Raw genomic sequence first — 56,548 nt, 5'->3', positions numbered from 1 at the left:
CGGCGAACACCTCCTCGCGTCATCGGTGTTCGGGAAGAAGAGCTGGGAGACACCGCTGGCCGACGGTCTGCGGATCCTGGAGCTGGGCGCACGCTCCCACGTGATCACGGCTGCGCTGCTGCTGCCGCTGCTGATCCGCTCGGACGCGCCACTGCACGTGGAGGTCACCGACGGCACCGCGCACTCCAACCGCCGGTACCGCGAGAACATGTACTACGACCTGGCGAAGAACGCTCCGATCCGCCTCGCGTTCGGGCTGGGGCAGGAGCTGGCGGAATACGGGGGCGCGGCGGTCGCGGTTTCGCCCGGCTTCTTGCGCTCGGAGCAGATGCTCGCCTTCTTCGGCGTCGCCGAGGAGAACTGGCGCGCCGCGATCGCCCGGGAGCCGGCCTTCGCGATTGCCGAGTCCCCGCAGTACCTGGCCCGGACGGTGGTGGCACTGGCCGCCGACCCGGACCGCGCCGAGCGGTGGAACGGCAAGTCCACCTCCAGCGGGGAACTCGCCAAGGCGTACGGGGTGACGGACGTGGACGGCAGCCGGCCGGACGCCTGGGCGTACTTCGAGGACGTCGTCTACGGAGGGAAGGAGGGCTCCCCCGAGGACTACCGCTGATCCCGGGTTTCCTCCCGCCCCGCCTCCTGCGGGTCATCCTGGTAGAGGACGGCCAGGGCCGCCGCGCGCTCGCGGAAGCGGGCGCGCAGGGAGAGCGGGGCCATTACCTCGGCATCTGCGCCGAGCCGGGCCAGCTGGTCGAACGCCACGTCCTCGGACTCGGCGGGCAGCCCGAGCGTGACCCGCCCGGCGGCGTCCGGGACGCTCGCGCAGGCCAGCGCCTCCTCGACGGCGGCTGCATCCACGACGGCGGGCAGACGGCGCAGCCCCTGTCCGGTCAGCCGGACCGTGACCGTGGTGCGCAGCAGCGCACGGGCGAAGGAGGCCGAGCGGGACTCCCAGTGCGCGGCCAAGTCGAAGGCCGCATCGCGCACGAACGGTTCCTGCGCGCCGGGAGCGGGGGCGAGGGCGGTGATGCGGTCGACGCGGTAGGTACGCCAGCCGCCGTCCCGGTCCCGGCGTGCACCGGGGATACGGGCGACGACGTACCAGGTACCGGCCTTCAGTACGAGCCCGTACGGCTCCACCACCCGGGTCGCCGTGGAAGGCGGTGAGCCGTCCCGGCCGGGCCGCTCGTACGCCAGCTCGACGGCCCGGTCGGCCCAGACGGCGCGGGCCAGGTCCGGGAGCAGAGCGGGCGTGGACGGCTCCCGGAACCAGGCCGGGGCGTCGAGGTGGAAACGGCGCGCCGCCGATTCGGCTGCCTCGCGCACCGACGGGAGCAGGGTCGCGGTCAGCTTGAGCCGGGCAGTGTGCGCCGCGTCGGACAGGCCCAGGTCCTGCAAGGCCGTCGGCAGCCCCGACAGGAACAGGGTTTCCGCCTCGCTCGGGTGGAGCGTGGTGAGCCGGGTCCGGTAGCCCGGGGCCAGGAAGTACCCACCGGCCCGGCCGCGCTCCGACCGGACGGGGACTCCGGCCTCCTGCAGCGCCTGGACGTCGCGGATCACGGTCCGCTCGGAGACCTCCAGCTCGCGAGCGAGTGCGGCGGCGGTCAGGCCGGGGTTCGACTGCAACAGGAGAGCCATACGGATCAGGCGGGCGGCACGCATGATCCAAGGATCACCGCTCCGGCCGGCGAACGCGGCACCGGCGGTGCCCCGCGCACGGGCAGAGCCCCCCCGCCGGCGCCCGGGCATCGCCGGTGGGGTACGAAGACCTCCGCGCGCGGTGGGGTTCCCCCCGCACCGGAGGTCTTCGCCACCGGGGTCCCGTCGAGCGCCGAGCCGCCTAGCGGCGGGCGTCCACCACCGCCAGGAGTTTTCCGCTGGTCGGGCTGCGGTCCAGCGAGGCGCCGTCGACCGCCTCGACCACCAGGTCCAGCAGTCGTTCGGTCACCGCCGCGCGGAGTTCCGGGTAGCCGCTCAGGAAGACCTCCCGGAGCCGGGCCGGGTCCGTCGTCCCGCCGCGCTCCACCCGCACGGTGAGCCGCTCGCGCGCGTCCGCCGCGTCCAGCCGTACCTGCAACTCGCCCCGGTGGCCGCCCTGTTCCTCGGCCAGGGTGAGGATGCGGCGGTGGTTGAGGAAGTACGTCGCCACCCGCATCACGTCACCGGTGCGTCCCATCAGCTCGAAGCGCGGCGCGTGCCGACCGCAGGCGCACCGGCCCGGTACTTCCCGCCCGAGGTCGCCTATCAGGTACCGGCCCAGTTGCTGGCCGCGCCGGGAGTGCGTGGTGAAGACCAGCCGGCCCGTCTCGCCCGGGGCCACCGGCCGGTCCTCGGTCAGGTCGACGATCTCCATCGTGTGCAGGTCGGCGTGCAGGTGGTGGACGCCGCCGGAGCTCTCGGTGCACTGGTACCCGAGCGGGCCGAGGTCGGTGCTGCCGTAGGTGATCGAGTGGACGACCTCGATGCCGAACCTTTCCTTGAGGGCGCTGCGCTGCTCCTGCGTGAAGTGCTCGCCACCGTAGAAGATCTTGCGCAGGCCGCCGTACGCGCGCAGTGCGTCCTCCTCCGCGTGCAGGAGCTGCCAGAGGTAGGAGGGCATGCCGAACAGCGTGTCGGCCCCGTGGTCGATGAGGGCCCGGGCGGTGGCGCTGTGGTCGGGCCCGGCGGACAGGGGCAGTTGGACTCCGCCCAGGCGTTCCAGTACGGAGAAGAAGCTGATGAAGCTGCCGTACATGGCGCCGCAGTAGAACAGGTTGGCGGTGCGGTCCCCGACCGGGTCGTAGCCGGCGGCGAGCAGGCCGCGGGCGGCGGCGTGCATCTGGGTGTCGTAGTCGTCGTAGCTGAAGACCGACAGCGCCGGCGCGCCGGTGCTGCCGCCGCTGCGGAAGAACAGCTCGGCGTCGGCCCGCGCCAGGTGCCGACCCTGCTCCCGTACGTCCTCCTTGCCCAGGAGGGGTCCCGTCGGCTGCGGCAGGAGGAGGGGGCGGGCGAGGTCGTCGAGGCAGGCGGTGGTCGCGAAGCGGGCCGGGTCGGCCTGCACGGCCACGCGGCGGCTGTAGCGCTGCAGGGCGTACACGCCGTCGTGGGGTTCACCCGCGTAGCTGTCCAGCATGGAGCCGACCGGCGTCACCCGGGTGACGCCCGCGGCCAAGGCGGTACGGGCGAGCTCGGCGATGTCGGTGGGGCTGCCCGCGAGGCCGGCCGTCTGCAGGTAGCGGCGCATCGGGCGCAAGGTGGCGATCATGCGCTTGCGGGGCAGTGGTTTGACCCACACGCTGCGGTGCAGGGGTGAGGCGGCGAGCGGCGGGCGGATGTCGGCCATGACCCGCCACGAGCCGTCCGGCGCGGCGAACACACGGGTCAGACCGAGGTGTTCCTCCAGCCGGGCCACCAGTTCGGTGGTGGTCAGCTCGGCCTCCTGGGCGGGGTCCGGGTCGTCCGCCCCGGCGGCGAACGCGGCCGGCGGCCGGGAGGCGAGGGCCGCGGCGAAGCGCTCGGCGAAGGCGAACACCTCGCCCGCGTCCTCGGTGTCGAGGTAGACGACCTGGGGGCTGGAGCACGCCTGCTGCTCGTGCAGGCACACGTCGGCCGCGAGGGCGTCGAGGGTGCCGGCGTCGGACCAGGCGTCGGCCGTGAGGTAGGCGAAGGAGATGCGGTGTCCCCACTCCACGAGCCGGCAGCCGGGCGGTACGTGAGCCGCCACCCCTTCGACGGCGCCTTCGCCGCCCCACACGGCCACGGCGTCCGCGGGTGCGCACATCAGGCGCAGCCACTCCTGCCTGGAGGACGGGAAGCGCAGCACGACGATCCGCGCGGCCAGTGCGCCGCTGGGGTCCAGGGCGGCGAGTTCGGCCATCAGGTGCTGTGTCAGCAGGGTGTCGGCGCTGCTGGTCTTGAGGATGTTGACGTTTCCGGCGAGCAGGCCTTCGACGATGCTGAGCGGTGCGACCGTCGCGCTGTTGCCCGGGGCGATGTGCGCGACCAGGCCGACGGGGGCCCAGGCCTCGTAGACCGTCTCACGCGGATCGGCCCGGTTCATCCGCCCGGGGGTCGCGCTGCCGAGCTCCCGGCGAAGCTTGCGGGTGAGCTCGCGACGGCCGAGGGCGCCGCCGAGTTCGGCCAGGACGGCCGGGTCCTCCCCCTTCGGGAAGGTGGGGGGCGAGCCGGGCGTGTACGGGGTGGGCCGGGTCGCACAGGGCGGTGGCGAGGGCGTCGCAGGCGGCCAGGACCGTCTCGGTCTCCAGCACCGAGGCGAGCGCCGCCTCCACGGCGGCCGGCAGGTCGGCGAGGCGGCGCCCGGCCTCCACGTCGCGGATGAAGGCGCCCTGCCAGTAGTGGTGCGCGACGCCGGCGTCGTGCCGGTCGTCCGGGGACGCGGCCCCGCTCCCGCGACCGTTCGCGGTGGGGGTCCCGGTGTGGGTCTCGGTGGGGGTCTCGGTGGGGGTCTCGGTGTGGGTCTCGGTGTGGGTCTCGGTGTGGGTCACCTTGTCGGTCGCGGTGCCGGTCGCGGTGTCGGTCGCCGTCTGGATCTCGCTCACGCCATTCCCTTCATCAGTTCTGCTGCGGCCACCGCGCAGCTGCGGTTGCGGCTCACCCCGGCGCGGCCGTGGACGGTGAACCAGGGGGTCTCCAGCTCGCACCCGCAGGCGTCCCCCGGCCGGAGGGAGGCGAGGTCGCCCATGACCACGCTCTGGGCCGGTACCGAGGTGATGTACGGCGACACGAGGTGCAGGTAGCCCGGCTCCCCGTAGGGCACGGGTTCGAGCGTGCGGGTGGACAGGACCGTCACCCGGGACCAGACGGGCGCGTGCAGCCGGTGGTGGTCGCACTCGATGTACGGGATGCAGTGCTCCACCGATCCGAAGGTGTCGCGGATCCGTTCACCGGGGATGCCGAGCTGCTCGGTGACGCGCGCGTACAGCTCCTCCTTGCCGATGCGCCGGTCGGCGTGTCCCTTCCAGCCGCCGCCGAGGACGACGAGGGACCCCTCGGGCAGGCGCAGCGGGGGCAGTCCCATGGACCGCATCCGCTCCAGGGTGAAGAAGAGGAAGGCGGGGAAGCCGAGGATGCGGACCGGGGCGTCCTCCCGCTCGAAGCGGCGCAGCGCGGCGATGCAGCCGAAGGGGTCGAACTCGTGGTCGCCGCCGGTGTTGCGCAGGGCGTATTCGACGCTGCGTGCCGGGGCGAAGTCGCACAGGTAGTTGTCGGTGAAGGCCGTCCCGAGGTTCAGGGAGGGGGCCGGTTCGTAGCTGTACAGGAGGTAGTTCACCTCCTGGTCCGGGGTGATCCACCCGTTGCGTTCGAAGATCCGGGCGACCATGCGCTGCGCGGAGCGGATGGTCCAGTGGTCGAAGAACATCTGCGACTTCTGGCCGGTGGTTCCGGAGGAGGTCAGGTGCAGCTCGACCTCCTCGCGCGGGATGGAGAGCACCTCGTGCCGCTTGAAGAAGTTGGCGTGGACGAGCGGGGCCCGGTACGGGTGCGCCTCGGGGGTGGCTTCGTACAGGGAGCGGAAGAACGGGGAGCGTTCGGCGTGCCAGGCGTTGGTCTCGGCCATGGCGGCGGCGAACAGCGCGTCCTGCTCGGGCCCGTGGGCATAGGGGTCGGTCAGGTCGCACAGCTGTTGTACGTGCGGCAGGAGGGCCGGGTCGGGTACGGCGACCGGCGCGAGATGGGGGTTCATGGGGCAACCTCGGATGGTGTGGGCAGGTGGGTCGACGCCCAGGCCGACACGTAGCAGTCCAGATACGGCTGGAGGGACGGTTCGACGGCGACTCCGCGGAAGTCGATCCGCTCGCTGGAGCGGGACAGGACGGCGTAGTCGTGGAAGCCGTCGCCGTCCGCGCGCATCGCCGGGTACAGGGCTCCGGCGACGAAGCCCTGGGCCAGGAAGGCGCTGAGGGCTTCCGTGTGGGCGAGGGGGACCAGGGCTTCCACGTAGCCGGCTCCGGCCCGGGCCAGGGCGCGGGTGACGGGTGCGAGGTGGGCGGCGGCCGCCGCGGGGTCGGGGTGGGCGGTCAGCAGCGAGCAGTACCCGCCGGCGCGGTTGAGATAGGCGTACACCTCGAAGCGGCCGTCTTCGGGGGTGAGCAGTACGTTCGGGGTGTGCAGGGGGTAGAACCAGCCCTCGGCGCCGGGGAACCGCTCGCGGAAGCGGCGTCGTACGAAGGCCGGTGCCTCGATCATCTCCAGCCGTTCCGCGGCCCCTTGGGAAGCGGGTTCCCGGAACGGGCCGGAAACGGCCCTGACCCCGGGGTAGGAGATGCCGAGCGCGTCCTCGCAGGTGCGCAGCAACGGCATGACGGGTGCGGGGACTTCGGCGACGGGGATCCGGCGGCCCAGCACCCCGGCGGAATGACGCGCGTAGAGTGCGAGGCTCTCGCGGCTGCTGAGGTCCACCGCGTTGGGCAGGATGCCGAGCGGGCGGAAGCCGTTGCGGGCAACGACGCGCTGCGGCCCGGCGCTCACGGTGCGCACGGTCGCGTAGACCGAGTCCAGTCGCCCGGTGTCGAGCATCTCGGTGCACAGGGCCCCGGTCAGCGCGGCGGCCAGGCCCCCCGAGCGGTGCCCGGGGTGGACCGCGATGCCTTCCAGGCGGCCGATGCGGCTGCCCGCGTCGCCGCGGATGACCGCGGATGCCGTCAGGGCCCCGGTGTCGGGGCAACGGCCGACGAGCCAGAGGGAGTGCGGGTCGGCGATGAGACGGGCCATCTCGGCCGGGTCGGTGCCCAGGGCGACGGGGTAGTGCGGCCCGTAGACGGCGTAGTAGAGCTGGCGCAGTTCGGCGATGTCCTCGCGCGTGGCCGGTTTGATGAGGGGGCTCACCGCACACCCCCGACGGGTTCCGCGTCCCGCTCCGGAGCCGACCCGGGCGGCGGTGCGGGCGTGCGGGAGCCCAGGAGGGCCAGCGCGAGGGCGGCGGGGAGCAGGCCGGCGCCCTGCACGAGGCACAGGGTGCGGGGCGAGAGGAAGTCACCCGCCGCGCCGAAGAGCAGGGACGCCACCGGTAGCGAGGAGCCCAGTACCGCCTGCATCACGGCGAAGAAGCCGGGCTTGTCGGCCGTGGGCACGAGGCGCTGGAAGAGGGCGACGAACCGGACGCTGACGGCCCCCGCGCACCAGCCGGACACGGCCAGGCAGCCCGCGATGACCGTCCGGTGGGCGACCAGCCCGGGCAGCGCCAGGGCGACGGCCATGAGGCCCAGGCAGTAGGCGCCCGCGACGGTGGGCCGGCCCGGTACCCGGGCGCCGGTGAAGGCGCCGATGAGCGCGCCGGTACCGAGGGAGGCCTCCAGCAGGGCCACGGTGGCCCCGTCGCCGGAGAGGACCGAGCGGGTGTAGAGGGGGATGACGACGAAGACGGCGGTCGTGAAGAGGTTCGCCGCGGTGAAGCAGATCAGGATCCGCCGCACGTACGGCAGTTCGCGCAGGATGCCGAACAGCCCGCGGCGCCGGGGCGCGGCTGACGGGGCGTCGGCCGGGCCTTCCGCGGCGCCGGACGGCTGGGGCGCCGTGGTGCGGAAACGGGCGCTCGCGACGAGCAGGGCGGCGCCGAGGTAGGCGGCCGCGCAGCCCGCTGCCAGCCCGGCCACGCCGATGCGGTCGACGGTCAGGGCGCCGAGCAGCGCGCCGCCGAGGCCCGCCAGGGACTGGGTGGACAGCTCGAAGCCGGTGGCCGCCTCGATGTCGGCGTCGTCGACGAGTTCGGGCACCGAGGTGGTCAGACAGGGATCGAAGAACGCCTGGCAGGTGGCCAGGGCGAGGGCGGCGGCGTACACGGCGGTGAGGGGCAGGGCTTCGTCGTGCGCCCACAGCGCGAGGGCGCACGAGGCGGCCCCGGCGAGGGCGGCGGCGGTCCGCAGCACCGAGCGGTGGGCGTAGCGGGCGATGGCCCCGGCCACGACGGGCGCCAGCGCCACGGCGGGCAGCGTGCAGGCCGCCATGAACAGCCCCGAGGCCAGGCCCCGGGCGTCGTTCACGGCCTGGGCGACGATCCACCAGGAGACACCGACCTGGAACATGCGCACCGCGGCCTGGGTGAGGACCTGGCCGAGCCACACGGCGGCGAAGGCGCGGTTGCGCAGGACCAGCGGCGTGCGGCGGCCGGTGGCCCGGGCACCCGACTCGTTATCGGCCTCGTTGATGACGGCGGGTGCGCCCGGAGACGAAGGCGCGGGTGAAGGCGTGGCGGTCATGCGGTGGGCCTCTCGTCGAGGACGCGTACGAGCTTGCCCGTGCGGGGGTTGACCGTGAGGTCGCGGTGGCGTGCCCACTCCACCGACAGGGGGTGCACGAACCCGGCGCGCACGCTGTCGGGGTAGAGCGGCCGTACGGCTTCCAGTTCGGCGAGGACTGCTTCGGCCAGGGCCGGCAGGCCGTCGGCGGGTTCGCCGGAGGTTGCGCTCGCGGCGCCGTCGTCGCCCGGGGCCGTCGCCAGCCGAAGGACCAGCCCGTCCCGGCCGTCCCAGCGCCGCACGACGAGCTGCAGGCCGACCACCCGCCCGGCGGTGTCCGCCGCGGCGACCGCGTTCTGCACGTCCTGGGTGTAGAGGGAGACCGGTCCGACGCGTACGCCCTCCTCCGCGCGGCCGAGGATCCGGAAGTGTCCGGGGCCGGTGCCGGTCCATTCGGCACGGTCACCGGCGGGGAACCGGATGATCGGCATCAGGCGGCGGAAGAGGCTGGTGACGACCACCCGGCCGGGCCGGCCCGGCTCGGTGACGGGCTCGCCGGTGACGTCGTCCAGGATCTCCACGACCGTGTACGGCGAGAAGGGCCGGTGCACGCGGGTGTCGGAGCCGGGCACGGGGCGGCCGAGCAGCCCGGCGTCGACGCTCGCGTACCCGATGGAGCGTGCCTCGGCGCGGGGGAACGCGGTGGCCAGCAGGCGCCGCTGGTCCTCGAACAGGGCCTCGCCGCCGAAGAAGAGCAGCTCCACCGAGTCGAGCCGGACACCGCCGGAGACCACCTGCTCGGCGAGCCGGCACAGGGTGGTGGGCGTGCCGGCCAGGACCTGCGCGGAGAGTTCGTCCAGCGCGGGGAGCGTCGATTCCGGACGGGCCCCGCCGCCGATGGGCAGCCGGACGTTGTCCACGGGCGCGTGGGCGAGCGAGTCGAGGACGAAGAGGAAGCTGGCGTACAGCTCTCCGGCGTAGAAGAGGTCGGCCACGCGGTGCCCCGGGCGCAGACCCGCGTCCACGAGCCCCTGCCCGAACGAGGTGACGAAGGTGCGCCACTCGTCTCGCGTGTAGACGGAGAACTTGGGGGACCCCGTGGTGCCGCCGGTCTTGTAGACGGTGGCCTCACTGAGCGGGCCGGTCAGTACGCGGTTGTCGCGGAGGGTGTTGGCCGCCCAGAAGTCCTGCTGGTCGATCACCGGCAGGTCGGTGAGACGGTCGGTGTCCGGCGGCAGGGATGCGTAAAGGTCGCGGTAGTAGGGCGAGTTGTGACGGGCGAAGCGTATGAGGTCCGGGAGGTGCTGGGCGGACATGGGCCTTTGCCTAGGTGACGGGAGAGGGAACGGAAGGAGGAACGGGGCTCTGACGCCCCCGCCTTCTCGAATGCGCGCACGAAGCTGACGCGCGGTCATGATGATGAAACATCAATGCGGTTGTCACCAAATCGACCAGGATTTCCGGCCAATCGGGCCAGATTCAACAATATTTGCAGTCAATAGGATGAGCAGTGCACAACGCAGACAGTTCTCCGCCAGGAAGGCACCATGTCGATCCCCCCGCAGCACCCGCAGTACCCACAGCAGGCTCCGTACCCGCAGTACCCGCAGTACCCGCCGCCCTGGCAGTCCTCCCCCGCCGGGGCGCCGGCGGGCCCGGCCTACGGAGTGCCGGCCGGCCTGGCGAACATCGGCGCCCGGTTCGGTGCCCGGGTGCTCGACGTGATCTTCTGGTACATCGGGTACTTCGTCCTGGCCATCCCCGTGATGATGTGGATCGACGCGGACGGCGGCGCCCCCGCGGTGACCGTGCTCATGGCCTGGCTCGTCACCTCATTCGTCCTGTACTTCGCCCTGCCGGTATGGAAGTTCGGGTCCACCTTGGGCAAGCGCATCTGCGGTATCCGGGTCGTGCGCCGGGAGAGCGCTGCCCCGATGGGGTTCTGGCGCGCCGCCGGGCGTGAGGCGTTCTGGCTGGTGGCCGTCGTCGTACCCGGCCTGGGATTGCTCAACCCGCTGTGGTGCTGCTGGGACAGGCCGTACCAGCAGTGCCTGCACGACAAGGTCGCCGACAGCATGGCCGTCGTACGCTGAGCACCGGCCCCGGGCGCGGGTCCGGCGCGCGTCCACCCCAGGGTGCCGTCGCTGCCCGTCGGGATTGATCAGAGGTCGCCCACTCGACGGCGTTGACCAGCCCACGTGCTTCGTCGACGATGCTCCAAGGCCCGACGGTCCGGATTCCACCGGGCCGGATCCGGGCCCCGGAGAACAGGGGAAAAAGTGACGACGAACAGCAATCCGCGCAAGCGCCCCGTAGCGGCGGCTCTCGTACCGCTCTTCGTACTGACAGGGCTGCTGCTGGGCCCTGCGGCCACGGCAACGGCGGCCGTGCCGGCCGCCCGGCAGGCTCCCGCCGCAGCGGCTCTCGCGCAGCACGCCCTCCCCACCGGCGCCAACGTGGCGGCCTCTCTCCACGCGGCGCCGGCGTCCTCCCCCGTCAAAGGCACCACCGGGAACAAGAAGAGCAAGAAGAAGAGCAAGAAGAAGGGCGGGCTCTTCGCGAAGCTCCTGATCGTCGTGCTCGTCGTCATCGTGCTGCTGGTGGTCCTGTACGGGGTCCGCCGGGCCATGCGCCGCAGGTCCGCCTAGGTCTGTCGGGCTGCGCTGCCGGGCGGTCCCGGGCGGTCCGGGGCGGTCCGGGGCGGTCCACGACGCGCCGACGGAGCGGGGGCTCGTCCGCCGCCGTTCAGCGTCCCGGCAACGTGTGCTGGAGCCAGTCGAAGACGACCTCGCAGTGCAGTTGCGGGGCCATCGGGGAACAGTGGAGCTGTGCGCCCTCGGCCGCGGTCAGCTTCAGGTAGTCCTTGGGCCCGGTGAGCGCGTCGTATATCCGGCGCGGCTGGCCGGGGTAGAACTGCTCGTCGTCGTAGTCCAGGACGAGGGTGGGTGCCTTGATGCGGCCGACGACATCGGTGATCGCCAGGGCGCGGATGCGGGTGGCCGGGGTGTAGAAGTCCGTGAACAGCTTGCCCTGACGGGCTTCCAGCATGCCCGGCGCGGAGAACGGTTCGAAGCGCTTCTTCATGACCGCGGCGGCGGCCGGGGGCAGTTCGGGCACGACCTCCTTGTTCCAGATGTCGTTGGTCTGCTCCTTGCCGGGGGTGAGGATCTTGCGGATCTCGGGCGGGAAGCCGAGCCAGGGCTCGATGCAGCCCGGCATGGCCACCAGCGCCGCGATCCGCTCGTCGAAGGCCGCCGCCCGCGGGGCGAGATCGCCCGCCATGCTCAGACCGGTCAGGGCGATCCTGCGGGGGTCCACGTCCGGGCGGGCCGACAGCCAGTCGACGAGGGGGCTGACGACCTTCTCCCAGGTGGGGGTGAACACCACGCGGTCGACGAAGAGCAACTGCCCTTGGCCCGGGCCGTCGTAGACGAGCGCGTTCCAGCCCCGTTCGAGGGCCGCCGGCACGCCGTAGGTCCACATGTCGACGTTCTGGCCGTCACTGCCGTTCGTCAGGATGACGGTGGGCCGGGGGGTGCTCTCCTCGTCGGGCCGGAAGAACCACACCGGCAGCGGCGTACTCCCGTAGGGGACGGTGGCCTTCACCGCGGCCGGCTCACACAGGTCACAGAAGGTGTCCCAGGCCTTCCGCCCGGACCTGTAGAGCTGCTCCTCGCTGCCTGGGGCGTCGGAGCCGAGGACGAAGAACAGTGCCTGGCCGTAGTACTGCGCGGCGCGCAGCGCCCTGAACCGTTTGGTCTGACTGTCGGCCGGTGCTCCCGCGGGCGCCGTGAGGAGCCGGTCGCCGAGCTTGCGGAAGGTGTCGACGTACGTCTGGGCGGACAGGCCGGCTCCGTTGATCGTGTTCACGGCGGTGAGGACTTCGCCCACCTCGCTGCTGCCGGCGCCGGCAGCACCGAGCGCCAAGAGCCCGTTGAAGTTGTAGGCCGGGTCCTGGAAGAGCGTCATCACGCCGGGGGCGGGTCCGCCGGTGGGCCGGCCGGGGGACGTGGAGCCGCTGGGGCTGGGGCCCGGCGCGGCGGGTGCGCCGGCGGGAGCGCACCCTGCTGCCAGCACCGCACCGGTCCCGACGGTGAGCAGGGTACGCCGCGTGGGCCCGGGGTCGTTCGGTACGCGCTTCATACCGCCCGAACCTAGCGACGATCCGCAGCGCCGACCTCCCGCCTGGTGCGAACGGCGGAGGGGCTGCCGCCGGTGCGGGTGCGGCGGCGCCCGGCGCTGCCGGGACGCGCATGTCCGCCGCCCGTCGGGGCAACCGCTCGGCAGGGTCTTCGAGGCTGGAGGTGCCGGGCATGACGAGCGCTAGGGTGGTCGACCATTTCCCCGCCGGGGGGCCGCGGGGCAGCTGGCCCGCCGAGGAGGCCGCTGCCGAGCGGTGCGCACGGGGTGAGGCGGCGCGGGTGGTGATGGACCTGGAACGCGACGCTTTCCTCGTCGTGGTCGGCGAGCAGCCCGCGGCCACCACCGGGGTCTGACACGACGCGAGCCGGGCCGGGCCGGAACGGTGCCTTCGCCGGGCTCTACGGGGTTGCGCGGGACGATGCCTTCGCCGGGCTCTACGGGGTCTGCGCGGGAGCGAACCGCATGAGGACCAGCAGGGTGTCCACGAGGTCCTCGGCGGGGGCTCCGGTGGCCAGGCGGCGCAGCTGCTGGCCGAAGACCAAGGCGACCGCCACGCCGGCCAGCCGTCCGGGCTCCGGCACTCCGAGTTGGGTCAGGATCCGGGTGGCCAGCAGGTCGTAGGCGGCGAAGCACTCGGCCGCGGCGGCACGCAGCCGTTCGTCGCGGCCGGCCTGGACGTACAGCTCGAAGGGCGCGATGTGGCGGCTGTCGAAGGCGTTCCCGCCCGCGACCTGCGCCACCACCCCGGCCGCCTGCCCGATGTCGAAGTGCTCGTCGGTGCACTCGTCGGCGAGGGTCGTGAAGTGCCGGGTCTCCTCGGCCACGAAGTGCAGCAGGCTTTCGCGCAGCAGCTCGTGCTGGGTGGCGAAGTGGTAGGTGACGGAACCGAGGGAGACTCCTGCCTCCTTCGCGATCCGACGGTTGGTGACGGCGGCGATTCCGTCCTGCCCGATGATCCGCAGTACGGCGTCGATGATGTTCTGGCGGGTCTCGGAGGCATGGGGCATGACCGCATTCTGCCCCACGGACCGATGGCAGCGCCCTTACGGAGCCGCGGAGTTGGGGACGTCCGGGGTGTGGACAGCCTACCGGGCAGTCCCTATTGTTCGTTCGAACGAACAGTAGAGGGCCGCCCCACAGGAGTGATCGTGGACATTTCCGGATCGAACGTTCTGCTCACGGGGGCCACCGGAGGCATCGGCTCTGCCCTGGCCGCGCGCCTGACGGCGCAGGGCGCCCGCCTCACGGTCAGCGGGCGCCGCCAGGACGCCCTCAAGTCCGTCGCCGACGCCTGGGGAGCCCGCACGGCAGTCGCCGATCTGGCCGTCCGGTCCGACGTCGTCCGTCTCGCCGAGACCTGCGCCGGGACGGACGTCCTCGTCGCGAACGCCGCCCTGCCCGCCAGCGGCGACCTCGGGGACTACACCGAGGAACAGCTCGACCGCGCGCTCGACGTCAACCTGCGCGCGCCCGTCCTGCTGTCCCGGTTGCTCTCGGCGCGGATGGTGGCCCGCGGCCGCGGCCACATCGTGCTGGTCGGTTCCATGTCCGGCAAGGCGGCGACCAAGTCGACCTCCCTGTACAACGCGACGAAGTTCGGGCTGCGCGGATTCGCCCTCGCCCTGCGCCAGGAACTGAGGGGCTCGGGGGTGGGCGTGTCCCTGGTGCAGCCCGGGTTCGTCCGCGGGGCCGGGATGTTCGCGGCCACCGGCGCCACCCCGCCCAAGGGGCTCAGGACCGTGTCGCCCGGGCAGGTCGCCGACGGCGTCGTACGGGCCGTGCACCGCGACCGGTGCGAGGTCAACGTGGCGCCGCTTGAGCTGCGGCTGCTGAGCGCCGTCGCCGGGCAGTTCCCCGGCTTCGCCGAACGGGTCCAGGCCCGCATGGACTTCGACGGCTCCGTGCGACAGATCGTCGAAGCCCAGCGCTCGCACCGCTGAACGCCGGCGGCCACGCCCCGCACGGCGGGACCGCCGGCTCGCCCCCTCCGCTCCCCTCCTCCCCCGTCCCCTGCCCGGCTCCGTCCGGACCCGCACCCGTACACCTGCACGCCCTTCCTTTCGCCTCATGTGAACGGAGAGCACAGCTGTGTCGAGTGAACACCTCCCGAACACCCCCGGCGCCCCCGTGGGCCCAGTCGGCCCGGTCGGCCCGGTCGGCCCCGTCGGCGCCGGCCCGGTGGTCGAGCGCAGGTCGCTGCTCCGATTAGGGGCGTTGCTGGCCGCGGGCGGGGCCGCCGCGCTGCTGCCCGCACCGATCGCGCACGCCGCGACCAGGGGCCAGGGGACCGACACCGTGACCACCACCTACCAGGGCCGCGCCCCCAAGGGCAACGACCAGTGGGCGTACGTCGCCTTCGACGTCCCCGCGGGGGTGCAGCGGATCTCCGTCGACACCTCCCACGACGCCGCCGCCGGCGTCCTGGACCTCGGCGTCTTCGGCCCCTCCGGCTTCCGCGGCTGGTCAGGAGGGGCGCGGGCCGGCTTCACCCTCTCCGCGGCGGACGCCACCCCCGGCTACCTGCCCGGACCGGTCGAGCCCGGCAGCTGGTCGGTCATCCTGGGGCCGATGGTCGGCGCCGACGGCGGCATGACCTGGCAGGTCGACGTCACACTGCACTTCGGCGACCCGCTGCCCCGGACCCCGTACGACCTCCTGCCCACGTCGCTGGCGGGGCGCGGGCCGGGCTGGTACCGGGGCGACCTGCACCTGCACAGCGTGCACTCCGACGGCCAGCGCACGGTGGACGAGATCGTCGCGGCCGCCCGCCAGGAGGGGCTGCACTTCATCGCCACCTCCGACCACAACACCAGTTCCACCGGTCTGGCCTGGCGCGGCAACGTCCCGACGGACCTGCTGGTCGTCAACGCCGAGGAGGTCACCACCCGCCACGGGCACTGGCTGGCCGTCGGCCTGCCCCAGGGCGAATGGGTCGACTGGCGCTACGGCCCCGCGGACCAAGGGGCGTTCGAGAGTCACGCCCGGCGCGTGCACAGCCTCGGCGGACTCACCATCGCCGCCCATCCGCTCACTCCGGCAGCGGGCTCCTTCTGGGAGTTCGGCCTTGACCGCGTGGACGCGCTGGAGGTGTGGAACGGGCCGTGGACGCTGGACGACGCGGCCAACATCGCTGCCTGGCACGTCATGCTGTGCCTCGGCAAACGCGTCGCGGCCGTGGGCAACAGCGACGCCCACAGCCCTGCCGACGCCGTCGGCCGGCCGCACAACGTGGTGCACGCGACCAGCCTCTCCACGCCCGCCCTGCTGGACGCGCTGCGCATGGGCCGGTCGTACGCCATCGAATCCGCCGCCGTGAGCGTCGACTTCACCGCGCGCACCGGCTCGGCGATGGCGGGCCCCGGCGAGGAACTACCCCTGTCGTTCTTCGACACCGTCGACGTGACCCTGGACGTGACGGGCGCCCCGGACAGCATCGCCACGCTGTACACCGAGTGGGGCATCATGGCCGCCACCTGCATCGACTCCAGCGGCAGCGGACAGTTGCGCTGGCGCGGCTGGGGCAGGGCCTGCCTCTTCGCCCGCGCCGAGGTGCGCCGGCCCAAGCCCGCCTCCACCACGCTGGACCAACTGGTGGCCCTCACCAACCCGGTCTGGTTCTACCCGGCGCAACTGCCCCCGTACGACGTCGAGCGGCGCGCGCTGTTCCACACCGAGCGCCGCCCCGACGGATCGTGGAGCGGCATGCGTCCGCTGCCGGGGGCCGACGGCGGCGCGGCGTCCTTCGCCGGGGTGCAGAGCGCCGTGGCCGGCATGGCAGACGGTTCGGCGGTGGTACTGGGCATCGCGCCCGACAACGGCCTGTGGCTGACCGTCGTACGGGGTGCGCTCACACTCCGGCCCTGGCAGCGCGTCGCCGGACCGGACGGCGCGAGCTCCTTCGCGGTCCGGGATGCGGACCTCGCCGCCTTCCCCGACGGGACCTGCCAGATCGTGGTGACGGCCCTGGACGGCACCGCCTTCCACCAGCAGCGGCGGGCCGACGGCTCCCTGCCCGGGTTCCGGCCCGTGCCCGGGTTCACCGCGAGCGGCCGGTGGGGCGCGACGAAAGTGTCGGTCGCCGCCATGCCCGACGGGTCCGCCCAGCTGCTCGGTTACGGCACGGACGGCGCCATGTACCACTGCGTTCGCGGACGGGACGAGACGTGGACGGCCTGGGGCCGTCTGGCCGGCTACAACGGCGCCCCGACGTTCTCGGGTCCCGCTCGACGGGCTCGTGTACCACCAGCAGCAGCGGCCCGACGGCTCCTGGACCGGATTCCAGCCGCCGCGCGGCGTCACCACACCCACCATGGGAGCCAGCGCCCTCGCGATCGCGGGAACACCGGACGGCTCCGCGCAGATCGTCGCGGTCGGACTGGACGGCCGGATCTGGCACGCCCTCAGGAAGCCGGACGGCACCTGGACCCCCTTCGCGCAGGTACCCGGCCCGAACGGCCGGGACCCCTTCCCTGCGGGGCAGGTCCGCATCGCCTCCCTCCGCGACGGCACGACGCACCTGACGGCCGTCAGCGCCGGCTAGGCCGCCAACCGGCCGGCCCGCTAAATGGTTTGCCGCCGGGACGGGCGGGCCGGTAGAAAGCCCGCATGCTGAGAGGTGGCGAGGTCGGGCTCAGGGCCCGGCACGAGGAAGACATAGCGGTCCTGCGGACCGAGCTCTACGACGACGTGGTCAACTCCGCGCGGGCCGAGGGCGGGCCGTGGCGGCCGATCTCGCCCGGCTCGAAGGATCCGCGGCTCGTGGTGGACGACAAGGATCAGGGGAACGTCCGGTTCTCCGTCGTGGAGCTGGAGGCCGGCACGCTCGTCGGGTCCGCCGCGCTGTGGGGCATCGACACCCACAACCGGTCCGCGCACATCGGGCTGGGGTTGCTGCCGTCCTGCCGCGGCAAGGGCTACGGTACCGACGTGGTGGCGGTGCTGTGCCACTACGGTTTCGTCGTGCGCGGCCTCCAGCGGTTGCAGATCGAGACGCTGTCGGACAACACCGCGATGCTGCGCTCCGCCGAGCGCAACGGCTTCGTCCGGGAGGGCGTGCTGCGCTCATCGGCGTGGGTGATGGGCGAGTTCATGGACGAGGTGCTGCTCGGGCTCCTCGCCCGGGACTGGAAGCCGGAGCCGGCGGCCGGGGCCGCGGCCTGAGCACACCGGTGGCCGCGAATGCCGACCGCCCCCGACCGGAGTCCGGTCGGGGGCGGTCGGCGTGGTCAGGCGGCCGGGCTCACAGGCCGCCCACCGTGTACGTGTCGTAGATGTCCAGCAGGTCCTCCTCGGCGTCGAGCCAGACCTCGGGCGGCATCCGGCACACCAGCGCCGTCAGCCGCAGCAGGGCCTCCAGTCCCGGCAGCCGGTCCCGGTCCGCGACCGGCTCGGCCCCGGGCCACTCGTCGGCGAGCGCCCGCAGGCAGTCCCGCCGGGCACGGCCCGCGTCGGTGCCGGGCCGGTCGTCCGTCACGTGCCACAGGCGGCCGGCCGGTACCGGCCGGCACGCGGCGACCACGCTCCGGCGCAGCGCCGGTTCCGCGTCCTGCCACGAGGCGGGGAGGTGCAGGCCGGCCAGGGCCGTCCCCGCCGCCTCCTCCGCCTCGTCCAGTCGGTCCGCCGGCACGCCCAGCACGGTCAGCCCGTAGGGGGGCTCACCGTGCCAGTGCAGCAGACACACGGTCCGCGGACCGTCCGTCACACGCACATCTCGCTCTTGCCCTGCAGGTAGTGCTTGTCGTAGTTGTAGACGGTGCCGTAGATCCGGTGCCCCGAACCGTGCGGGCCGCTGGCAATCATGAAGTCGCCCACTCCCTTGTAGTAGTAGCAGTGTCCGTGCGGCGCCCAGTTGGCCACAGCGCGGGCCTTGTACTTGTTGCTTCCGGACTCGTAGCCGGTGTCCATCTTCTCCCAGCCGTACCAGCGGGACCGGTAGAGCGTGATGTGGATGGAGAAGCTCGGCACCTTCTTCTTGCACTTGAGGTCGGCGTGCACGTTGATGCGTCCGTGGACGGTGTGCGAAGGGTGCGGGTAGTCCACGAAGGCGCCGCAGCCCCACTTGTTCGCCCCGTACTGACCGGTGAGGTCGGTGCAGTTGACACCATCACCCGAGCAGTACTCGTACGGATTGGCGTTGCCGCCGTACACCGGGTCCACCGACAGGAAACGGCCCGTGGAGGGGTCGTACTGGCGTGCACCCATCAGGACGACCCCGGCCGGGGTGCCCGAGTCCCGCTGCTGCGCGGCGAGCCAGTTGTAGCGCGCCGACGCGGTCCCCTCGCGGACGTTGCCGTACTCGTCCGTGTCGGCCACCGACAGCGGCTTCTGCGGGTCGAGCGGCAGTGCGACGCCCGCGTCGCCGTGCAGGTCGGTGAACTGGAGGACCGTGTCGCCCGCGGTTCCGGTGACGGCGGCCAGCTCTCCGGAGAGGCCGGTGACGTTGCGGCTGCGCAGGTTAGCGGCGACGTCCTCCACGGTCCAGGTCGGGTTGTCCGACGCGTCCCGGTAGTGGTTGACGGAGTTGACCGACGCCGTGACGGCGCCCTGGGCGTCGAGGGTCTCGGCGGTCCAGGAGCCCAGGCGGCCCTGCGCGTCGAGGTTCCACGTCTGGCGGTGGCCGCCCGACGTCTGCTGGCGGACCAGGTCGTTGGCGTAGTAGCCGAAGACCGTGTCCGGCTTGGTGAGGGTGCGGCCGAAGGCGTCGTACGAGATGCCCGTGCCGGTCAGCCGGTCCGAGGCGTCGTACGTGTAGTCGGTCGTCGTGGACGCCGGTGCGCCGTCCTGGTCCCGGGTCGAGACCAGGCGCGTGCGGTTGGAGTCGGCGTCGAAGCCGTACGTGCGGTGCTGCTGCCCGTACGCGCCGGACTCGTCGACGTCGGTGAGCCGGCCGGTGCGGTCGTAGCGGAAGCTCTGGCCGGTGCTGGCGCCCGCGCTGCGGGCGCCGGAGCCGGTCTGGCCGTAGACCGTCGGTACGGCCACGTCGGTGAGCAGTGACGCACCGTCCGCGTCGCGGGTGTAGGCGCGTGACGTGGTGAAGCCAGTCTCGTCGGTGACCGTGCGCAGGGTGTAGCCGCCGGGCAGGGTCTCGTTCGCGACCTCGCCGGAGGCGTCGTAGGTGGCGCCGAAGGTCCCGGCCACCGAGTCGGTCAGGGAGGTGGGCAGTCCGCGCGGCTCCTTGGCCGTGTCGTAGGCGTACGTGACCGTGGAGGGCGCGGAGTCGGCGACCTTCACCATCCGTCCCAGAGGGTCGTACTCGGTGGTGGTGACGTTGCCGGCGCCGTCGTCGTAGGAGACCTGGCGGCCGAGCGCGTCGTAGCCGTACGCGGCCGTCTTGCCGCCCGCGGTGACGCTGGTCAGCTTGCCGTTCACCGGGTCGTACGTACGGACCGTCTCGGGCACGGCGGTGCCGAGGCCGCCGGTGACGGCGGTCCGGGTGACGCGTCCGGCGTCGTCGCGGGTGACCTGCGTGACGCGGACCTCCGAGCCGGCCTTCTCGGTCGTCTTGGAGATCTCGCCGTGGGCGTCGTACTCGTAGACCGAGGTGGTGCCGGCGGCCGGATCGGCCGGGCCCTCGGAGCAGACCTTGTCCGCCCACTCGGGGCGGCCCCCGCAGGTACCGGTACCGGCCGCCGTGTAGTACGAGGTCACGCGGGTGGCTGCGGTGCCGCCCTTGGGCAGCGTCGTGGAGACCACACGGCCCTGGGCGTCGTACGCGGTGCTGGTGACGAGGTTGAGACCCGCCGGGTCCTCGGCCGCCTTGAGGGGCAGGCCCTTGGCCCAGTCGTACGTCGTCGTGCTGGTGCGGGTGTCGAGGTCACCGCCCGCGCGGCCGGGCACGAAGGCGCCGGTCGTCACGGTCGTGGGCTGTCCGCTGACGGCGGCGTCGGCGGGCCGGCCCTCGTCGTAGGCGGTGGCGGTGTGCAGGCGCGCAGGGACCTCGCTGCCTGCGGGCAGGTCGGCGGCGCCCTGTTCGAGTTCCACCTGGTGCAGCGGGCCGTAGGAGTGCAGCAGTCGGAGCCCGTCCGCGCTGTACTCCTTGGTCTCGGCGAGCAGCGCGGCACGCTCGGCGGTGCCGGCGTCGGCGATGCCGAGGTCGGCGAGCCGGTCGAGGGCCGGGCCGGAGGTGGCGAGGGCCAGTTCCCGGTTGGCGGCCGACAGGGTGTACACGACGGCGCCGTCGGCGTTGTAGCCGGTGGTGGAGATGTGGCCGCCGGGCTGGGCGGTGTTGACCTCGCGTCCGGAGGCGTTGACGTAGGTGACGGCGGCCCGCTTGTAGGCGGTGGCCGTCAGCGCCGAGCCGTCGTTTCCGGCGGGCACGGAGTCGGGCGGGAACACCGCGGTGGCGTCGGTGGGGGCGTCGGTCTGCCCCCAGGCGGCGATGTCGGCGGCGCCCAGCTTGTAGGGGGCGTTCGCGCCGGTCAGCGGGACGTTGTAGACGACGGAGTTGGTGATGGAACCGCCGTCGGTCACCGTCTTGGAACCCTGCGCGAGCGACGGGCGGGACGCCTTGAGGAGCATTCCGTCACCGGCGGCCGGCGAGGTGCCGGCCTTCCCGTAGGTGAAGGTCCACGGGAGCTCGGTGCCCGGCATCATCCAGTAGACGCGGTTGCCGGTGTCGTACGAGTACTGCACCTGCGTGGCCTGCGACAGGCGCGGGTCCCACTGCTGGCGCAGCCGGCCGTCCTTGTCGTAGCGGTACGTCGAGACGGCCTGGCTGGTGGCCGCGGTGGCGCCGGGCGCCGTGGCCCACCGGCGGATCTCCTTGACCTGGCCGGCGAAGTCGCCGAAGTCGGCGGCGGTGGTGTAGCCGGTGGCCGTGGTGGCCGTGGCGTACACGAACTCCAGGCTCTCGCAGCCCGCGGTGGCGGGGGCCGAGGCGCAGGCGTCCGAGGTCGCGGCGGTGCTGGGGGCGATCAGGTACTTGGGCCGGGCGAGCACCTTCGGGCCCACGGGGACCTTCTCGGAGACCACGCGGGTGGTGGTGTTGTCGGTGGGCAGCTTCGTGGACTCGACCTGCCAGGTGTCGGCGGCCGGGTCGACCTTCTTGAAGACCGTGGTGGCGCCGTCGTCGTCCGTCAGGGTGAAGGTTCCGGTCAGCTGGCCCGTCAGGGTGAGCTGTTCGGCGCCGTCCTCGGGCTTCCAGCCGCCGCCGGAAGTGGCGGTGAAGCCGATCGTGCCCTCATCCATCAGCACCTCGACGGAGGTCCCGGAGGTCTTGCGCAGGCCTGTGTAGGACGAGTCGGTGATCTCGGCGTAGACGCCGGACACCCACTCGGGTCCGAAGATCCGCACCTGGCCGTCGTCCTCGGCGTGGCCGTCGCGCGAGTAGGCGGTACGGGTCACCGCCGTGCCCGCGCCGTCCGCGTCCGTGGCCTGGAGGGTGAAGTCACCGGTCAGGCTGTTGACGTAGCCGGGGCCCACGGGGAGCGAGGGTGCGGCGCCGGCCGCGCGGTCGACCGTGACGGACACCTCCGGGGAGGCCTCGGTGGTGGTGGCTGCGCTGAACACGGCGCGCACGTCGACCGGCCCGTCCTCGGGCAGGGTGGTGGTGATCTCCCAGGTCAGCGGGGCGGGCTTGCCGCCGCTGACCGCGACCGGCCAGGCGGAGAGCGCGGCGCCGGTGGAGTTGACCCGCACGTGAGCGGGGGGCACGTCCTGCCACTGGTCGGTCTCACCGCGGCGGAACTGGTAGCGGACCCCGGTGTAGGAGGTGTCCCCCTGGGCCATCAGGCCGGTGCGGCGGGCCGGGCGTTCGCCGTCGCCGGGGGTGGTCAGGGCCGCGCCCTTGCCCGCGTTGAAGACGTAGGCCGTGTCGGCGGAGACGTTGCCGGCCGCGTCACGCGTGTGGGCGGTGACGGTGTGCGCCCCGGCCTTGAAGGTGAGGGTCTTGGTGACGGCCGTGCCGGTGGTGGCGGCGGTGGTCCAGGCACCCGAGTCGAGCCTGTACTGGATGTCCTTCACGTCGCCGGTGGGCGGTGTGAAGGTGAAGGGGCCGCTGAAGTCGCCGCCCGCGTCCGGGGTGCCCGACCACTGGCCGGCCGGGAAGGCCGTGGAGGACACGGCGGTGTTGGCAGGCTTGGTGGTGTCGACCGTGAAGGTCTGCCAGGCGGACCAGGTGCCGTTGGGGGTGGTGCCGTCGGACACGGTGGCGCGCCACTTGTAGCTGCCCGGGGCCAGCGCGGTGGCCGGGGTCCAGGGGGCGTTCGTGCCGGAGGCGGTGAAGGCCGACTTGCCGCTCTGCACGGCGGTGGTGCCGGTGGACGTCCAGATCTCGTACGAGAGCTGGACGGTGTTGCCGTCGGCGTCGGTGGCCTTGGCGGTCAGCGTGGGGGTGGTGTCGTTGGTCGACGTACCCGACAACGGCGCGACCGGCACGGCCGCGCCGGGCTTGGTGTTGTAGTTGACCGTGAGCGAGGGCTCGTAAGCGGCGTTGTGCGCGCCGTCGGTCTGATTGGCCGAGTAGTAGCGGCGCCAGGTCAGCGGGTCGCTCTCGTCCACGGCGGCGATGCGCACGCCGTAGTTGGGCTGGCCGTCGGCCCACGCCTGCACGATCGCGTCGACGTCCCAGGACACCAGGCCGGCCGGGCAGGAGGAGTTGTAGCCCTTGGCCGCGGTGGAGGTGACGGCTCCGGTGGCGGTGGTAGCCGGCTGGTTCGACCAGGTGATGGCCGAGGGATCCCAGTCGGCGGTGATCCGGCGGACCTGGTTGCCGGAGTTCGCGGTGGAGCAGGTCGAGGAGTAGGTGGAGTAGAGCCGCAGGTCCGTGTCCAGGATCTGCTTGCCCTTGTACTTGTCGACGTTGAACTTCAAGAACGAACGGGCCTTCTCGGCGCCGTTGTACGTGCCCGACTTCAGCTCGGTCGAACCGCGCTGGGAGGTGAGGTAGTCGTCGTACTGGATCCAGGTGTCGGTGACCGGGCCCATGAGGGAGTCGGTCGGGTCGATCGTCACCGGGTACGTAAGCTTGGGGTCGTTGAGGAACGCCTGGCTCGGCTTGAGGACCATGACCTGGCCCCGGCCGTCCTTGGCCTGCTCGACGTCCACCTCGACGGGGGCGATGTGCTCCGCGTCGCCCGAGGCCCGGTCGTAGGAGGAGTCCCACATCACCGGCGCGGGGGCGGTGGCCTTCGCCTGGCTCTTGTCGTCCTCCCAGCGCAGGCGCTTGTCGTCGGTCTCGGTGAGCCGCAGGCCGCTCGCCTGGACGGGTATGCGGTACTCGACGGGGCCCTTGGGGCGCTCGTGGAGGACGACCGAGTGGGAGAAACCTTCCTTCAACGCGGTGACGACCAGGTCGCCGCCGCCCGCGACCGCGTTCTTGTACGTCGCGGTGGAACCCTTGAGCTCCGGCTTGGGCAAGGTGCCCGTCCAGCCGATGCCGAGCGAGTGCCGTCCCCGCTCGACCTCGACGAGCGGCTCACCGGAGCCGCCGTCGGAGAGGGCGACGTCCGCCGCGGCGGCCTTGGGCTTGATGGCGCCGCCGGACTGGACGAGGTGCGTATCGATCGGCTGCCAGGCGCCCTTGGCGTCCTTCACGCGTACCGGGCCCGAGAAGCTCTCCACCGAGGTGGTGCCGTTCGGCTGGGCGTACGTGGTGGTCGAGTCGGTCCGCTCACCGGTGATCTCGATGCGGCGGTGCTGGAGCCGGGCCATCAGGAACGCGGAGGCCGCGTCGGGGGCTTCCGCGGCGGCGGGGCCGGTGCGGGGCGCGGGGGCCGGGGCGGTGCGGGCGGCCGGTACGGCGACGGCCGGTCCGTCCAGCACCGCCACGGTGCTGAGGACGGAGACCACGATCGCGGCCCGGCGTATCCATGGCGACGAGGCCCTGGAGCGTCGGCCTGCGGCGGCAGGGGGGCGTGCACTCATCTGGCTGGGAGCTCCTCTGGTCAAGGGTTGAACCAGGGGAAACTAATGCCTGCACGCGGCGCGCGATCGCGATCAATCGGACAGAGGGGACAGTGGCTCCAGGCTGTGATCAAACTGTGTTGGAACCAGAGCGAATTTCTGGATTCCTCTTCTCGATTCCCCCCTGCTTGAGGCCCGCGACGCTTCATGCCCGCGAGGGGACCCGTGGACGGGAGACGGTGAGCCGGTGCCCCGGAGGGCTGACGCGGGTCAGGACAGGATCTCGACGTATCCGCCGGTTCCGTGCACGCGGATCCGCCGGCCGTCCGGGATCAGTCGCGTGGCCCCCTCCACGCCCACCACGGCCGGCAAGCCGTACTCCCGGGCGATCACCGCGCCGTGCGTCATCAGGCCGCCCACCTCCGTCACCAGTCCCGCGATCCCGACGAACACGGGCGACCAACTGGGGTCCGTGAAGGTGGTGACCAGGATGTCGCCCGCTTCGAGATCGGCCTGCGCCATGTCCAGGACGACGCGGGCCCTGCCCTCGACGGTCCCGGCGGAGACCGGCAGGCCGGCCAGGGCGCCGGTCGGCACGTCGTCGCGCCGATAGGCCCCGGAGAGGGTCTCGCCCTCCGATGTGAGCACCCGGGGCGGGGTGAGCGCGTGGTACGACCGGAACGCTTCCTTGCGCTGCCCGATGAGCCGGCCGTCGACCCGGTGCGAGCGCACGACCTCGTGGAACTCCTGGAACGTGAGGTAGAAGACGTCGTCCTCCTCCGTCAGGACGCCGGCCCGCGCGAGGCGCCCGGCCTCTTCCAGCATGGCCTGCTTGTAGACGAAGTAGCGGCTGATGATGCCGTACTTCGGGTACTCCCGGTACCCGATGAAGGTCCGGACCCGGTCGATCATCCGCTTCGTCTCACGGGCCTTGCGGTCGCCGTCCGGCAGGCCCCGCAGGCGCGACAGCACCTCCTCTTCCTTCTCCCGCGCCTTCTTCCGTCCCTCCTCGAAGCGCCGCTCGGCGGCGCCCGGGGTGAAGTTCCTGACGTTGTCGAGGATCGCCGGCACGAGGGTGGTGGGGCGCTCGCGCCAGCGGGGCCGTGTGATGTCGATCTCGCCCGCACAGCGCATGCCGTACCGGACGAGGTAGGCCTCGATCGCATCGCGCGCCTGCGGGCCACCCGGGAGTTTCGCCAGCTCGTCCAGGAAGCCCTCGTCCTCGACGCCCTGCAAGAACGCGACCACTTCGGGATGCGGGCGGATGACGTCCGCGACGTCGAGGAGCGCGAGTCCCATCTCCGACGTGACGTTGCCGGGGGCGGACAGCGTGAGGGTGTCGGCCGCGTTCCGCTCGCCGAGCCACTCGTACAGCTTGTCGTTGAGCCACCAGGTGGCTTCCATCCCCGCCATGATCACCTGGAGGCTCCGCGGATCGCCGAGGATCCGCTTGTGCTCTTCGAAGGCTTCCAGCAGGAAGTCGAACAGCGCCGGTCCGGTCTTCGTCCGGATGCCACGGCTCAGGGCGTCGAGGGACGTCTCGCTGCGCTCGATCAGGTCGGTGACGATGGCCGGATCGGTCTCGATCGGGGCGGCCGCGCTGCCGGCCGGCGGCCCGCCGGGACCCGTGTCGGGGAGCGACGGGACGAAGTCGCCGCGGTCGAGGACGGTTTCCAGAGCGTCCCTGACCAGCGGGTCGCCCCGCCCGATGAGGTCCAGCAGGCCGGCCCGGCTCGTGGGCGGGCCCAGGCGCCGGGTGACGTCGACGAAGAGCCTCCCGCCGGCCTCGCACATCGGCGCCATGGCCGTCAGCTTCCACACGGAGAGGCCCAGGGGCTTCATCGGGTCGGTCATCATCTGCTGATGGCCGACGGAGACGTAGACGTGGTTCTCCTCGTCATCGGTCTCGGGGATCGGGAACAGGGTCGTGATCGGCCGGCTCTGAACGATCCGGAAGCCGTCGTCGACCAGGCACCATTCGATGTCCTGCGGGCGGCCGAAGTGCGCTTCGATACGCCGTCCGAGCCGCACCAGCTCCTCGGCCTGATCGTCCGTCAGCGCGGGCTGCCCCTGCTGCTGTGAGTCGATCGCCACCTCGTGCGTGCCGCCGGCCGGCAGGGCGTGAACGGCACGTTCCTTGGCGGCGATCGTCTTGGCGACGACTCGGCCGTCCCGCACCGCGAAGACGTCCGGGTTCACCAGACCGGAGACCAGGGCCTCGCCGAGGCCGAAGCCGGCGTCCACGGTGGCGACCTTCCGGTTGCCGGTCACGGGGTCGGCCGTGAACAGGATGCCGGCGGCGTGCGGGAAAGCCATCCGCTGCACGACCACGGCCATGTGGACCGTGCGGTGGTCGATGCCCTGCCGCCCGCGGTAGCTCACGGCCCGCTCGGTGAACAGCGAGGCCCAGCACCGGCGGACGTGCTCGAGGACCGCCGCCGGCCCGACGACGTTCAGGTACGTGTCCTGCTGGCCGGCGAAGGAGGCCGTCGGCAGGTCTTCCGCCGTCGCACTGGAGCGGACGGCGTACGCGTCCTGCTCGCCGAGCCGGGTGAGGGCGCGGGTGACCGCCGCCGCGAGATCGCCCGGGACGGCGATCGCTTCGATGGTCCGGCGGATCCGCGCGCTGAGCGTTCGGGTCGCCTGCCGGTCGTCCGGGTCCACGCGCGACAGCTGATCGAGCCGGTCCTCGATCGACGGGTCGTCCGCCATGACGCGCCGGAAGGCGTCCGTCGTCACGCAGAAGCCGGCGGGCACGCGGATGCCTTCGATCCGCAGCAGCGCACCCAGGTGTGCGCCCTTGCCGCCGACGACCGCGACGTGCGACTCGTCGACCTCTCGCAGGTCCAACACGTACTGCTCGTTCACTGCTCTCGTGCCCCCATGTTCCGCCCGTTGTGGCTCTGGGCCCGTCCGGTGATCTCCGAGGACAGGGCCCAGGCCGATGATTCTGCGCCGTGACGGGGGCCTTGCCGCAAGCCCCCCGGTGCGCTATACCTTGGTAGTGGCGAGGAGAGCGATCTCCTTGCCCTTTCTTTTTTGACCGCGGCTTTTTTGACCGCGCCTCTTTTTTGCCCCCCGCCTCTTGTTTGCCCGCGGCGCCGCCGCAGGCCACCGCCGGGACCGCCAGGCGGGCCGCGAGGGGATCGGGCAGTTTTCGAGAAGCACCGGCCGCTGCCCCGCACCTAGCGTGAGGGACATGGCAAACATCGAACGCATCACCCTTGACGTGGCCGACCCCGCGGCCGCCCACGACTTCTACCGCAACGCCTTCGGGCTGGACGCGCAGCTGCGCGTCCGCGCCTCAGAGGCACCCACGACCGGCTTCCGCGGGTTCACGCTGTCGCTCACCGTCGCCCAGCCGGCCGATGTCAAGGCCCTCGTCGGCGCCGCCCTCGACGCCGGCGCCACCGAACTCAAGCCCGTGACGAAGTCCATCTGGGGCTACGGCGGGGTCGTGCAGGCCCCGGACGGCACGATCTGGAAGGTGGCGACCTCGGCGAAGAAGGACAGCGGTCCCGCCACCCGCCGCTTCGACGACATGGTGCTCCTGCTCGGCGTCGCGGACGTGGCGGCGAGCAAGCGCTTCTACCGCGACCAGGGCTTCGCCGTGGCGAAGAGCTTCGGCGGCATGTACGTGGAGTTCGCATCCGGTCCGGGCCCGGTGAAGCTCGCCCTCTACCGGCGCCGCGCCCTCGCCAAGGACGCCGGCGTCTCCCCCGAGGGCACCGGCTCGCACCGGATCGCGATCGGCGCCGACCTCGGTCCCTTCACCGACCCGGACGGCTTCGCCTGGGAGGCCGCCTCACCGGCGCTCGCGTCCTGAGACGGACCGTGCGCGCGCCGCGGCGGGCAGCGACCGGCGGCCGAGGTACGGGCGTACAGCACGGACGGGCCCGCCCGGTGGGCGCTCCGGGGCAGCGGTCAGTCGGGTTCGGCAGGCTGTGTGACGCACTCGCCGAGCTCGGCGACCGACAGGCAGTGGGCGTCCCCGCCTTGCCCGGGGGCCGCGCCGACGACGCGGAACACGTCCTGGGGGACGGTGAATTCGCCGACGCGGTACCCCGGCATGACGACCTCGCCGACCCGGCGCACGAGCACCGCCCGTTCGCCGGCTTCCTGGTCTACCGCCAGGCGGTAGAGCCCGACGGGGACCCGGGCGCCCGCCGGAAACCCGTAGACCACCACCTTACGGCTGCGCTTCCAGTCCTCCGCTGTCTCTGCCCCCTCGTCCACACGCAGCGGTACCCCGTTCGTAGCGCGTGCGTCACCCGAGCGCGCCGTCAGGGTGAGCCGGCCCGACCGGGCGATGGCCCCGCGGGCCGGAGCGGGCGGGAAGAACGGCCAGTATCCGCTCTGCAGTACGCCGCCACCACGGTCTTCCACCTCCATCGGCTTCCCGTTGAAGAGGTCGCCGTCGGCCTGGACGGCTTCCAGCGAGGCGACCGGCTTGACGGGGGTGGTGTAGGTCCGTCCTCCCGCCGCCACCGTGACCGTGACCGGCTTGTTGCGTGGGAACCCGTACAAGCACAGGACCGAATCCTCGCCCAGGCCCACCCGTACCTCGTCGGCGGGCGTCCTGGAATAGGAGGTGCCCGAGGACGTCCAGACGAGCGGGCGGCCGGCCGGACGGCCCTTGGTGACGCGGTCCAGGTCCTCGCGGCAGTCGATCGGAGATGCGGCGGCCATCCCCAGGTCGAACTGCTGAGCCAGCAGGACGTCCCGGGCGGTGGGGCGGGGCAGGGTCGAGCGTGTGGCGGCCACGGCGGGGCGGCCGGTGGCCCGTGCCGCCGAAGTCCCGCCTCCTGTGGTGCAGCCCGTGACGAGGACCAGACACAGTCCGGTCATCAGCCCCGTCATCAGCCCGGTCGTCACTCCGGCCGGCCGACGCGACAGGTACTTGTTCACCGTTTCGTTCCCTCTCATGAGCCGTCTCCTCGCCCTGCCCCGCAGGCCTCCCGCGCCCGTCGCAGTTCGGCGGAGAAGGTCTGCTCGTACTGATGGCGGAGGTCGCTGCTCGCCTGCCCCGCCTGTTGCGCCGCGGTCAGCTGGGTCAACGCGTCCTTCTGGGCCGCTCGGCCGCCGACGAGGTCGCAGCGGGCCAGACTCCAGCGGGCCAGCAGGCCGTGCCAGGCGGCCCGCTGGAGCGGGTCCCGTCCGTGCGCGATGGCCTCGCGGATGTCGCCGATGGCCGCCGCCCATTCGCGTCGTTCCGCCGAGCGCACGGCGGCGACGGACTCCGCGAACGCGAGCAGACCGGCCGAGCCGATCGTCTTCGGGGCGGCGCGCACTGCCGCCACGGCCCGGTCCACCGTGCCGTCGTCCTTCACCAGACCGGCCCTGATGCGGCACACCTCGACTTGCGCGAGGTACACCAAGGCCTTGAGTCGCCCGAGTTCGCTGACCTCCCGGTCCTCGGAGAGGGCTCGTATCGCAGTCGACACCTGGGCGAGATCCCCTGCGTGCACGGTCCCCGGCCCGCAGGTGCGGTCGGTCCCCCGGGCCCGGAGATAGGCATTGGTCTGCAGAGAGAGCGCACCGCGCCATCCGGCCGCCGACGCACCGCCGATGGCGAGGTAATCGGCGCGGGCTTCCTCCAGCAGCTTCTGCCGGGCGGGTTCGGTCTCGCCGGACGCCTGGCTTTCGCGAGCGTGGCCGCGGATCAGGTGGACCAGTTCGGGCGGCACGAAGCCGTCCGTGCCGCCCTGCTGCTTGTGATCGAGCAGACCGTCGAGGACCCGGACGGCCTGCGCGGGGCTGCCGTTGCGCCAGGTGTCCAGCGCGTCCAAGAACTCCGCGAGGGCGGCGATCCGGCGTGTGAGTTCCGCGCTCAGCAGAGACCGGCCGCGCGCCGACTCCCAGCCGCCTGCCACGAGGACCGGTCCGCCGAGGAACCAGCCGGCAAGCTCCGGCGAGTCCGGGATCTGGTCGGCCCTGACGTAGACGGCGGGCCGCAGCGTGGTCTGGCCGGCCGGATCCACGCTCACCAGGCCGCCCACGACGATCTCGGCGTTCGTCTCGTCGGCGAACCCGGCCGTCTTGTGCTCCAGTCGGCTGCGGTGGGTGCCTTCGAGCTCGGCGAGGGGAAGCGCGACCTCGCCGGCATAGCTGCGGACGCCGGTCGCGGTGGGGATCCGTCCCGCCATGTCGTGGGCGAAGTCCGCCGCCAGATCGGTCAGTGCCCTCCTGTCCTGCCGCCCCTCACGCGGGGCGAACCCGACCACGGCCACGTCACGCGCCCCGGTCATCCGGGCGAGCGGAGGGAGCGGGGGGCGGAAGGCGAACAGCACCGCGACACTGCCCAGGAACAGCGCCGAGGCCGCCGCCCACACCAGGATCCGGGAGCGCCGCGAACGCTGCCCGAACTTCTCCCCCACCACGGCGCGGACGGCCAGCACGTACCCGGCGAGTGCGGCGAGAACCGCAAGGGCGAGTGGTACCGGTGAAAGGGCTGAGCCGAGCTTCTCCACCACGAGCAGGGCGCAAGGCACACAGGCCGCGAACACGCCGAGCAGCGACCAGAGCCACACGGACGCCCGGCTGCCCTGGTCCGGCGGCTCTTCCTGCGAGTGAGCCGGCATGCGCCTCCTCGACCTCGTCGGCACCGGCTGCCTGCCGCCTTGCGTGCCGACCAGCACAGTAGGACCCGGCGGGCCGTGCCGGCGGTAAGCGCGTCAGGGCGCTGCGCACAATTCGCCGGACCAGAGGCAGTGAGGGCGCGCCCGTCACGGCGAGTCATGAATCGCTGTGCCGTCGCGTTCGGTGACGGCTGGAAAAAAATCGGGCGGGGATGTCGAGAACCCGTGGCCGGCTCCGTCCCTGCTGTGAACGCGACCACAATGGGTCGCACGAGCGAGGAGGAACACGATGGCCAAGTACCTGATGCTCAAGCACTACCGCGGTGCCCCGGCCCCGGCCAACGACGTGCCGATGGAGAAGTGGACGCCGGAGGAGATCGCGGCCCACGTGCAGTACATGAACGACTTCGCCGCCCGCCTCGAACAGACCGGCGAATTCGTCGACAGCCAGGCACTCGCCCCCGAGGGGACGTTCGTCCGGTACGACGGCGAGGGACGCCCGCCGGTCACCGACGGCCCGTTCGCCGAGACCAAGGACCTGATCGCCGGCTGGATGGTGATCGACGTGGACAGCTACGAGCGCGCCCTCGAACTGGCCGGGGAGTTGTCCGCCGCCCCGGGGGCGGGGGGCAAGCCGATCCACGAGTGGCTGGAGCTGCGCCCGTTCCTCGGCTCGCACTGCACCATCACGGAGTGACCCCGGCCATGCACGAGGCCCTGGTCCGGAGCCTCACGCCGAGCGTGCTCGCCGTCCTCGTCCGCCGCGGAGCCGACTTCGCGGCGGCCGAGGACGCCGTACAGGACGCCCTGGTCGAGGCGGTCCGCGTCTGGCCGGCCGACCCGCCGCGGGATGCGAAGGGCTGGCTGGTCACCGTGGCCTGGCGCAAGTTCCTGGACGCCGGCCGTTCGGATACCGCCCGCCGCCGGCGTGAGGAACTCGTCGGCGAGGAGCCGGCACCCGGACCCGCGCCCGCGGCGGACGACACCCTCCAGCTGTACTTCCTGTGCGCCCACCCCTCGCTGACGCCGTCCTCCGCCGTCGCGCTCACCCTGCGTGCGGTCGGCGGTCTCACCACCCGCCAGATCGCCCAGGCCTACCTGGTGCCCGAGGCGACGATGGCGCAGCGCATCAGCCGGGCCAAGCGCACCGTCTCCGGGGTACGGTTCGACCGGCCGGGCGACGTGGCCACCGTGCTGCGCGTCCTCTACCTGGTCTTCAACGAGGGCTACTCCGGCGACGTCGACCTCGCCGCCGAGGCCATCCGGCTCACCCGGCAGCTCGCGGCCGCCATCGACCACCCCGAGGTGGCCGGACTGCTCGCCCTCATGCTGCTCCACCACGCCCGGCGTGCCGCCCGGACCGCGCCGGACGGCAGCCTGGTTCCCCTCGCGGAGCAGGACCGGGGCCGGTGGGACACCGCGCTGATCGCCGAGGGCGTCGCGATCCTCCAGGCGGCCCTCGCCCGTGACCGGCTGGGCGAGTTCCAGGCGCAGGCCGCCATCGCCGCACTCCATGCCGACGCCCCCACGGCCGGGGAGACGGACTGGGTGCAGATCGTCGAGTGGTACGACGAGCTCACGCGCCTGACCGACAGCCCGGTCGTCCGGCTCAACCGCGCGGTCGCCGTCGGGGAGGCCGACGGACCGCGCGCCGGCCTGGCGGCGCTCGCGGCGGTGGACGCCTCCCTGCCCCGCCACACCGCGGTGGCGGCGTACCTGCACGAGCGCGATGGCGACCTGGAGACCGCGGCGCGGCTGTACGCCGAGGCGGCCCGCAAGGCGCCCGACCTCGCCGAGCGCGACCACCTGACGCGCCAGGCCGCCCGGCTCAACGCCCGCCGCCCCCGCTGACGGGCCCCCGGGATCAGACCGAACGCGCCCGCGCGGTGGACTCCAGTACCGCGGTCAGAAAGCGGCGCACCGTCTCCAACTCGCCGGCTTCGAAGCCCTCCGCGGCCGCCACCACCTCGCCGATCACCGGCCCGAAGAAGGCCCACCCGAGCTCCGTGGCCCTCTCCTGCACCTCCAGGAGAACGCGTCGCCGGTCGGTGGTGTCCCTGCTGCGCCGGACCAGGCCGAGCCGCTCCAGCCGATCCACCAAGGCGGTGGTTCCGGCCGAGTTCAGGGAGAGTTGCCCGCCGAGCCATCCGGGGGTGGCACGCGTACCGGCCCGTGCCGCGTCCAACAGGTGGATCAGGGCGCGTACGTCGGTGGGGTGGAGCCCGTGGCGCGCGGCGAACTCGGCGCCGAGCAGGTCGAACTCCACGGTGACCGCGCGCAGCAGGTGGACCAGCCGCATCGCCGGGTTCTGCTCGTCCATGCACTCTCCCTCAGGCCCTGCCTCGTGAATAATATCTCGCGGATCGAGATTATCGCTCAGCGAGAGGAATGGTCGTGTCCCAGTCCGCCTTTGACCTCGCCTACGACGAGCTCCGCGCCCGGTGGCCCGAGTCCACCGAGGAGCACGACGTCGCCACGCCGTACGGGCGCACCCGCGTCCACGTGTACGGCCCGGCGGACGGAAGCCCGCTGGTGCTGCTGCCCGGCGGCTGCGCCACCGGCCTGGTCTGGTGCGCCAACGCACCGGCGCTCGGCCGGCGGTACCGGATCCATGCGGTCGACCTGCTGGGCGACGCCGGCCGCACCGAACGCCGGGGCACACCGCTCAGGGGCGTCGACGATCTCACCGCCTGGCTGGACGCGCTGCTCGACGGGCTCGGGCTCGCCCGCGTACACCTCTGCGGCCACTCGTACGGCGCCTGGCTGGCCGTCAGGTACGCACTGCACGCACCACACCGGGTGGACCGCCTCGCCCTCATCGACCCCACGCAGGTCTTCGCCGGGTTCCGCCCCGGCTACCTGCTGCGCGCGCTGCCCAGCCTGCTGCGCCCGAGCGAGGCCCGCGCCCGCGCCTTCCTGGCCTGGGAGACCGGGGACAGCCGCCCGGACGAGGCAGGGCAGCGCCTCTACGCGCTGGCCACCACCGTTCCCGGCCGCAAGCTCGTCGCCGGTGGCCGCCCCCGGACGGCGGACCTGCGCATGCCGGTCCTGGTCCTGCTCGCGGAGCACAGCCGCACCCACCACACCGGCAAGATCGCCGACCGGGTCCGCCGGGCGCTGCCGCAGGCGGAGGTGGCGGTGCTCCCCGGGGCCACGCACCACTCCCTGCCCCTCACCGCGCCGGAGCAGCTGAACGAGCGGCTGACGGACTTCCTGCGCTGACGCGGCCGGGCGGCTGCGCCGCCTTCTCCAGGGCGGCCGGCGGTGGCCGGGTCAGCCGTTCGGGCGGCCGTCGCCGACGTCGTGTTCCGTGGCGGGCGCCCGGTAGGTGCGGCGGAAGGCGGCCCGGTAGACGCTCGGGCGGTGGCCGGTGTGGCGGGCGAAGAGGGCGGCGAAGGTGCCGGGGTCCTGGTAGCCGACGGCCGCGGCGACGGCGGCGACGGTGCGGTCGGTGGTCTCCAGGAGGTGGCGGGCGCGGCGGACCCGGGAGGCCTGCAAGTGGCCCAGCGGGCTGCGTCCGGTCTCTTCGGCGAAGCGGCGAAGCAGGGTGCGCGTGCTGACCCGGAAGGCGTCCGCGAGCGCGGCGAGGTCGTACCGTTCGGCGAGGTTCTGGTCGAGCCGGCGCATGACCCGCTGGGAGAACTCCCTGCCGGGCTGCGGGAGGAGCCGCGCGTCCACGTACGGGGTCTGGGAGGTCCGGGCGTCGTCGACCAGCGCGATCCGGGCGGTGGACCGGGCCACCCCGGGGCCGTTGTGCCGGCGGATCAGGTCCAGCGCGAAGTCGTACATGGCGCTGAAGGCGGCCGTGGTCGTCACTCCCGTGTCCGTGACGACCAGTTGCCCGGCCCGTACGTCGGCGCCCGGGCAGCGCCTTGCCAGTTCACCGGCGTACAGCCAGGAGGTGGTGGCCCGGCGCCCGTCGAGGAGGGCCGCCTCGGCGAGCAGGAACGCGCCGACGCAGAGGGAGACGACGGCGGTGCCGGCGGCGGCCTGCGCGCGGATCGCCGTGATCTCGGGGCCGAGCCGGGCGAGCAGCGCGTCGAGGTCCGCGTCCGGGTGGAGTTCGAAGCCGGGGACCATGAGGACGTCCACCTCGCGCAGCGGACGTACGTCCAGGCTCGCGCCGCCCGAGGCGGTGACCCGGCGCCGCGGCGAGAGGACGGACACGCGGTAGCCGGGCGCCCCGGGTCCGGCGGCGTGCCCGGCCATCGTCAACAGGTCGGGGACGCCGAACACCTCGGAGGCGAAGCAGCCCGGGTACGCCAGGACCCCCACGCGCAGCGCGGCGGCACCCGCACCCGCACCCGCACCCGCATCGTCCTGCGCCTGACGCGCCGCCCCCGCCATCGCTCCCGTACCCCCTGGTGTCCCGGCCCGAGCCGCCCGACGTGACCCGCCCTCGCAGGTGGCGAGATTACCTCCGGGCTCGGCGATTTCGCCCCTCACCCTGCGGCCGGGCACCGGCCAGGCTGGCCCCATGAGCGACGACGATCCGATCAGCGACTTCACCCGCCGGCGCGTGGCCGTGGAGGGGGTGGAGAAGACGGTGTACGTGGCCGGGGCCGGGCCCGCGGTCGTGGTACTGCCCGAGATGCCGGGCATCAGTCCCGACGTCCTGCGGTTCGCGCGCTGGGTGCGCGACACCGGCTTCACCGTCCACGTGCCCTCCCTGTTCGGGACGGACGGGGCGTTTCCCACGGTCGAGGGCGGCCGCGAGGTCGTCCGCCGCGCCTGTGTCAGCGCGGAGTTCCGTGCCTTCGCCGGGGGCGGCACCAGCCCGGTGACGGTCTGGCTGCGCGGTCTGGCACGCCGGGCCCACACCGAGTGCGGCGGCCCCGGGGTGGGCGCGGTCGGGCTGTGCTTCACCGGCAACTTCGCCCTCACCATGGCCCTGGAGCCGGCCGTGATCGCCCCGGTCGTCAACCACCCGTCGCTGCCGCTCGACGACCCCGGGGGAATCGAACTCGACGCGGCGGACGCGCGCGCGGTACGCGACCGGCTCGCCCGCGACGGTCTCACCGTCCTCGCCTACCGCTTCGAGGGCGACCGGTGGTGCACGGGGCAGCGCTTCGCCGCCTACCGTGCGTTGCTCGGCGACGCCTTCGACGGCCGGGTCCTGCCCGACAGCGCCGCCAACGGGGCCCCTCCGCCGTTCTTCGCCGAGCTGGTCGGCACGCCGCACAGCGTCGTCACCGCCCACCTCGTCGACGAGGCCGGCCACCCCACGGTCCGGGCCCGCGACGAGATCCTGGCCTTCCTCACCGGCCGCCTGCGCCCGCGCCCCAACCGACCACTGCCCGCCACCTGACCGGGCGGGACGGCGCCCTGGTGGACGAGAGCGAGGATAGGGTCGGGGGCGAGCCGGCTGACGCGCTGTTCGTGTGCCGCGGCGCATGACCGCCGCCGGGCGCAAGAGCGCGTGCGGCAAACGCACGTCCGTCCTCGATGGGAGTCATCAATGGCCGTTCGCCGTGTCGTGCCCAACATCGAATCGGCGGCCGCCGAGGAAAGCCGGGAGTTCTACGGCCTGCTCGGCTTCGAAGAGGTCATGAACCACGGCTGGATCATGACCCTCGCCTCCCCGTCCACACCCACGGCACAAATCAGTGTCATGATCAACGACAAGACCGCGCCCGTCGCCCCTGATCTGAGCATCGAAGTGGACGACGTGGACGCGGTCCATGCCGCCATCAGGGACAGCGGCGCGGAAATCGTCCACCCCCTACAGGACGAGGAATGGGGCGTGCGGCGCTTCTTCGTCCGCGACCCCAACGGCCGGGTGGTCAACGTACTGGGCCATCGCTGAAGCCCCCCGCCGCGGGGCTCAGTAGGGCCGGGCCCGCTTCGCGAAGGCCGGTGACAGCTCGTTGCGCGAGGCGCTCGGGAAGGCCACGGTGTTCGGGTCCCCGTCCGAGACGTACCGGTCCTTCCCGGCGGCGAGCTTGTCCAGCCAGCGTGACGACCCGAACTCGGCGTCCTCGTCCTTCGGCCCCGCCGAGCGGATCCGGGGGATCGCGCCGGGGGTGAACGCCTTGGCGAAGGGAGAGAACGAGGGGTTGGCCCCCACCAGGTACACCCCGTCGTAGCGGTAGCCCGTTCCCCGCGAAGCGACCTCGGCCGGCTGGGGCATGGCACCGAAGGGCAGGGCGAGGGAGGTGACCTGCGTTCCGGGCGCCGCCTTCTCGATCGCCTGCTGTCCGGCGTAGATCGCCCGCCTGGCGCCCGCCTCGTCCAGGGAGCGCAGGTTCTCGTGGCGGTCGGTGTGGTTCGCGACCTCGTGCCCGTGCTCCTTCAACCAGGTCAGCGCCTTGCGGGAACCCGTCGCCGAGAAGGCGTCCGCGTTGACGAAGAAGGTCGCCACCGGCTTGAACGCGGGGTACTTCTTCGCCGTCTCCGCCAGGATGGCGACGGCGGTGTCCCGGGCCGGGGTGCCGTCCGGGCCGAGCCGTACCTGGCTGTTGGTCGAGTCGTCGAACGTGAGGACGACGGGGTGCATGCCGGCCGGGATGTCGATGCGGCCGGTCTGGAAGTCCCGGGCGGTCACCGGTACGTACTTCTCCCGCGCGAGGCGCTCCAGCTCGGACCGGAAATCGGCGGGGGTGCGGTCGTAGACGCTGGCCGGCTTCTCGGTGAGCTGGTGGTACATGAGCACCGGCACCTGGCCGAGTTCGTTCGCGCCGACCTCCGCGGGGGCCTTCGCGGCGACGGGACTGACGGCCGCCGGCGAAGCGGCCGCGCGCTGTTCCCCGGCGGGCGGTGAAGACCCCTTGGAACAGCCGCAGACGAGCACAGCGGCGCCGGCCAGGACGGCGAGCGGGAGAAGCGGATGGCGCATGGGCATGCCCTTCATGGCGAGTGTGTCGTGCCATACCTACCGACGACAGGCGCCCGCATACCGCACTGTCCCCTGCATGGCTCAGCCGCCACGCCGGGACCGACGCGGCCGTTCGTGTGAAATACACTCAGAAAGGAACGAAGGGGGCGCGGCGCGGCAATGAATGGAGGCAGCATCCGGCCCACGGCACGAAGGACGTCACGATGCCCCCCACCCGCATACCCCGGTCCCTCCCCTCCCTCCGCCCCCGTCGTCCGGCCCGTCGGGGCGCCCTCATAGCGACGACCGGTGCGCTCGCACTGGCCGGAGCGGGCGTCGGGGCCTGGACGTTCCTCGCACCGGCCCCGGGCCTCCAAGGCCTGAGCGACGGCGCCGTCCTCGACGGGCGCAAGGCCGCTCAGGTCGGCGCCTACCTCGCCGCGGAGGAAGCCAGCGCCCGGGACCAACTGCACGCCACCCTCGACGGTAGGGCGGTCCCCGTCAAAGCCGAGGGCGCACGCCTGAGACTCGCCCTCCCCCACCTCACCGAGGGCCGGCACACCCTGGTGGTGGCGGGCGAGAGCAGCCTCCCCTTCGCCTCGTACCGCAAGGTCGTGGGCTTCAGCGTGGACGCCACCGCTCCCGAGCTGAAGGTGGCCGACCCCGAGGTCAAGAACAGCTCCGGCCCCGTCACCATCACAGGCCACGCCTCGACCGACTCCGAGGTGACCGTCAACGGCAAGAAGATCCCCGTCGACAAGGCCGGGGCGTTCAAGATCACGGTGCCGAAGGGCACACCCGTCGTGAAGGTCAGCGCGGTGGACCGCGCCGGGAACACCACCACCAAGGACGTATCGGCCCGGGGGCGCCGCCCCATGATCCGCGCCGCCCACATCACCGCCATCGGCTGGGGCGACGACACGCTGCGCACCAACATCCTCGCCCTGGTCCGCAGCGGCAAGCTCAATGCCCTGGAGCTCGACGTCAAGGACGAGGACGGCGAAGTCGGGTACGCGTCCCAGGTACCGCTGGCCCGTCAGATCGGCGCGGCCAAGGGCTACTACGACGCCCGCAAGGCGATCGCGGAGATCCACGCCGCCGGCGCCCAGGTCATCGGCCGCATCGTGGCCTTCCGCGACCCCAAGCTCGCCTCCGCCTCCTGGAAGGCGGGCAAGAGCGACCAGCTCGTGCTGACCCCGGGCGGAACGCCCTACGAAGGCGGCCACTACGGGGCCCTGTCCTTCACCAACTTCGCCAACCCCACGGTCCGCAAGTACAACCAGGACCTCGCCGTCGAAGCGGCCAGGCTCGGCTTCGACGACATCCTCTACGACTACGTGCGCCGCCCGGACGGCCCGCTCTCGCACATGCGCTTCCCGGGCATCGGGACCGCCACGCCCGAGCAGTCGATCACCTCGTTCGTCGCGGACACCCGGACCGCGCTGCGTCCGCACGGGAAGTACCTCGGTGTCTCGGTGTTCGGCATCGCGGCCACCCGGCCCACCGAGATCGCCCAGGACATCGGTGCCCTGGTCAAGGTCACCGACTACATCGCGCCGATGGTCTACCCGTCCCACTGGGGGCCGGGTGAGTACGGCGTCGCGCAGCCCGACACCGCCCCGTACGCGATCGTGCAGCGTTCGCTGGCCGACTTCGCCCGGCAGGCGAAGGGCACCCAGACCGAGATCGTCCCCTGGCTCCAGGACTTCTCGATGGGCAGCACGTACGGACCGGCCGAGGTGGCCCAGCAGATCAAGGCCGCGGCGGACAACAAGATGAACTCCTTCATCCTGTGGAACGCCGGTGCCCGCTACCAGGGTGCGGCGTTGCAGCAGATCGCGGCGCACTGACGGGACCGACCCTGCGCGTCCGAGTGGCCGACGGCCGCGGTGGGAGGTGGGGATCCGTCCCCGCCTCCCACGGGAGTTTGCCGGGACGGCCGCGAGTCACCCGGGCTCTATAGGATGACGGGCATGGCCAAGACGACCGCGGAGAAGCTGGGTGTCAAGGAGGGCGCGACCCTCCTGGTGCTGGAGACACCGGCGGGCTGGTCGCCCGGTCCCCTGCCCGCCGCCGCCACCGTGACGCCGGTGTCCGGGAGTGCCGACCTCGTCCTGCTGTTCGCCCCCGATGCGGCGGCCCTCGATGCCACGATCGGCAAGGCGCTCGACGCGGTTCCCTTCGACGGCCTGGTCTGGGTCGCGTACCGCAAGGGCGGTGCGAAGGCCGGAACCGACCTCAACCGCGACATCCTCCAGGAACGTCTCTCCGCCCACGGCCTGGTCGGCGTGACGCTGATCGCTCTCGACTCCACGTGGTCCGCCATGCGCGTGCGCCCGCTGGACCGCCCGGGACAAAAGCCTCGCTGAACCCGGCGCCCGCCGGCGGATGGGTGCTGTCCACACTGTGCCCGCGCCGCTCGGCGGCTGCCGCGGGCCGCCGCCGGAATCGGGGCTCTGAGGTCACGGCGGCGTGGACACGCGTTGACGATCTGCTGGATTTAGGTAACCCTAACCTTGCTTTGGGCGTCTCGGCGTCCGTCCTGTGTCTCCCGGAGTCCACTTATGCTGTCCGCAGCCCCTGCCGTCGTCACGCCTTCCCGCCCCGTCCGCCTCTACGAATCATGGTGGACCGTGGCGGCCGCAGCGCTGGGGGCGCTGCTGGCACTGACGCTCGGGCTGTGGATGTCGCTCCATGTGCGCACGGACGCCACCCTCCACACCGCCGCGCTCTTCGTCCACCTCGCCTCGCTCGTACTGGGCTTCGGTGCGGTGCTGTCCGCCGACTACCACGGCCTGCTGTGGGCCGTCGGCCGCTGCACGCTCCCCGAGGTGCTCGCAGCCACCTCCCGGCTCCATGTGCCCATATGGGCCGGACTCGGTGGACTCGTGGCGAGCGGGCTGATGCTCCACCCCGACCTCGGCTCCCCGCTGACCCTCACCAAACTCGCCCTGGTGTCCGTACTCACCGTCAACGGCCTTCAGGCCGGTCTGCTCGGCCATCGGCTGACGACTGCCGCCGAGGTCGGCCGGCGCCTGCTGATCTGGGGCGGCGCCACCGCCCTGCTCTCCCAGGTCTGCTGGTGGGGCGCCGTCGCCATCGGCTTCCTCAACACCAACGGGTCCTGACCCCTCTCCGGACCCGGAGGGGGGCCGCCGCCGCCCCTTCCACCGTCACCGGCGCCCGGCCGTCGCCCCGGTCGCGATCGTTCCGTCAGGTCGTCTCTTTCGGATCTTGGCGCGGGTCGGGCAAGATCCGCAAGAGAGGCCTAGCCCTGCACCGTCCAGCGCTGCGACGCCTCGCCGGCGCAGGACGACGTCACCAGGCCGCTGCTCATGGCCAGGTCGAGGCAACCGCCGCCGTAGTCGCTGCGGAGGCTGCCGCCCGGGCCGGTGCGCCACAGCCGGGTGGAGTCCTGGGCGCAGTCGCCGACGAAGACGGCCTGGCCGAGCCCGTTGGAGTAGAGGCACCCGCCGGTCTGCTGGTTGACGAGCTTGAAGCTGCCGTCCGGCCTGCTCTTCACGGTCCAGCGGGCCGTCGGATCGGAGCAGTCGCCGCTGTCCGAGGAACCGTAGACCTGGGTGATGCACCGGCCGTTGTCGCCGTTGCGGTAGCGGTGGGTGCCCGAGGCGGGGGGCTGGGCCGCCGGGGACGTCGTGCCGCTGGAGCCGCCCGGGGTGCCCGAGCCGCCGCCCGGCGTGCCCGAGCCGTTCTGCTGACCGGTGCCGGTGCCCGGTCCGGGGCCGGACCCCGGCACGGGCCCGGAGCCGGATCCGGCGCCCGGGACGGTGCCGCCGGCCACGCCGGTCTGGGCTCCGCCCGCCCCGCCCTGCCCGTTGCCCTGCCCGTTGCCCTGGGCGGGGGGCGGCGCCGGTGACGCCGGGCCCGACGGAGCGCCGGACGGCGCCGACGGGGGCGGCTGCGAGGCGGCCGGCCCTGATGCCGAGGTCGAGTTCGAGGTGGCCGGGTCGGCTTTCGCCTCGGCCCGGGGCGAGGAGGTGTACGGCAGGTGCTGGATGGCGAGCGTCGTACCGCCCGCCACCACGACGACCGGGATCACGGCGAGCAGCACGCGGGTACGGCGGCGCCGCTCGGGCCGTTCCGGCCCGGACCCGGGGGTCGGCTCGGGGTCCTTCGCCGGTTCCGGCTTCGGGGCACCACCCAGCGGAAGCGTCGGTGCGTCGATCTTCTGCACGTTCGCGGCGAATGCGGCCCGCTCCGACAGGCGCCCGTTGACCGCGGCGGGCCACAGCGGTGCGGCGAACGACTCGCGCCGCGCGGCCTGTTCGAGGAGTTCGGCGGCGGTGGGACGGCCCTCGGGGTCCTTGTCGAGACAGGCCGCGACCACCTCGGCGAGGTCCGGCTCCAGTTCCCGCAACGGCTCCAGGTCGGGCTCTTCGTGCACGATGCGGTACAGCACGCCGTGCCCCGACTCGTCGCCGAACGGCGGGCGCCCGCATGCCGCGTAGGCCAGTACCGAGCCGAGCGCGAACACGTCTGTGGCACCGCTCAACCGCTTCTTGCCCGAGGCCTGTTCGGGCGCCATGTAGGCGGGCGTCCCCACGACCATGCCGGTCCTGGTCAGCTGGCTCTGTTCCGCGGCTCGGGCGACACCGAAGTCGATGAGGGTGAGGCCGTCGAGGGTCAGCATCACGTTGGACGGCTTGATGTCGCGGTGCACCATGTCCCGTGCGTGTACCGACGCGAGACCGGACGCCGCCTCCCGCAGCAACAGCCACAGGGCGTCGGCGGGCAGCGGGCCGCCGTGCAGTTCGAGGGCTTCCCGCAGGGTGAGGCCGGGGATGTACGCGGTGGCGAACCACGGGGGCCGGGCGGTGCGGTCGCTGGCGATCAGCGGTGCGGTGGCCTCGGGGGGCAGCCGGGAGAGGTTGTCGAGCTCGTGACCGAACCGGCGTACGAAGTCCTCGTCCTCGCCGACGACCGAGGACAGCAGTTGCTTGACGGCGACGTACCGGCCTTCCAGGACCCCGAGGTACACCCTGCCCATACCGCCGGCCCCGAGCCGTCCCGCCAGCGCGATCTCCCCGATCCGCCGCGGATCCTCCGCCTCCAGCGGCTCGGCTCCGCTCCCCCGCAGCTCTAACACGTCGTCAGCCCCACCCGGATTGGAATCATTTTCCGGAAATCTACCCGATGGGACTGACCGTGGCGCACCCGGCGAGGTTCCGGCCGGGGAGCGGGATCCGGCTCAACACCCTAGCCGCCGGAAGGGGAGTTGAGTAGCGGGGACCGGTGGCACCGGTAGCCGTCTCACATTCCAGGTCCGTAACCGGGGTCCGGGTGCTGCCGAGGCGTCCACCACTCCAGGAGTCCCCAGATCCCGAGCGCGAAGGCGGCCGCGGCAGCAAGTACCGCGACCCAGGGCCGGCCGGTCCAGCGCGTGGTCAGTGCCCAGGTCAGGAGCGGAAGCAGTGCGGCGCCGAGCACGATGAGCGGAAGGTCTACGAACAGCACGCTCAGGTCACGGGCATGGCCCTCGAACCCGCCGTCGATGCTGAACGCGGCCCGCGGCGCCCACACGAGCGCCCCGATGGTCGCGCCGAGGCCGGCGATGAGGCATCCGGCGCGGCCGGTGGTGTCCGTAGTGGTGTTCATGCTGGCGACAGACGCTCGTTGCCGGTCGGCGGTTCCGGGCCGGGGGCGGTCGACCGGGGCCGCCCTGTGGCGGGCAGCCGCGCACCGGCCGTTGCGGTGAATGTGCGGGCGCAGGCGTGCCGGCGGCGTGTCCGTACGGAAGGAATGACGCCGGGGTGCTATGAGGCGCCCGTTCCATGCCTGCCGGCGCGTCCGTGCGGGAGCGCGCAGAGGGAGTTGCACCCATGTCGAACCGGCTCGTGGCCACCGCCACCCTCATAGCCGCCGCGAGTGTCCTGTGGGCGCCCGGCGTCGCGTCCGCCGCCGAAGGGGACACCGCGGACGCCGCCTTCGTGAAGACGGTGCACCAGGGCAACCTGGCGGGGATCGCCGCCGGCAGCGACGCCGGGCTGCACGCGACCACGGCGTGCGTGAAGGACGTGGGCGCCGTGCTGGTCCGCGACCACGGCGCACTCGACGCGGACCTCAGGGCGCCGGCGGGCAGGCTGGACGTCGACCTGCCCTCCTCCCCCACCGCCGCGCAGCAGAGGAGCCTCGCCGCCGTGCGGGCCAAGGCCGGCACCGCCGATTACGACGCCAGCTGGCTCGCCGATCAGGAAGCGGCGCACACCAGGACGCTGGCGCTGATCGACACGGTGCTCTCCTCCGGCGGGGACAGCGATGTGGCTGCCGCCGCCCGGGCGGCCCGTCCCGTGGTGGCGGCGCACCTGGAACTGGTGCGTGGCGGCACCTGCCACCAGGGCAGCGAGGCCGGCATGGTCGGTGCCGGCGGCCGCGGGCAGCTCGCCGCCCGCGGGAACGGGCTGAACGCGGTCGGCGCGGCCGGGCTCACCGGCGGGATCCTGGTGACGGCCGTCGTCACCCTGTGGCTGGCTCGCCGCCGCCCCACGGGCTTCCGCTGAACGCGTCGCACCCCCGGGCCCGACGGGTCGGCGAGCCCCTCGTCAGGAGCGGGGCAGTGGCGCGCCGCCGAGGTGCTGCTCCAGCCAGTCCGCCGCCGCGCGCCGGTAGAGGCGGCGGTTGTCCGCCCGCAGGAACTCGTGCCCCTCGTTGCGCAGGGTCAGCAGCTCGGCCGGCACCCCCCGCTCGCGTGCCGCGCGGACGAACTGCTCCGACTCCGTCGGGGGCACGTTCGTGTCGTGCTCCCCGTGGACGGCGAGGACGGGTGCGCGCAGCTGGTCGATGCGGCTCATCGGGGACAGGGCGCGCAGCAGGTCCCGGTCCCGTTCGGGATGGCCGTACTTCGCCGCGGCCGACTGGGCGATCCACGGCTCGGTGCCGGCGAAGAACGTGGCGAGGTCCGACATCCCGCAGACGGCGACCCCGGTACGGAAGAGGTCGGGGTGCCAGACCAGCGAGGCCATCGTGAGGTAGCCGCCGTAGGAGCGGCCCATCACGGCCAGCCGCAGGGGGTCGGCGTAGCCATGGGCGACGACGTGGGCCGCGCAGTCGGCGACGTCGTCGATGGCCGCGAACCGGCCGGCGCCGAGGTCCGCGTCGACGAAGGACCGTCCCCAGCCCGAGGAGCCCCGTACGTCGGGGGCGAAGACGTCCATCCCCCGGGTGAGGAGCTCGTGGTAGAGCGGGTTGAACACGGGCCGCTCCTGCTCTTCGGGGCCGCCGTGGAGGTGGATCACGCACGGCGCCGGGCGGCCCGGGTCGCGCTCCGGCGCCCGGTAGTACCAGCCGCCGAGCATCAGCCCGTCCCGGGCCCGGCAGCGCAGGGGCACCGGGCTGACGGGGGGCCTCCCGGGCGGCGCCGCGTCCTCGTCGCGGGCCGACCAGCCGGTGCGGACGGGGGCGAAGTCGCCCGTCAGGTCCCAGATGCCGGGCCTGCGGCGGGAGCCGGACAGGGCCGCGAACAGTCCGCCGCGTCCCACGGGTGCCATGCGGGTCACCACCTCGTGCGGCAGGGCCGACCGGTGGTGCGGTCCGAGGCCGCCGTCCGAGCCGGTGGCGGGGAGGCCGACGCTCTCCAGTTCGCTCGCCCCGTGCACGTTCCAGGCGAGCAGGGCCCATCCGCCGTGGTCGGGAAGGCTCAGCAGGTCCAGGGCCGTCTCGTGCCGCTCGGCGGCCACCGACAGGTCCTGGAGCGTTCCGTCCTCGTCCAGCCGGGCGCGCAGCAGCGCGGCGAACTCGCGGTCGGCGTCGCTGCGCAGCCACAGGGAGCGCGAGTCGGCCGAGAGCCTGCCGATCCACGGGTCGCCGTCGGCGACCGGCAGCCGGAAGGTGGTGCGGCCCGAGACCGCGTCCAGCAGGAGGGCTTCGCGGCGCCCGCGCGGCCCGCGGCGCAGCAGCACGAAGCGGCCTTCCGCGCCGATGTCGCAGACGCGCAGGGAGGCGGCTCCCGCTTCGCTGAACAGCAGGACGGGTGCCCGGGTGCCGTCGGGGTCGAGGAGGTAGGCGGCCAGGCCCCCGCTCGTGTCCGCTGCCCCGTCGGCGGCGGCCGGCGGCGCCGGTGCCAGGTCCGGCAGGCCGTCCCCGTACGGGCCCGCCGCCGGCCGGTCCGGCGGGCCGAGCAACGTCGCGTGGCCGTCGCGTTCCGTCCAGGCCGCCCCGGTGGACCCGTCGGGCAGGGCGGGGGCGGCGTCCTCGGGGAGGTGGCCCGCGCCGCTGTGGGCGCTGGTGTCGGCGGAGGGCTGGGCGACGGTGACGGCCAGGGCCGCCCCGTCGCGGGTCCAGCAGCCCAGGTGGGCGGAGGCCCCGGGTTCGGCGCCCGCGAGTACCCGGCGCCCGGTGCCGTCCGGGCGCACCACCAGCACGCGCGTGTGTTCGCCGCCTCCGGGAGCGGAGGTGTACGCGATCCAGCGGCCGTCGGGCGACCAGGACACCTCGGTCACCGGGTCGGGGTCGGGGTCGAGGACGTGGGCTTCGCCGCCGCGGGCGGGGCCGCTCCACAGCTGGGGCACGCCGGCCCGGTCGCAGATGTACGCCACCTGCTCGCCGCCGGGGTCGGCCGAGGGGTACCAGCACCCGTGGGCGGTGAGCAGCGTCGGCGGGTCCGCGGCGACCGCGGGGGCCAGGTGGACCGGGACGGGGGCCTGCGCGGCGGCGGGCAGGGAACGGCGGCGGAGTGCGGAGCGGTCCAGGGGCATGTGGGCCTCTTCGAGGGCTGCCAAGGGCTGTCACCGTTCAGTATCAGTCGATGCCGTGCGTCGGTTGATGCGTGCGTCAGTTGATGCCGTGCGTCGGTTGATGCGTGCGTCAGTTGATGCCGTGGGCCGGTTGGTGCCGTGCGTCAGTTGATGCCGTGGGTCTGCAACCAGATCTCCAGCGAAGCCACCTGCCACAGGGTGCTGGCTCCGCGTTTGGTGCGGTGTCGGCCGGGTTCTGCGAGCAGTTCGGCCACCCGGCGCTGGTCGAACAGGGCGCGCCGGCGCGCTTCGGGGGCGGTCAGCGCCTCGCGCACGCGGCTGAGCACCGGCTCGGCCATGTGCCGCACCGCGGGGACGGGGAAGTACCCCTTGGGGCGGTCGACGACCTCGCGGGGCAGGATCCGCCGGCCGAGGTCCTTGAGCACACCCTTGCCGTCCTGCGCCAGTTTGAGTTCGGGAGGGCAGGCCGCGGCGAGTTCGACGAGCTCGTGGTCGAGGAACGGCACCCGTGCCTCAAGGCCCCAGGCCATCGTCATGTTGTCGACCCGTTTGACCGGATCGTCGGGCATCAGCGCGTGCACGTCCAGGCGCAGGGTGGCGTCCAGCGCGCTCTGGGCGCCCGGAGCCGCCATGTGGGCGCGGACGAATTCCCGAGAGGCGTCGTGGCCGGGGGTCACGTCCGGGTGCAGGACGGCGGCGACGTCGTCGTGCGGGCGGTCGAAGTAGACGTCGGCGTACGCGTCCGGCGCGTCGGGGCGGGCGGCCCCGGCGATCGGCGGGTACCAGTGGTAGCCCGCGAACACCTCGTCGGCGCCCTGCCCGCACAGGACGACCTTCACGTCCTTGGCGACCTGCTCCGACAGCAGGTGGAACGCCACCGCGTCATGGCTGACCATGGGCTCGCTCATGGCTGCTATCGCGGATTCCAGCGCGGCCGGGAGCCGGTCGGAGGGGATCATGTACTGGTGGTGGTCGGTGGAGAACCGCCGTGCGACCAGGTCCGAGTACCGGAACTCGTCGCCCTCCTGTCCGCTCTCCGACTCGAAGCCCATCGCGAAGGTCGCCAGATCGCCGTGGCCCTCCTCCGCCAGCAGGGCCACGATGAGGCTGGAGTCCAGCCCGCCGGAGAGCAGGACGCCCACCGGTACGTCGGCCACCATGCGGCGGCGCACCGCCGTGCGCAGGGCGTCGTGGACGGCCTCCTGCCAGCGCCCCGGGTCGCTGCCCAGGTCGGCGCGGCGGGTGTAGGACGGCTGCCAGTAGCAGTGGTCGCGGTGGGCGCCGTCCGGCTCGACCACGCGGACGGTCGCGGGCGGCAGTTTCCGCACGCCGGACAGCACGGTGCGCGGCGCGGGGACCGTGCCGTGCCAGGTCAGGTACTGGTGGAGCGCCACCGGGTCGAACGAGGTGTCCACGCCGCCGCCCGCGAGGAGGGCCGGCAGGGACGAGGCGAAGCGGAGGCGGTCCGCGTCCTGGGTGAGGTAGAGCGGCTTGATCCCGAGCCGGTCGCGGCCCAGGACGACGCGGCCGGCGTGGTGCTCGGCGACGGCGAAGGCGAACATCCCGACCAGGTGCTGGACACAGCCGTGGCCCCACTGGCCGTAGGCCTTGAGGAGCACTTCCGTGTCGGAGTCGGAGAAGAACCGGTGCCCCAGCCCTTCGAGCCGTCCGCGCAGCTCACGGTAGTTGTAGAGGCACCCGTTGAAGACGGCCGTGACGCCCAGGTGGGGATCGGTCATCGGCTGGGCGCCGCTCTCCGAGAGGTCGATGATCTTCAACCGCCGGTGGCCCAGGGCTACGGAGCCCTGTGACCAGGCGCCTCTGCCGTCCGGCCCGCGGTCCTCCATTTCGTCGGTCATGCGTTCGACGGCGGCGAGATCCGGCCGCCTGCCGTCGAAGCGCACTTCCCCGCTCACGCCACACATGCGGCACCCCCCGCTCGACTCGCGCCTCGGGGCCGCCGCGTCACCGCGCCCGCCCTTCCGCCCGGGGTCCAGGCCACCTCCACCATGAACGTTCACTCCCGTTGCCCGGACGGCCCGCGCCACACGACTCGGGCCGAACAGGCGATCGACATGTCGGGCGCCTGCCCACCTGAGCGGCACTTATGCCCGGGGTTCGATCAGGCGCGGGTCAGGCAGAAGGGGTGGCCGGCCGGGTCCAGCAGGACCCGCCACCTGTCCTCGTCGGGCTGGTGCACCGGTTTGACCGCGCCCCACTCCAGCAGCAGCGCCTCGGTTCCGTCGAGGTCTTCCACCTCGAAGTCGAGGTGGATCTGCTGGGGCACGGTCTGGCCGGGCCAGCTCGGAGCCACGTAGCCGTCGACCCGTTGGAAACCGAGGAAGAGCCCGTCCTCGCGGGTGAGGCCGGCGAAGTCCGCGCCGGACTTCTCATGGAGGGCGAAACCGGTGGCCCGCCGGTAGAACGCCGCCAGCGCCTGGGGGTCCGCGCAGTCCAGGGTGATCGCCGTCAACTTCATCCGCGGGGGTGTGGCTGCAGGCTCGGTCATCCCGGCAGCATAGGCGGCCGCCGACGTCCCCGGGCGGCCGGGGCGGCGGGCTACGCACTTCAGATGATCTGTGTGCCCAGTGGGCTGACGTGCGGCGCCCGAGGTGCCACGATGATCCGTGCTTCAACAGTGTGGCGGTCGGGGCGCGGAAGGAGCGGCGGCAGCGCGCCCTGGAGACCGGCCCTACCCACGAAAGGGCGGACGTCCCATGTGCGTTATCCCCCTCATAGCGTCCTTAGGCACCGGCCGCGGCTCGTCCGCGGAGGAGCAGGTGCGGCTCTACTACAGCGGCAAGACCCACGACATCGTCCAGAAGTACGGACCCGGCCCGCGCGTCCACTTCCATGTGGGTCTGTTCCCCGACGGGTCGCCCCCCACCACCGTCCCCCAGGAAGCGCTCAAGCAGCACCTGCTCGACGCGCAGGAGCGGATAGTCGAGTACGCGGCCCGTTCCTGGGGCGCGTACGAGGCGCCGCCGTCGCGTGTCCTCGACATCGGCTGCGGCCTCGGCGGCACCTCCCTCTACTGGGCTCAGGAGCACGGCGCTTCGGTCACCGGCCTCACCGTCGCGGCGGAACACGTGCCGCTCATCCGGCACTTCGCCGGTCAGGCGGGCGTCGCGGGCCGGGTGGAACCCCGGGTCGCCGATGTGCACGAGCTGCACGACACCCGTGCGTACGACGCCGCCTACGCCAACGAAAGCAGCGGGTACACCGACCGCAAGCGCCTCTTCGAGGTCGTCGCCAAGGCGCTCAGACCCGGAGGGTGGTTCGGCATCCAGGAGCACTTCGTACGCCGCTCCGAGTGGCTCGGGTTCATCGACGGCTACTACCGGACCCGGCTGGGAACCCACGACGAATACCTGGCGGCCGCCGAGGCGGCCGGCTTCGAGCTGGTGCAGGACGAGGACGTGACCGACTCGGTGGTGGAGTTCTGGGTGCAGTCGATGGCCTGGAACACCGCCGAACTCGACCGGCTGCGTGCGGGTGGTGAGCCCGCCGCCTGGAGCGGCGTACGGCTGGAGCAGTCCACGATCGCGCACAGCAAGCTCTTCCGGCTCTGGCGCGACCACGCGATGGAGACGCGGTTGCTGCGCTTCCGGATCGGGGGCGGCCGATGACCGCCTCGCCCCGTCCCTCGCGCCTGGGCGAGCGACTGCCGCCGTTCTACTGTCCGCTGGAGCGCGATCTGCTCCACCCCGAGGCCAAGCAGGTGGAGGCCCGTGCGGTCGAGTGGGTGGACGCCTTCGGCCTGTATCCCGACGCGGTCGAGCGTTCGTGGGGGCTCGCCACGCACAGCGCCGACTTCACCTGCCGCATCATCCCCGAGGGGGACGCGGAGGCCCTGCTGCTGTTCTGCGAGTGGAACTACTGGGCCAACGCCGTGGACGACTGGCAGGACTCGGGGTCCGAGGAGGTGGGGACGGGCGCCGTCGTCGAACACGGTGTGCGGCTGCTGCGGACCATCGAGAACCCGGGGGCGGCCGTACTGCCAGACGGCCCCATGACGCGCGCTCTGCTGGACCTGGTGAGCCGCACCCACGCGATGCTCGGCCCGTTCGAACTGCGCAGGTTCGTCGAAGGGACCCGGGACTGGCTCCTCGGGGCGGCCTGGCGGGCCGCGCAGGCCGAGGCCGGGAACATGCCGGGCTTGAACGACTTCGCCGCCATGGGGCCGCTGGCGAACGGTACGCGGTTCTCGCTGACCTGGTCCGACGTCGCACGCAAGGACCGGCTGCCGGCGGAGGTGCTCTTCTCCCCCGCCGTGACCGCGCTCACCGACGCGGCGGGTTTCATCGTCAGCGCCGACAACGACCTGTTCTCCTACGACAAGGACGACCACCTGGAGCCGCGGGAGGTGAACCTCGTCAACGTCCTCGCCGCCCGGGAGCGCTGCTCACCCGCCGAGGCGGTCCCGCTCGCGGTGGACCTGCGTGACCGGGTGATGGTCCTCTTCACCACGCTGCGGGCGCGGCTCTCGGAGGGAGCCGACCCGCAACTGCGCCGCCACCTGGCGGCGTTGGGCCACTACGTGGCCGGCTGCATCGCGTGGCAGAGCCGGGCACCGCGCTACGCGAGTCCGCGCAACCGGTACGAACTGCCGCTCGCTGAGGCGGGTTTCGAGATCCGCTACGCCGATGCCCCCAGCGCTGCCGGGACCGAGCCGCCGGATCTGCCGGCTCTCGCCTCCTGGTGGCAGTGGGTGCGCGGCTGAACGCTGCCGAGGGGCCCCCGCCGGTGCGGCGGAGGCCCCTCGGTACGTCGGTACTGCGGTACGTCGGTAGGGAACCCAGGTGCAGGACCTCGGTACGGGACGCCGCTCAGCGGCGGCCGAACAGCCGGCGCCACCAGCTGACGCCGCGCCGGTGCCCGGCGGCCGCGGGCGCCGCCGTCGGCTGCGGCGGGATCACGGCGACGTGCGGCGGGTGTTCGGAGGGCCGCTCGTTGTGCGGCCCCGCGTTCTCCACCGGACGCGGGGTGAAGCGTACGGGCAGGGAGAGCAGGTGGCGCGACATGAGGGTGCCGCGCCACTGCAACTCGCTCGCGTCGACCGCCAGCTGGAGGTCGGGCAGCCGGTCCAGCAGGACTTCGATGCCGGTGTCCGCGATGGCGCGGCCGATGTCCTGGCCGGGGCACTCGTGCGGACCGCTGCTGAACGCCAGGTGGGAGCGGTTGCCGTGGACGGAGACGCTCGGATCGGGACGGATCTGGGGGTCGGCGTTCCCCGCGGCCAGGCCGAGCAGCAGCATGTCCCCGGCCTTCACCTGCCGGCCGCCGAGCAGGGTGTCCCCGGTGGCCCAGCGCCCGATGATCGTGTTGATCGGCGGGTCGTCCCAGAGGACCTGCTCCAAGGCGTCGGGCAGCGTCATGTGCCCTCCGGAGAGGCTCGCCCGGAACCGCGGGTCGGTCAGTACGGTCCGCAGCGTGTTGGCGATCAGGTTGGCGGTGGTTTCGTACGCCGCGATCAGCACCACGCGCAGGTGCATCAGCACTTCGGTGTCGCTCAGGTCGGCTGGGTGCTCGATCAGCCAGGAGGCGAGGTCGTGACCGGGCTCGGCCTTGCGGTCCATGACCAGTTGTTCCAGCGTCAGGGTGACGTAGCGGTCGCTCTGGAGGGCCGTCTCCGTCCCCTGGAGCATGTCGCGGGCCGCCTTGACCAGTCGTGGCCCGTGTTCGTCGGGGGCTCCCACGAGCTGGGTCATCACCAGCATGGGGAGCTGGTCGGAGAAGGAGGCCACGAGGTCGGCGTGGCCGTCGGCGGCGATGCGGTCGACGAGCTGGTTGGCGAAGCGGGTCACGTAACGGCGGATGCCGCGCTTGTCGAAGCGCTCCAGGGAGTCCACCACGGCTCCGCGCAGCCGCTCGTGCACGGGCCCGTCGGTGAAGTTGCACACCGGCACCCAGGTGACCATGGGGCCCAGAGGGGTGTCGGCCGGTACCCGGCCCTCCCTCATGTCGCGCCAGCCCCGGGGATCGCGGGCGAACCGGGAAGGGGTGCGCGCCACGTCGAGGTTCTCCCGGTGGCCGAGGACCAGCCAGGCCGGGAGGTCTCCGCTGACCAGTACGGGCGCCACGGGGCCGTACTCGGCCCGCAGCTTCTCGTACAGCCCCAGGGGGTCGGCCTGCGCCTCCGGGCCGTGGAGCCGGTACAGGGCGCCCCCGGCTGCCGCCGCGTGGGCGGGGCACTCGGGCGGCGGGGTGGGGTGGGTACTCACATTGCCTCCTGGGTCGCCGCCTGCGAGTGCAGGTAGCGCATGAGGGTCAGCAGGACGTCGCGGGACGAGTCCCGCCGTCTGGCGTCGCAGACGAGGATCGGGACGGCGCGGGGCAGGTCGAGGGCTTGGCGCAGCTCTTCCAGCGGGTGTTCGGGGGCGTCGGGGAAGGAGTTGACGGCCACGACGAAGGGGACGCCCCGTTCCTCCAGCCGGCCGATGACGTCGAAGCTGGTCTCCAACCGCCGGGTGTCGAGGAGTACGACCGCACCGAGGGCGCCCTCGAAGAGGCCGCGCCACAGGAACCAGAACCGCTCCTGGCCGGGAGTGCCGAACAGGTAGAGCACGAGTTCGTCGGTGATGCTGATGCGGCCGAAGTCCATGGCCACGGTCGTGGTGGTCTTGCGCGCCACGCCCCGGGTGTCGTCTACACCGATGCCCGCCTTGGTCATGGTCTCCTCGGTGGTCAGCGGTTTGATCTCGCTGACCGCGCCGACCATCGTCGTCTTGCCCACGCCGAAACCGCCGACGATGACGATCTTGACGGCGGCCGCGGCCGTCTGGGGGAGTATGTCCGCGGGACGCGGCCCGCGCGGCGCGTCAGAGCTTTTGAAGTCCATTGATCACTGCCTCGATCAGAGCAAGGTCGGGTAGCTGGGCGGCGGGAACGGGCGGGCGTACGTGTACGCGCCGAGCGGTCATCAGGTCCCCGACCAGCACGATGACGGCGCTCACGGGCAGACCGGCGTACGCGGCGATCTCGGCCACCGACAGCGGCGACTGGCACATCCGCAGGATCGCCGCGTGCTCGGGCTGCATCTCGGGCCGGGCCGGCACCGTGGCGACGACCAGGGTCACGAGGTCGAGCTGGACGGCGGTCGATGGTCCGCTGCGGCCGCCGGTGATGACGTAGAGCCGTTCGGGAGTGTTGTCCTCCCAGCTTGAGGGTGGCTCACTCACGCGGGCTGCCCGTCATGTCGGGGCGGGCTGCTCAGGTGCTCCCCCATCCGGGTCACCAGGTTGCGCATCTGGGCACCCATCAGACCCGCGTCGACGCCCTCGTCGGCGAGAACCGCCAGGTAGGAGCCGTCCCCGGCGGCCATCAGGTAGAAGAAACCGCCGTCCATCTCGATCACGACCAGCCGCATTCTGCCTTCGGAGCGGGGCAGTTCGGAGGCCACCGCCCCGGCGAGGCTCTGCAGGCCGGCGCAGGCCGCGGCCAGCCGGTCGGCCGTGTCGGTCTCCGCCCCGTACTGCGCCACGCACAGTCCGTCCGCGGACAGTACGATCACGTGCCGCGTCTGCGGCACTCCGGCGGCCAGGTCCTTGAGCATCCAGTCCATACTGCTTCGCTGAGTCATCACTGTTCATGCCCCTTTGGTCGCTGAGCCCGACGTGTCCCCGGTGTCCTGGGCGGCCTGGGCGTCCTGGCCGGACGCGCCGGACAGTCCGCTGTGGAACGCCTCCAGCCACATGCCGGGGCCGGGGTCGTGCGCCGACTGCGGCTCCGCTGCGGGCGGGGCGGTGTAGAAGTGGGAACGGTCCTTGCGGCGCCGCTGCGGCAGGCCCGTGGCCGTGCGTTCGGTGGTGGGTCCGCTGCCCGCGGGCGCGGGCCGCGCGGCGGAGGCCGGCTCCGGGCGCGGCGCGGCCACGGTGGCGGACGAGCGGTCGACGGGGTGCTCGCGCGGTGCGGGGGGCACTGCCCTGGGGCCCGAGGAGGAACCGATGCCGTGGGCGGTGCCGGTCGCCGCGGCCGTGGTGGTGATCAGGTGCTGCGGGACGATGACCACGGCGCGGACGCCGCCGTACGCGGAGGAGCGCAGGGACACCTGGAAGCCGTACGCCTGCGCCAGCCGGCCGACCACGGCGAGACCGAGCCTCGGCGTCTCGCCCAGGTCGTTGAGGTCGATGCCGGACTGTGCCTGCGCGAGCATCCGCTCGGCGCGCCTGCGGGCCTCCTCGCTCATGCTGAGGCCGCCGTCCTCGATCTCCACGGCGATGCCCGACTGCACTTCGGCGGCCGTGAGGTGGACCCGGGTGTGGGGCGGCGAGTAACGGGTGGCGTTGTCCAGCAACTCCGCCAGGGTGTGGATCAGGGGCTCCACGATCGGTCCGACGACGGCGACCTCGGAGACCGAGTGGAGTTCCACCCGCTGGTAGTCGATGATGCGCGACATCGCGCCGCGCAGCACGCTGTACAGGGTGACGGCCCTGCTCCACTGGCGGCCGGGGCGCGCGCCGCCGAGGACGGAGATGGAGTCGGCGAGCCGGCCGATGAGGGCGGTGCCGTGGTCCAGGCGCAGGAGGTCGCCGAACACGTCCGGGTCGCGGCCGTGCCGGTCCTCCATCTCGCGCATCTCCTGGGCCTGCTGGTGGACGATCGCCTGCACGCGGCGGGCGATGTTCACGAAGGCCCGCTGCGCCGAGTGGCGCAGGTTCTCCTCGTTGTCGACGGTGTCGATGACGAGGGCCAGCACGGTTTGCAGGGCGGCTCTGTACCGCGGTGTCAGGGCCGCGTCGTTGCCCCACCGGTTGCCCTGTCCGCCGCGGCCGCCGAGGGCGGTCAGCACCTCCTCGGGCAACTCGCCCTTGCGCAGCCGCTCGATGGCCTCGGTCAGCACCACCTGGGACAGGCGCACCGCTTCGGTTTCCTGCCGCGACAGGGCGTGGTGGAGGGCCGCGACCTCGGCGCGGCCGGCGGTGAGCGCGCGGCCCCGCCGGAGCGCTTCGGCGAGGGCCGCGGCGGTGCACAGGGCGCCCACGGCCACGCAGGCGGTGCGGACCGGTTCCGAGGAGGGGAGCAGCGCGCCGATGAGGCACACGGCGGCCACGGCGGTGATCGCGGGCATCATCCAGCTCGTTCCCGTATCGGGGCGAGCGGCTTCGGGTGGAATGTCTTTTTGCGCCATCGGCGTCCTCGAACCATCGAAAGTGGAGATCTTCTGACCGGTGGGCGGGAGCATAACTAGGCCCAACTCCACGCATGGGGGGTTTCGTTGGAGTTCATCGGACCGGAGGACCCATTACGCGCCATCCCCGGGGCCGGATTTAGGCGGCGGGGGTGGCGCGTTCAGGGTGCGGGGCACCATAAGAAGAGGTCGAAGGCATTACGTCGCACATGCGGGTGACGGAATTCGAACTCACATTCCGCTCGATATCGGCCGCATTCCGCTGTCGGGACGTGGTATCCCGCACCGAAGTGCGCTATGGGCCCACCGCGACGGAGGTCCGGTCATCCGGTCAGGTACCGAGCGGGCTGTCCTCGCGTACGCATTCGATGAGGTAGTCGCCGGTGTCGGGGTCGATGGTGACGCCGTGGGCTTCGCTGTGAAAGCCGGGGAAGGCCCTGTCGAAGGCCTCCAGGGCGCCGAGGTAGCGCAGGACCGGGCCGTCGGGGGCGCCGAGTGCCTCCCCGGGCATCAGGACCGGGATGCCCGGCGGGGTGACGGTGACCATCGCCGCCGCGACCCGGCCGGTCGCGCGCGCGAGGGGGAGGCGTTCGGTGCCGCCCCGGATCAGTTGCTGGTAGCAGTGCCGTGGCGGGACGACGGGTTCGGGCAGCTGCCGGAAGGCCGTGTCCAGGGCGTCGATCAGCTCGGCGCGGGTGAGGTGCTCGTGCATCTCCTGGCACAGGCCGCGCAGCGTGGCGCTGCCGTAGCGGCGGGGGTGGCGCTCGACCAGCCCGGGCAGGACCTGCCGCAGGGGGGTGTCGGCGTCGTGGAGGGCCTTGAAGTCCATGAGGGCGTCCATCAGGGTGCCCCACTTGCCCTTGGTGATGCCCATGGAGAAGAGGACGAGCGTGGTGTAGGTGTCGGTCTTCTCCACGACGATGCCCCGGCCGGCGAGGTAGGCGGTGAGGATCCGCGCGGGGATGCCCCACGGTGCCGTCTCCCCCGTGGCGGTGACTCCGGGGCAGGTCAGCGTGACCTTGATGGGGTCCAGCAGGCACTGGCCCCGGCTCAGTCCCACGAACCCGTGCCAGTCGGCGTCGGGGTCGAGTTCCCAGCAGCGGGGGTCGGTGGCAAGGAGCGCCGGGGAGGCGTCGGCGAAGGGGACCGGGGCCCCG

The 56,548-nt window shown here is 72.7% G+C and carries 47 protein-coding genes (2 of these 47 only partly in view); 19 read left to right on the top strand and 28 right to left on the bottom strand.

Going from position 1 to position 56,548, the window contains the following annotated elements:
- A protein-coding gene (locus ACIA6C_RS18420; protein ID WP_399277035.1) for an SDR family oxidoreductase crosses the window boundary here: on the top strand, positions 1–613 show its 3' portion. The gene continues 359 nt to the left of window position 1, outside the view; the window shows 613 of its 972 coding nt (coding positions 360–972); its start codon lies beyond the left edge, outside the window; it ends in the stop codon at positions 611–613.
- Here ACIA6C_RS18420 and ACIA6C_RS18415 read toward each other — a convergent pair.
- From ACIA6C_RS18415 to ACIA6C_RS18385, 7 genes are all read right to left on the bottom strand, one after another.
- The gene (locus ACIA6C_RS18415; protein WP_399277033.1) at positions 604–1,662 is read right to left on the bottom strand and encodes a helix-turn-helix transcriptional regulator; all 1,059 of its coding nucleotides are present in this window, start codon (positions 1,660–1,662) and stop codon (positions 604–606) included. The two genes, ACIA6C_RS18420 and ACIA6C_RS18415, sit on opposite strands and share 10 nt — an antisense overlap.
- Before the next feature lie 178 nt (positions 1,663–1,840).
- On the bottom strand, positions 1,841–4,123 hold the full coding sequence (locus ACIA6C_RS18410) for an acyl-CoA reductase (protein ID WP_399277309.1): 2,283 nt from the start codon (positions 4,121–4,123) through the stop codon (positions 1,841–1,843).
- Positions 4,017–4,538, bottom strand: a complete 522-nt coding sequence (locus ACIA6C_RS18405; protein ID WP_399277031.1) for a hypothetical protein — start codon at positions 4,536–4,538, stop codon at positions 4,017–4,019. The genes ACIA6C_RS18410 and ACIA6C_RS18405 overlap by 107 nt, the downstream gene beginning before the upstream one ends.
- Positions 4,535–5,683, bottom strand: coding sequence for an acyl-protein synthase (locus ACIA6C_RS18400; RefSeq protein ID WP_399277029.1), 1,149 nt, complete (start codon positions 5,681–5,683; stop codon positions 4,535–4,537). The genes ACIA6C_RS18405 and ACIA6C_RS18400 overlap by 4 nt, the downstream gene beginning before the upstream one ends.
- Positions 5,680–6,825 carry a GNAT family N-acetyltransferase gene (locus tag ACIA6C_RS18395; protein WP_399277027.1) on the bottom strand — a complete coding sequence of 382 codons (1,146 nt, stop codon included), beginning with the start codon at positions 6,823–6,825 and terminating at the stop codon, positions 5,680–5,682. The genes ACIA6C_RS18400 and ACIA6C_RS18395 overlap by 4 nt, the downstream gene beginning before the upstream one ends.
- Positions 6,822–8,195: an MFS transporter gene (locus tag ACIA6C_RS18390; RefSeq protein ID WP_399277025.1), complete on the bottom strand. Its 1,374-nt coding sequence runs from the start codon at positions 8,193–8,195 to the stop codon at positions 6,822–6,824. Before ACIA6C_RS18390 ends, ACIA6C_RS18395 begins: the two co-directional genes overlap by 4 nt.
- Positions 8,192–9,490 (bottom strand): phenylacetate--CoA ligase family protein, encoded by a 1,299-nt coding sequence (locus ACIA6C_RS18385; protein WP_399277023.1) that lies wholly within the window; start codon positions 9,488–9,490, stop codon positions 8,192–8,194. The genes ACIA6C_RS18390 and ACIA6C_RS18385 overlap by 4 nt, the downstream gene beginning before the upstream one ends.
- Positions 9,491–9,721: 231 nt before the next feature.
- Here ACIA6C_RS18385 and ACIA6C_RS18380 point away from each other — a divergent pair, with 231 nt between their 5' ends.
- Together ACIA6C_RS18380 and ACIA6C_RS18375 are read left to right on the top strand one after the other, a co-directional pair.
- Positions 9,722–10,267, top strand: coding sequence for an RDD family protein (locus tag ACIA6C_RS18380; RefSeq protein WP_399277021.1), 546 nt, complete (start codon positions 9,722–9,724; stop codon positions 10,265–10,267).
- Between the two features lie 186 nt (positions 10,268–10,453).
- On the top strand, positions 10,454–10,822 hold the full coding sequence (locus tag ACIA6C_RS18375; RefSeq protein ID WP_399277019.1) for a hypothetical protein: 369 nt from the start codon (positions 10,454–10,456) through the stop codon (positions 10,820–10,822).
- A gap of 97 nt (positions 10,823–10,919) precedes the next feature.
- Here ACIA6C_RS18375 and ACIA6C_RS18370 read toward each other — a convergent pair whose 3' ends face one another.
- Positions 10,920–12,317, bottom strand: a complete 1,398-nt coding sequence (locus ACIA6C_RS18370) for an alpha/beta hydrolase family protein (protein WP_399277017.1) — start codon at positions 12,315–12,317, stop codon at positions 10,920–10,922.
- A 170-nt stretch (positions 12,318–12,487) separates the two neighbouring features.
- Between ACIA6C_RS18370 and ACIA6C_RS18365 the strand changes: the two genes are divergently transcribed.
- The gene (locus tag ACIA6C_RS18365; RefSeq protein ID WP_361126752.1) at positions 12,488–12,670 is read left to right on the top strand and encodes a hypothetical protein; all 183 of its coding nucleotides are present in this window, start codon (positions 12,488–12,490) and stop codon (positions 12,668–12,670) included.
- An 81-nt stretch (positions 12,671–12,751) separates the two neighbouring features.
- Here ACIA6C_RS18365 and ACIA6C_RS18360 read toward each other — a convergent pair whose 3' ends face one another.
- Entirely contained in the window at positions 12,752–13,324 is a 573-nt protein-coding gene (locus tag ACIA6C_RS18360) for a TetR/AcrR family transcriptional regulator (RefSeq protein WP_399277015.1), read from the bottom strand.
- A gap of 141 nt (positions 13,325–13,465) precedes the next feature.
- Here ACIA6C_RS18360 and ACIA6C_RS18355 point away from each other — a divergent pair, with 141 nt between their 5' ends.
- The 3 genes from ACIA6C_RS18355 (at position 13,466) to ACIA6C_RS18345 (ending at position 17,477) form a co-directional block, all read left to right on the top strand.
- Positions 13,466–14,257: an SDR family NAD(P)-dependent oxidoreductase gene (locus ACIA6C_RS18355; RefSeq protein WP_399277013.1), complete on the top strand. Its 792-nt coding sequence runs from the start codon at positions 13,466–13,468 to the stop codon at positions 14,255–14,257.
- Positions 14,258–14,405: 148 nt separating this feature from the next.
- Positions 14,406–16,913, top strand: coding sequence for a CehA/McbA family metallohydrolase (locus ACIA6C_RS18350; protein ID WP_399277011.1), 2,508 nt, complete (start codon positions 14,406–14,408; stop codon positions 16,911–16,913).
- Positions 16,914–16,922: 9 nt separating this feature from the next.
- Complete coding sequence (locus tag ACIA6C_RS18345; RefSeq protein WP_399277009.1) at positions 16,923–17,477, top strand: GNAT family N-acetyltransferase; 555 nt, start codon at positions 16,923–16,925, stop codon at positions 17,475–17,477.
- A 79-nt stretch (positions 17,478–17,556) separates the two neighbouring features.
- On the opposite strand, the gene ACIA6C_RS18340 is transcribed toward ACIA6C_RS18345, so the two are convergent.
- The 3 genes from ACIA6C_RS18340 to rph form a co-directional block, all read right to left on the bottom strand.
- Complete coding sequence (locus ACIA6C_RS18340; protein ID WP_399277007.1) at positions 17,557–18,018, bottom strand: hypothetical protein; 462 nt, start codon at positions 18,016–18,018, stop codon at positions 17,557–17,559.
- Complete coding sequence (locus ACIA6C_RS18335; RefSeq protein WP_399277004.1) at positions 18,015–24,179, bottom strand: DNRLRE domain-containing protein; 6,165 nt, start codon at positions 24,177–24,179, stop codon at positions 18,015–18,017. Before ACIA6C_RS18335 ends, ACIA6C_RS18340 begins: the two co-directional genes overlap by 4 nt.
- 249 nt (positions 24,180–24,428) lie before the next feature.
- On the bottom strand, positions 24,429–27,026 hold the full coding sequence (rph, locus tag ACIA6C_RS18330) for a rifamycin-inactivating phosphotransferase (RefSeq protein ID WP_399277002.1): 2,598 nt from the start codon (positions 27,024–27,026) through the stop codon (positions 24,429–24,431).
- A 331-nt stretch (positions 27,027–27,357) separates the two neighbouring features.
- On the opposite strand from rph, the gene ACIA6C_RS18325 reads away from it, so the two are divergent.
- Entirely contained in the window at positions 27,358–27,984 is a 627-nt protein-coding gene (locus tag ACIA6C_RS18325) for a glyoxalase (RefSeq protein ID WP_399276999.1), read from the top strand.
- A gap of 98 nt (positions 27,985–28,082) precedes the next feature.
- Here ACIA6C_RS18325 and ACIA6C_RS18320 read toward each other — a convergent pair whose 3' ends face one another.
- Entirely contained in the window at positions 28,083–29,084 is a 1,002-nt protein-coding gene (locus ACIA6C_RS18320; RefSeq protein WP_399276997.1) for a hypothetical protein, read from the bottom strand.
- On the bottom strand, positions 29,081–30,739 hold the full coding sequence (locus ACIA6C_RS18315) for a hypothetical protein (RefSeq protein ID WP_399276995.1): 1,659 nt from the start codon (positions 30,737–30,739) through the stop codon (positions 29,081–29,083). The genes ACIA6C_RS18320 and ACIA6C_RS18315 overlap by 4 nt, the downstream gene beginning before the upstream one ends.
- 286 nt (positions 30,740–31,025) lie before the next feature.
- Here ACIA6C_RS18315 and ACIA6C_RS18310 point away from each other — a divergent pair, with 286 nt between their 5' ends.
- Both ACIA6C_RS18310 and ACIA6C_RS18305 read left to right on the top strand, forming a co-directional pair.
- Positions 31,026–31,433: a YciI family protein gene (locus ACIA6C_RS18310; RefSeq protein WP_361126729.1), complete on the top strand. Its 408-nt coding sequence runs from the start codon at positions 31,026–31,028 to the stop codon at positions 31,431–31,433.
- Between the two features lie 8 nt (positions 31,434–31,441).
- On the top strand, positions 31,442–32,587 hold the full coding sequence (locus tag ACIA6C_RS18305) for an RNA polymerase sigma factor (protein ID WP_399277307.1): 1,146 nt from the start codon (positions 31,442–31,444) through the stop codon (positions 32,585–32,587).
- 13 nt (positions 32,588–32,600) lie between these two features.
- Here the strand turns inward: ACIA6C_RS18305 and ACIA6C_RS18300 are convergent, their stop codons facing one another.
- Positions 32,601–33,056 (bottom strand): MarR family transcriptional regulator, encoded by a 456-nt coding sequence (locus ACIA6C_RS18300; RefSeq protein WP_399276991.1) that lies wholly within the window; start codon positions 33,054–33,056, stop codon positions 32,601–32,603.
- Between the two features lie 68 nt (positions 33,057–33,124).
- Between ACIA6C_RS18300 and ACIA6C_RS18295 the strand changes: the two genes are divergently transcribed.
- Positions 33,125–33,958 (top strand): alpha/beta fold hydrolase, encoded by an 834-nt coding sequence (locus ACIA6C_RS18295; protein WP_399276989.1) that lies wholly within the window; start codon positions 33,125–33,127, stop codon positions 33,956–33,958.
- 51 nt (positions 33,959–34,009) lie between these two features.
- Here ACIA6C_RS18295 and ACIA6C_RS18290 read toward each other — a convergent pair whose 3' ends face one another.
- A complete protein-coding gene (locus ACIA6C_RS18290; protein WP_399276987.1) occupies positions 34,010–35,083 on the bottom strand; it encodes a GlxA family transcriptional regulator in 1,074 nt (357 codons plus the stop codon).
- 130 nt (positions 35,084–35,213) lie between these two features.
- On the opposite strand from ACIA6C_RS18290, the gene ACIA6C_RS18285 reads away from it, so the two are divergent.
- Entirely contained in the window at positions 35,214–36,044 is an 831-nt protein-coding gene (locus ACIA6C_RS18285) for a dienelactone hydrolase family protein (RefSeq protein WP_399276985.1), read from the top strand.
- 150 nt (positions 36,045–36,194) lie between these two features.
- Positions 36,195–36,542: a VOC family protein gene (locus tag ACIA6C_RS18280; RefSeq protein ID WP_399276983.1), complete on the top strand. Its 348-nt coding sequence runs from the start codon at positions 36,195–36,197 to the stop codon at positions 36,540–36,542.
- 18 nt (positions 36,543–36,560) lie between these two features.
- On the opposite strand, the gene ACIA6C_RS18275 is transcribed toward ACIA6C_RS18280, so the two are convergent.
- Complete coding sequence (locus ACIA6C_RS18275; protein WP_399276981.1) at positions 36,561–37,586, bottom strand: polysaccharide deacetylase family protein; 1,026 nt, start codon at positions 37,584–37,586, stop codon at positions 36,561–36,563.
- 188 nt (positions 37,587–37,774) lie between these two features.
- Between ACIA6C_RS18275 and ACIA6C_RS18270 the strand changes: the two genes are divergently transcribed.
- The 3 genes from ACIA6C_RS18270 to ACIA6C_RS18260 all read left to right on the top strand — a co-directional run bounded on the left by ACIA6C_RS18270 (position 37,775) and on the right by ACIA6C_RS18260 (position 40,678).
- A complete protein-coding gene (locus ACIA6C_RS18270) occupies positions 37,775–39,400 on the top strand; it encodes a putative glycoside hydrolase (RefSeq protein ID WP_399276979.1) in 1,626 nt (541 codons plus the stop codon).
- Positions 39,401–39,523: 123 nt separating this feature from the next.
- Positions 39,524–39,919 (top strand): hypothetical protein, encoded by a 396-nt coding sequence (locus ACIA6C_RS18265; RefSeq protein ID WP_399276977.1) that lies wholly within the window; start codon positions 39,524–39,526, stop codon positions 39,917–39,919.
- Between the two features lie 195 nt (positions 39,920–40,114).
- Positions 40,115–40,678, top strand: coding sequence for a hypothetical protein (locus tag ACIA6C_RS18260; RefSeq protein WP_361126703.1), 564 nt, complete (start codon positions 40,115–40,117; stop codon positions 40,676–40,678).
- 140 nt (positions 40,679–40,818) lie between these two features.
- On the opposite strand, the gene ACIA6C_RS18255 is transcribed toward ACIA6C_RS18260, so the two are convergent.
- The gene (locus ACIA6C_RS18255; RefSeq protein ID WP_399276975.1) at positions 40,819–42,657 is read right to left on the bottom strand and encodes a protein kinase; all 1,839 of its coding nucleotides are present in this window, start codon (positions 42,655–42,657) and stop codon (positions 40,819–40,821) included.
- Between the two features lie 164 nt (positions 42,658–42,821).
- Positions 42,822–43,166, bottom strand: a complete 345-nt coding sequence (locus ACIA6C_RS18250; RefSeq protein ID WP_399276973.1) for a hypothetical protein — start codon at positions 43,164–43,166, stop codon at positions 42,822–42,824.
- 224 nt (positions 43,167–43,390) lie between these two features.
- On the opposite strand from ACIA6C_RS18250, the gene ACIA6C_RS18245 reads away from it, so the two are divergent.
- Positions 43,391–44,068, top strand: coding sequence for a DUF4142 domain-containing protein (locus ACIA6C_RS18245; protein WP_399276971.1), 678 nt, complete (start codon positions 43,391–43,393; stop codon positions 44,066–44,068).
- Between the two features lie 42 nt (positions 44,069–44,110).
- Here the strand turns inward: ACIA6C_RS18245 and ACIA6C_RS18240 are convergent, their stop codons facing one another.
- From ACIA6C_RS18240 to ACIA6C_RS18230, 3 genes are all read right to left on the bottom strand, one after another.
- Positions 44,111–46,261, bottom strand: a complete 2,151-nt coding sequence (locus tag ACIA6C_RS18240) for a S9 family peptidase (protein WP_399277305.1) — start codon at positions 46,259–46,261, stop codon at positions 44,111–44,113.
- Between the two features lie 143 nt (positions 46,262–46,404).
- Positions 46,405–48,186, bottom strand: a complete 1,782-nt coding sequence (locus ACIA6C_RS18235; protein WP_399276969.1) for an N-acetylglutaminylglutamine amidotransferase — start codon at positions 48,184–48,186, stop codon at positions 46,405–46,407.
- Positions 48,187–48,383: 197 nt separating this feature from the next.
- Complete coding sequence (locus tag ACIA6C_RS18230; RefSeq protein ID WP_399276967.1) at positions 48,384–48,770, bottom strand: VOC family protein; 387 nt, start codon at positions 48,768–48,770, stop codon at positions 48,384–48,386.
- A 208-nt stretch (positions 48,771–48,978) separates the two neighbouring features.
- Between ACIA6C_RS18230 and ACIA6C_RS18225 the strand changes: the two genes are divergently transcribed.
- Complete coding sequence (locus tag ACIA6C_RS18225) at positions 48,979–49,890, top strand: SAM-dependent methyltransferase (RefSeq protein WP_399276965.1); 912 nt, start codon at positions 48,979–48,981, stop codon at positions 49,888–49,890.
- Positions 49,887–50,984, top strand: a complete 1,098-nt coding sequence (locus tag ACIA6C_RS18220) for a hypothetical protein (RefSeq protein WP_399276964.1) — start codon at positions 49,887–49,889, stop codon at positions 50,982–50,984. The genes ACIA6C_RS18225 and ACIA6C_RS18220 overlap by 4 nt, the downstream gene beginning before the upstream one ends.
- A gap of 106 nt (positions 50,985–51,090) precedes the next feature.
- Here the strand turns inward: ACIA6C_RS18220 and ACIA6C_RS18215 are convergent, their stop codons facing one another.
- From ACIA6C_RS18215 to ACIA6C_RS18190, 6 genes are all read right to left on the bottom strand, one after another.
- Positions 51,091–52,485 carry a cytochrome P450 gene (locus ACIA6C_RS18215; protein ID WP_399276962.1) on the bottom strand — a complete coding sequence of 465 codons (1,395 nt, stop codon included), beginning with the start codon at positions 52,483–52,485 and terminating at the stop codon, positions 51,091–51,093.
- On the bottom strand, positions 52,482–53,102 hold the full coding sequence (locus ACIA6C_RS18210) for an ATP/GTP-binding protein (RefSeq protein ID WP_361126677.1): 621 nt from the start codon (positions 53,100–53,102) through the stop codon (positions 52,482–52,484). Before ACIA6C_RS18210 ends, ACIA6C_RS18215 begins: the two co-directional genes overlap by 4 nt.
- Positions 53,083–53,442, bottom strand: coding sequence for a DUF742 domain-containing protein (locus ACIA6C_RS18205; RefSeq protein ID WP_361126674.1), 360 nt, complete (start codon positions 53,440–53,442; stop codon positions 53,083–53,085). Before ACIA6C_RS18205 ends, ACIA6C_RS18210 begins: the two co-directional genes overlap by 20 nt.
- Positions 53,439–53,843, bottom strand: coding sequence for a roadblock/LC7 domain-containing protein (locus tag ACIA6C_RS18200; RefSeq protein WP_190184310.1), 405 nt, complete (start codon positions 53,841–53,843; stop codon positions 53,439–53,441). Before ACIA6C_RS18200 ends, ACIA6C_RS18205 begins: the two co-directional genes overlap by 4 nt.
- A 6-nt stretch (positions 53,844–53,849) precedes the next feature.
- Entirely contained in the window at positions 53,850–55,391 is a 1,542-nt protein-coding gene (locus ACIA6C_RS18195) for a sensor histidine kinase (protein WP_399276959.1), read from the bottom strand.
- A gap of 331 nt (positions 55,392–55,722) precedes the next feature.
- Positions 55,723–56,548 carry the 3' end of an Orn/Lys/Arg decarboxylase N-terminal domain-containing protein gene (locus ACIA6C_RS18190; protein ID WP_399276957.1) on the bottom strand. It continues 1,511 nt past the right edge of the window, so 826 of the gene's 2,337 nt are visible here — the last part of the coding sequence; its start codon lies beyond the right edge, outside the window; it ends in the stop codon at positions 55,723–55,725.

Source organism: Streptomyces sp. NPDC051578 (genome assembly GCF_044454045.1).
GTDB lineage: Bacteria > Actinomycetota > Actinomycetes > Streptomycetales > Streptomycetaceae > Streptomyces.
The sequence above is the reverse complement of the archived record's forward strand: the minus strand, read 5'-3'. Positions and strand labels throughout refer to the sequence as shown.

Coding starts and splice junctions, on each gene's coding strand:
- ACIA6C_RS18415 (WP_399277033.1), bottom strand. CDS start 1,662: ATGCGTGCCGCCCGCCTGATCCGTATGGCTCTCCTGTTGCAGTCGAAC.
- ACIA6C_RS18400 (WP_399277029.1), bottom strand. CDS start 5,683: ATGAACCCCCATCTCGCGCCGGTCGCCGTACCCGACCCGGCCCTCCTG.
- ACIA6C_RS18390 (WP_399277025.1), bottom strand. CDS start 8,195: ATGACCGCCACGCCTTCACCCGCGCCTTCGTCTCCGGGCGCACCCGCC.
- ACIA6C_RS18385 (WP_399277023.1), bottom strand. CDS start 9,490: ATGTCCGCCCAGCACCTCCCGGACCTCATACGCTTCGCCCGTCACAAC.
- ACIA6C_RS18380 (WP_399277021.1), top strand. CDS start 9,722: ATGTCGATCCCCCCGCAGCACCCGCAGTACCCACAGCAGGCTCCGTAC.
- ACIA6C_RS18370 (WP_399277017.1), bottom strand. CDS start 12,317: ATGAAGCGCGTACCGAACGACCCCGGGCCCACGCGGCGTACCCTGCTC.
- ACIA6C_RS18365 (WP_361126752.1), top strand. CDS start 12,488: ATGACGAGCGCTAGGGTGGTCGACCATTTCCCCGCCGGGGGGCCGCGG.
- ACIA6C_RS18360 (WP_399277015.1), bottom strand. CDS start 13,324: ATGCCCCATGCCTCCGAGACCCGCCAGAACATCATCGACGCCGTACTG.
- ACIA6C_RS18345 (WP_399277009.1), top strand. CDS start 16,923: ATGCTGAGAGGTGGCGAGGTCGGGCTCAGGGCCCGGCACGAGGAAGAC.
- ACIA6C_RS18335 (WP_399277004.1), bottom strand. CDS start 24,179: ATGAGTGCACGCCCCCCTGCCGCCGCAGGCCGACGCTCCAGGGCCTCG.
- ACIA6C_RS18325 (WP_399276999.1), top strand. CDS start 27,358: ATGGCAAACATCGAACGCATCACCCTTGACGTGGCCGACCCCGCGGCC.
- ACIA6C_RS18320 (WP_399276997.1), bottom strand. CDS start 29,084: ATGAGAGGGAACGAAACGGTGAACAAGTACCTGTCGCGTCGGCCGGCC.
- ACIA6C_RS18315 (WP_399276995.1), bottom strand. CDS start 30,739: ATGCCGGCTCACTCGCAGGAAGAGCCGCCGGACCAGGGCAGCCGGGCG.
- ACIA6C_RS18310 (WP_361126729.1), top strand. CDS start 31,026: ATGGCCAAGTACCTGATGCTCAAGCACTACCGCGGTGCCCCGGCCCCG.
- ACIA6C_RS18305 (WP_399277307.1), top strand. CDS start 31,442: ATGCACGAGGCCCTGGTCCGGAGCCTCACGCCGAGCGTGCTCGCCGTC.
- ACIA6C_RS18300 (WP_399276991.1), bottom strand. CDS start 33,056: ATGGACGAGCAGAACCCGGCGATGCGGCTGGTCCACCTGCTGCGCGCG.
- ACIA6C_RS18295 (WP_399276989.1), top strand. CDS start 33,125: ATGGTCGTGTCCCAGTCCGCCTTTGACCTCGCCTACGACGAGCTCCGC.
- ACIA6C_RS18290 (WP_399276987.1), bottom strand. CDS start 35,083: ATGGCGGGGGCGGCGCGTCAGGCGCAGGACGATGCGGGTGCGGGTGCG.
- ACIA6C_RS18285 (WP_399276985.1), top strand. CDS start 35,214: ATGAGCGACGACGATCCGATCAGCGACTTCACCCGCCGGCGCGTGGCC.
- ACIA6C_RS18280 (WP_399276983.1), top strand. CDS start 36,195: ATGGCCGTTCGCCGTGTCGTGCCCAACATCGAATCGGCGGCCGCCGAG.
- ACIA6C_RS18275 (WP_399276981.1), bottom strand. CDS start 37,586: ATGAAGGGCATGCCCATGCGCCATCCGCTTCTCCCGCTCGCCGTCCTG.
- ACIA6C_RS18270 (WP_399276979.1), top strand. CDS start 37,775: ATGCCCCCCACCCGCATACCCCGGTCCCTCCCCTCCCTCCGCCCCCGT.
- ACIA6C_RS18265 (WP_399276977.1), top strand. CDS start 39,524: ATGGCCAAGACGACCGCGGAGAAGCTGGGTGTCAAGGAGGGCGCGACC.
- ACIA6C_RS18260 (WP_361126703.1), top strand. CDS start 40,115: ATGCTGTCCGCAGCCCCTGCCGTCGTCACGCCTTCCCGCCCCGTCCGC.
- ACIA6C_RS18250 (WP_399276973.1), bottom strand. CDS start 43,166: ATGAACACCACTACGGACACCACCGGCCGCGCCGGATGCCTCATCGCC.
- ACIA6C_RS18245 (WP_399276971.1), top strand. CDS start 43,391: ATGTCGAACCGGCTCGTGGCCACCGCCACCCTCATAGCCGCCGCGAGT.
- ACIA6C_RS18240 (WP_399277305.1), bottom strand. CDS start 46,261: ATGCCCCTGGACCGCTCCGCACTCCGCCGCCGTTCCCTGCCCGCCGCC.
- ACIA6C_RS18235 (WP_399276969.1), bottom strand. CDS start 48,186: ATGTGTGGCGTGAGCGGGGAAGTGCGCTTCGACGGCAGGCGGCCGGAT.
- ACIA6C_RS18230 (WP_399276967.1), bottom strand. CDS start 48,770: ATGACCGAGCCTGCAGCCACACCCCCGCGGATGAAGTTGACGGCGATC.
- ACIA6C_RS18225 (WP_399276965.1), top strand. CDS start 48,979: ATGTGCGTTATCCCCCTCATAGCGTCCTTAGGCACCGGCCGCGGCTCG.
- ACIA6C_RS18220 (WP_399276964.1), top strand. CDS start 49,887: ATGACCGCCTCGCCCCGTCCCTCGCGCCTGGGCGAGCGACTGCCGCCG.
- ACIA6C_RS18210 (WP_361126677.1), bottom strand. CDS start 53,102: ATGGACTTCAAAAGCTCTGACGCGCCGCGCGGGCCGCGTCCCGCGGAC.
- ACIA6C_RS18200 (WP_190184310.1), bottom strand. CDS start 53,843: ATGACTCAGCGAAGCAGTATGGACTGGATGCTCAAGGACCTGGCCGCC.
- ACIA6C_RS18195 (WP_399276959.1), bottom strand. CDS start 55,391: ATGGCGCAAAAAGACATTCCACCCGAAGCCGCTCGCCCCGATACGGGA.